Below are 50,014 nucleotides of genomic sequence, written 5' to 3' on the forward strand. Positions count from 1 at the left end.
GAGGGTCCATGGTGTCACTGCCTACGGTGGATTTAGCGTATGGGGCCTTGGGGTTGGCGGTTATCGCCCTAATCTTCGGCATTTGGGGATTGGCGGCGGCTTCTCGTGTCAAACGCCGCTATTTACGCGTTTTTGGTGATGAAAAGCCGCAAAATGTCGAGGCCCTAATAGCGGCACTACATGAGCGAGTCGATGCGGCCGTAGACCGATTTGACGCCTTCGGAGCTCGCCTTGATACGGTCGAGACCAAGGCTGGACAAGCTATCAACCGCGTGGGCCTAGTGCGTTTTAATCCGTTCATGGACACCGGCTCGGACCTGTCCTTTTCTGCGGCGCTCTTGAATGATCACGGAGATGGTCTCGTGCTCACAAGTTTGTGGGGTCGTGACGAAGTAAGACTCTATGCGAAGCCGGTCGAATCCCACGAGAGTCGTTACGTTTTGAGCCAGGAAGAGAAGCAGGCGCTCGATATGGCGCGTAATGTGCGCGGATCGCAGCCCATCGCGTCAAAGTCGCAAGCTTAAGAGGATAGCCTCGGCAATCGTGTGGGCCATGCGCATCACCAGCGCCAAGCGCGTGTTTTGTAGAACGTAATAGTCCATAAAACCTCCAATGTTGACTGTCCCCGTCACATAGTAGCGCCCAAGCGCCGGAAGTTCTTTGTTAACACCGGCGCCTGGGCGTATGGCTCCCAGTCCTGCGGTGATGAGTCCGACCTCTTCGGGACGCCCAAGCGATGCGTCTACCGCCAGCACGCGTGATTTGAGAAGCCGTGGATGGGACCGAATGATATCGTGCAAGTTGGTGGCGTGTACGGGCACATCCAAGGTTCCGTGGACAACCAGCTCGCGGGTGGGATTCTGCAGGAGAAAAGATCCGGTTAAAGGTCCCAGGGCATCGCCGGTTGCCCGATCGGTGCCGATGCACACGATGGCCTCCGGCGGACCGCCATCACTCCATAGGCGCGCCAGCGCCAAGGCTAATTCTTCCCGGGCCTGCGGCCTATCGACCAGCGTACGGAATTCCCGCGGATTTTCCGGGGTTGACCGGTGGGAACGTTGATCGGGCACGGACGTCGCTCCTTGCGTGGGGTGGCAATGTTGTCTCCGGAAATCTATGCCTATTTTACCCTAGTCCTGATATAGATGTACCAATAGGACGGGGGGAAGTTAATGAAAGGCAGAAGTTTGGGGGTCGCCTTTACCTATGTCGGCGCGGTGGTGGGCGCCGGATTCGCCAGTGGCCAAGAGATTTATCAGTTCTTCGGTCGTTTTGGCACGGCGGGCGTATGGGGCATCGGGATTGCGGGAGCGCTGTTTGCATGGCTGGGATACTTGGCCTTGGAGAGCGGGCGCCGGGGGCGAGCCGCCTCATTCGGGGCATTATTGGAGAGTTTATATCCTGCTTCCCTGGTTCGGGTTGCCGAAGGGGTCACGACAGCCTTCTTGGTCATCGGCCTCGGGGTGGTCGCCGCAGGCGGTGGGGCCGCCAGTCAACAGATTATCGGCCTCCCAGTGTTTTGGGGGGCACTTGCTACCAGTCTTTTCATCGTGCTAGTGGTTGCACGCGGGACCGATTCAGTGGTTCGTGTGAATGTCGCCTTGGTCCCCTATCTCGTGGTCTTGGTGATGATGGTGGCTTTGTTGACATGGCATCAGCCGGCGCGCCTCCGCGTAGGATCAGCTCACGGTTGGGCGCTGTCCGCTTTGTTGTATCTATCGTATAATATTTTCACGGGAATTATGGTTTTGATCGGCATCGGCCCCCGCCTAACCGGTCGACGCGATAGTGTCTTGGCTGCGGTTGGGGGTGCGGTGTTGCTGTCGGGATTGGCATTGATGGAGCACCATGCGCTGAGCCGACTCCACACGCCTGGCGCATTGCCTATGCTCGACTTGGCTGCGCGCGTGCATCCCGTTTGGGGTACATTGTACGGTGTGAGCTTATGGATTGCGCTATTTACGACTGGCGTCGCGGAAGCGTACGCGCTTCGGACCCAATATGGACGTCGCGTTCTATGGTTGGTGGGAGCAACCTTCTTGTTCAGTATTTGGGGATTCCAACGGCTGGTGGCGACACTCTATCCCTTAATGGGGGTTGTTGCGGTGGTGTTGTGGATTCCCTTGGTATATCGACCTAAACAATCGGCTTCGGGAGGATAGCTATTGGCTGAGTGGACGACAGACGGTGAACGATTGATGCAAGAAGGCACCGATGCCTGGACGCGGGGAGACCGTGACACCGCCGAGCGGGCTTTCAATCGTCTACTTGATGAATTTCCCGAACGTCCCGAGGGATACAACAAGGTCGGAGTTATCCTGGCTGATTCTGGGCAACTGGACGAAGCCGAAAAATATTTTTTGACGGCCTTGAAGTGGGATCGCAAGTACGCTCCCGCGCTCACGAATCTCGGCAATATTTATCTTGAGCGCGGCGAAGTCGAGCGGTCGATTCAACATTATTTGCTAGCCTTAGACAGCGATCCCGAATACCCGCCCGCACATCGTAACTTGAGTGTGGCCTATCGGCGCCAAGGCCGGTATTCCGCTTTTGTTTCCCACTATAAACGCTCGCAACGCTTGGATAATCAACGGGCTCGAGAAGAAATTCGGCGGCGCGGCGGGTTTCGGATGCCGGTCATCCCGCCTGTGGTTCTATGGGTCGCGGCAGCAATTGGGGTGGTTGTTATTCTTACCGTGGTGCACCGATGAGAGCGCGTTCAACGCATGCACCGGGATGGATCCGGATTTTAGGGTCGGTCATGATTGTCATGTTGCCTGTGGTGGCGGCCAGTCTTCTGCACGCTTCGCGGGCGTCTTGGCCAACGCCGCTGGTGTTTGTTCTCACCTTTTTGGTTGTGGGTCTTGCGGCCCAGCTAGGTCTGATTGTGCGCCGCTGGGGTAATATAAATATTGGACGATTGCTATTCGATGCACTGTTGTTGGCGGTGTCGGGCCTTATTGCTTGGGCTGTGGTAGACATCGCGATGCATCGAGGGGGCGGTCCGGTCGATCCTTCCCTTGTCGCAATCATTATGGCATATATACTGGCAATATGGTCCGGACAACACCCGTAAAGGGGGCCTCAAAGCAATGGATTGGGTCGATCTGGTCGTGTTGGGATACCTACTGCTGGGTGCTCTGTATGGACTTCGCCGCGGGCTGGTTTGGGTTGGGTTTAGTTTAGCTGGTTACGTGGTCGGCGCCATTGTCGCAGCTCACATGTACAAGCGGGTCACGAAACTGGTCGTTTCCGCGGCGCCCATTCGGCACTGGGTGGAGCGGTACCTCCCAACCCCGGCCTCGGCTATTCCGGGTGCGCGGCAGGAAGCGTGGCATCTCGCCCACACGCTTATTGGCTTATTGATTTTCCTCCTGATTATTGGTGCCTTGGAGTTTGTGGGTCGCACAGTCGGATCAGTGATAAGCCAGGGCGTGCGGGCGTTTCGTTTGACCGCGTTCCTCAACCGCTTAGGTGGGATCCTTGCGGGGATCGCTGAGCATGGGGTGGTCGCCGGCTTGATTCTTACGCTGTTGCTCGCGGTTCCTGCCATCGACCATTCGGGTCTTAGCCAGGAAATCCACCACGCTCCGGTCGCGCGAACCCTTATGGGGCTGTTTAGTCGCATTGCCAAGATACCGGGGGGGCAATATCTATGAAAACGCTGCACCTGCCCCCGCATTGGCAGCTGCACGGGGTAGAAGCGGTTCTTATTATTGTCGCCGCAGGCGTTTTCGTCCGGATCGTCAACCGCATTATTGGTGGGTTAGAGTCCGCACGGACGCCCGAAGACGAAATGCGGCGGGCCCGGCGCGCCACCTTTTATCGTTTGTTGACCTCGTTGGTGCGCTATGTTGTCGACTTCGCAGCAATTATTACCGTTTTGGATTTATTCGGTGTGCCCACGGCCTCCCTTCTCGCTGGGGCGGGAATCGTTGGTTTAGCTATCGGATTCGGTGCTCAAGGGCTAGTGCAGGATGTAGTGACCGGCCTTTTTCTTCTGTATGAAGATCAGTATGCCGTGGGTGATCAAATTTCCTTGCCGAATCTCAGTCTTACGGGGACGGTCTTGGAATTGGGAATTCGTATTACTCGCCTGGCGGGTCCCACCGGTGAAGAGACGGTGGTGCCAAACCGCTTGGTCCTTGAGGTCCAAAACCATACGCGGCGCCCCACCTCAGTCACCGTCAACATCCCATTGGATCCCAGTGCCAGCCCTGACCGAGCCCGGCAGGTCTTCGAAGAGATGGTCGCTGAGGTGGCCCATGAGGTTCCCGGCACAAAGTTGGTCGGTGTTGTTGATATCCAACCGGCGGCAGTGGTCTGGGCAGTCAGTGCGCCGGTGCGCTATGCTAATGCATATCAGTTAGGATGCCAGTTGCGTGAAGCTGTCGCCAAGGCCCTTTATCAATCGAGTGTGCCGCTGGCAGGAGTCGTGAAAGGAACCGGATGGACAAGCCCAAGTATGAAATAAACGACACGGTGGAGCTCAAAAAAGCACACCCGTGCGGGAGCCATTCATGGCAGATTTGGCGTACCGGTATTGACTTTGGATTGAAGTGTCTGGGATGCGGGCACCGCATTATGATGCCTCGAAAAGACTTTGAACGTGCGGTGAAAAAACATTTTCCCTCCGCACAGCCGTAAGTGTTCCTCGAGGAACATTTTCTCTTGGCCGTTCATGTCGAACGGCCATCATTGCTATCAAATGGCCAACCTGTTATACTAACTGCGCTTGGGTATTCCACCCACACCACCCTGCTCTGCTCGCTGCAGAGCCCCCCGCAAGGGAGTCCGTGGAGGAGGTGACAGATTTGGCTCAATATGAGCTCATGTACATTTTGAAACCGGACCTTGGCGAAGAAGCGCAACAGTCGGCTATTGAAAAGGTTGAGCAAATAGTCGAAGGCGCCGGTGGGACTGTGGAAAAGACCGACAAATGGGGTCGCCGCAAACTCGCCTATGCGATTGATGACTTTACCGAAGGGTTCTATGTTGTGGTCAATTTCTCCGGCGATGGTGCCATCGCTAACGAAATTACCCGGTTGCTCAATATAAACGAAGAGGTCATTCGGTCCATGGTCGTTCGTTTGGACGACTAAACGGGGAAAGGACACGGGGAATGCTTAATCGCATTGTGCTTATCGGGAGATTGACGCGAGATCCGGAAATGCGCTATACGCCGCAAGGTGTTCCGGTTGCCTCTTTTTCATTGGCGGTTGACCGGCCCTTTACCAATCAACAAGGGCAGCGTGAAGCGGATTTCATTGACTGTGTCGCCTGGCGTAAGTTAGGGGAGACGGTTGGCAATCATCTCACCAAGGGTCGATTGGTCGCCGTCGAAGGCCGTCTGCAAATTCGCAGCTATGAGGCCCAAGATGGATCCAAACGCCGGGTTGCGGAAGTGATTTGTGACAGCGTACGATTTCTCGATCGGCCGCGCGATGGCCAATCCTCCCCCGACGCGGGGTTTGGGAGTGATGAGTCCGAGCTTCCCGACGACCTCCCCTTCTAAGTATGGCGGGAAAGGAGGCTACCGATGCGTAAGGAACGTGGACGGCGTCCTAAGAAGAAGGTTTGCGGCTTTTGCGTTGATAAGGTCGAGCGTGTGGACTACAAGGAAGCGACTCGCCTGCGACGTTACATTACCGAACGAGGCAAGATTTTGCCGCGGCGTATCTCCGGAAACTGTGCCAAACATCAGCGGCAATTGACGCTGGCGATAAAGCGGTCCCGAGTCATGGCGCTCTTGCCTTTTACGATTGAGTAACTAAAAAGAGCACGCCATGGCGTGCTCTTTTTAGATCCTGAACTCAGGGGTGGCGGCGATGATTGGTGACGCCGGTTCGGCTCGTAAGCTGATGGCGATTGAATGGCTGAAAGCCGAGTTGTTATCGGAGGAAGGCGATCTGTTTCGGGCTCTCATCAACGGACCCGAGGACCGAGTACGGGATGCTCTGTCCGGCATTCTGATCACCACCTACGTACTGGGCATGCGGCTCGGGATCAGTCCTCCGCGTCTTGAGGACCGGGCCATCCAGCGCCTCAACCGATCGCTCACTGAGGATCAGGAATTGGAGGAATGGTTTGGTGATCTCAGCCGGCTCGCGCGGTATCTCAGTCGTCGCGAGGGCTAACGCACGGCGTCAGGTCACAAAGGTGCAACTGTTCGAACAGGGAGTGAGGGACCTTAAAATGCGGGTAATATTTCAAGCGGATGTTAAGGGTGTAGCCAAAGCTGGGGAAATTAAAGAGGTCAAAGACGGGTACGCGCGAAACTTTTTGATTCCCAAAGGCTTAGCGGTAGAGGCCACCAGTGGCCGGGAGCGCGCGTTGAATGATAAGAAGCTCCATGAAAAGAAGAAGCGGGACCAAGAGCGTCAAGAGATGCAGCAGTTAGCTGACCGGTTGAAGGATCAAACTGTTGTGATTCAGGCAAAGGCTGGCGAAGGCGGTCGCTTGTTTGGTGCGGTTACGAACGCCGACGTCGCCAAAGCCCTGGGGAACCTCGGACATGCCGTTGATCGTAAGAAGATATCGATGGAAGATATCAAGCACCTCGGTGAATCCCACGCGGTTTTGCATCTGTACGCGGGGATTACAGCCAATGTAGTTGTGCGTGTGGAGGCAGAGTCTTAACAACGGGGGCGAAAGTATTGTCATCAGAAGAAGCACGAAGCACGAAATCCAGTCAACGACGCGGGCCTACTGAGCTTGAACGCCGCGTTGATGCCCTCGAACAGATCTTAATTCAGATTTACGGCCCAGAGCGCCTGGTGTTGCGGGCTGGAAAGTTGCAAGCCCTTAAGCAATTGCGGTCATCCGATTTGGGGCTCAAGGTGTTGGCACTGCAGAAGCTGGTACTGGACGATCCGGCTATCACACAGGTGCCGACCCGGCGCGAGATCCCAAAAATACTGCGGTCGTTGGAAGATGAGTTGGCGGACATGATTGCCCGCCGCAGTCTCGAAGATGAGCTGGAAAAAAAGATCGCTGAGCGGATGCAGGAACGCCATGAAGAGTACGTGCGAGATATCCGAAACCAAATCCTCAAAGAGGACGGCGGACCTGAAACGCCTGAGACGATGAAAAAGCTTGAGCGGTTGACTCACTTAGACGAGGTTGGCCTACGGGGCTCAGCCCTGGATGTGGTACGACCCTCAACGCTGGATGAGGTTGTTGGTCAAGAAGCTGCCAAGGAAAGTTTGATGGCCAAGATGGCATCGCCGTTCCCTCAGCATGTCCTGCTCTATGGCCCTCCTGGCGTAGGTAAGACGACCGTGGCCCGTCTGGTTTTAGAGGCGGCTAAAAAGTTTCCCCAATCACCCTTCGTCAATGAGGCGGCTTTTGTTGAGGCGGATGGGACCACCCTGCGTTGGGATCCCCGCGAGGTCACGAATCCCTTGCTCGGGTCCGTACACGATCCCATCTATCAGGGCGCGCGCCGGGAATTGGCGGAGAGTGGCATCCCTGAACCGAAGACCGGTTTGGTGACCGAAGCCCATGGCGGCGTGCTTTTTATCGACGAAATTGGCGAGATGGACCCCATTTTACAAAACAAGCTGCTCAAGGTGTTGGAGGACAAGCGGGTGCGCTTTGATTCCCCCTATTACGATCCCGATGATACTAATGTGCCGCAATATGTGCACAAGCTGTTTCAAGAAGGGGCTCCAGCAGATTTTGTGCTCGTGGGAGCCACGACCCGACAGCCGGAGGATATCGCGCCAGCATTGCGCTCTCGATGCGCAGAGATCTTCTTTGATCCGTTGACGCCTGAGGACATTCAACGGATTGTAGCGGACGCAGCGGGCAAATTGGGGATCAAAATAGACCCGGAGGCGGCCGACATGATAAGCCGCTATACGTTGGAAGGTCGACGGGCGGTGACGCTGGTGGTCGACGCATACTCTACGGCCTATCTCACCCAAGGGGCTCAACCTGCGGTGCTGGATTGTGATGTGGTACAGCGCGTCATCAGCCGATCGCGGCTTTCTCCGGTTAAGCCCACCATCACCCGTGAATCGGAACCCGGTCGGGTTTTTGGTCTTGCTGTGGCGGGCTATCACGGGTTGGTGCTCGAAATTGAGGCGGCCGTATTTCCGGCGCATGAACCGGGTCGAGGACGATGGCGGTTCAACGATACCGCCGGCAGCATGGCCAAAGATTCCGTCTTCAACGCAGAGGCTTGCTTGCGCCGGATTACGGGGCGAGACTTAAGTCAGTATGATATCCACATTAACGTTGTGGGCGGGGGCAACATTGATGGTCCATCCGCCGGTGTGGCCATCTTTGTGGCGGCATACAGCGCACTGACCGGATCGCCAGTACGCACTGATACAGCAATGACAGGCGAACTCTCCCTCTCGGGTCGGGTTAAGCCCGTCGGCGGAATTCCCGAAAAAATCTTTGGTGCGTCACAGGCCGGATTGAAGCAAGTGCTCGTGCCTGAGGATAATGCCAGCGACGTGCTCCGGTTAAATCACGGGCCTGAGGTGCGGTTGGTACGCACCGTCGAAGATGTTTTGCGTGAGGTGCTCTTGTGAGCGTTCCTTTTAATCGTCTTCCGCCGCAAAGTCCTGATGCGGAAGTGTCTGTGCTAGGGGCAATTCTGATTCACGCCGATGCGCTGACCCGGGCGATGGAAATTCTCACGCCTGAGGACTTCTATCAGGATGCCCATCAGCTTATTTTCCAAGCGGCCATGCAATTGTTCAATCGGGCACAACCGGTTGACGTAGTCACCGTCGGTGAAGAGCTCCGTCAACAAAACCTCTTGGATCGCGTGGGCGGACTCCCCTATCTCATGGAGTTGGCGAGTCTGGTGCCAACGGCGGCCCATGTGGACCACTATGCCCGTTTCGTGCGTGAGACCGCGACTTTGCGCAAGCTGATCGATACAGCGACGCATATGGTGACGGAGAGCTATAAAGGCGAACAATCGCCCCGCGAATTGTTGGACTGGGCGCAGCAGGAGTTGTTTGCCCTCTCCCAGGGCGGACAGCGCGATGTCGTTAAGCTTCATGACGTGTTGATCGAGACCTTTAATCGATTGGAACAATTGTACGAAAACAAAGGCAAGCTGGTGGGTGTGCCGACCGGTTTTCATGACTTGGACAGGCTTACCGCTGGTCTGCAGCGGTCCGATCTGGTCATTGTGGCCGCCCGCCCGTCCATGGGAAAGACCATGCTGTGTCTCAACCTGGCGCGCCACGTGGCTGTCCATGAAAAAATTCCCGTTGCCATTTTCAGTTTAGAAATGTCACGGGACCAACTGGCGATGCGTCTTTTGAGCGCTGAATCGGAGTTGCCCGCGCATCGACTTCGAAGTGGTGAGTTAGACGGCGAGATGTGGGGACAACTAAGCCGAGCACTGGGCCATTTGTCGGAAGCCCCGATTTTCATTGACGATACCCCAGGGATTTCTGCCTTGGAGTTGCGTGCAAAGGCCCGGCAGCTGAAGATGCAGCATCACATCGGTCTGGTAATTATTGACTATATGCAGTTGATGCAAGGCCGCCGTTCGGAAAATCGCCAGCAAGAGATCTCGGACATTTCCCGGTCCTTGAAGGCGCTGGCCCGTGAGTTGGACGTGCCAGTGGTCGCGTTGTCACAGTTGTCACGCGCGGTGGAAAGCCGTAATGACAAGCGTCCCATGCTGTCCGACCTGCGGGAATCGGGCGCTATTGAGCAGGATGCCGACATTGTGGCGTTTTTGTACCGCGAAGACTATTACACCAAGGAGACGGACAATCCCGACGTCACCGAACTGATTATCGCGAAGCAGCGCAATGGGCCCACCGGTACCATCAATCTACTTTTCAAGAAGGACGTCGGCAAGTTTCTCAGCATTGCCCGGACGGATGAACCGTAAGGAGGCAGACTATGTCAGCAGTAGTGGTTGTCGGTGCGCAATGGGGCGACGAAGGCAAGGGCAAGGTGATTGATTATCTCTCGGAACAAGCCGATGTGGTGGTGCGCCATCAGGGAGGAAACAATGCCGGGCATACGGTGGTGGTCAATGACCAAGAATATAAATTGCATCTGGTGCCTTCAGGCATCTTGTATCCCAATACCTTGTGCGTTATCGCCAATGGCGTGGTGATTGACCCCAAGGTGTTGCTGGATGAGCTGGCGTATCTTAACAGTCGCCACGTGGATACCAGCCGCCTCAGAATTTCGTCAAAGGCGCATCTCGTAATGCCATACCACGCACGATTGGATGCCGTGAATGAAGAACGCCGCGGGGAACAAAAAATTGGCACCACGTTGCGAGGCATCGGACCGGCCTATATGGACAAGGCGGCCCGAGTGGGAATCCGTGTCGGCGATCTGCTCCATCCGGAAGAGTTTCGAGTACGCTTAGAGCATGTCCTTGAGGAAAAGAATCATCTGCTCATAAAAGCATACGGAGCCGAACCCTTCTCCTTTGATGCGCTGTATGATACGTTTCTTGGCTATGGCGAAGCCCTGAAGCCGTTCGTGGCCGACACTGCCATTCTCATTAACAACGCCATTGACCAAGGCGAGAAAGTCTTATTTGAAGGCGCTCAAGGGACCATGCTGGACATAGACCATGGAACGTATCCCTTTGTGACATCGTCGCATCCGTCCGCCGGCGGCGCCGCCATTGGTGCGGGTGTTGGGCCGACGAAGATTGACCGAGTCTATGGCGTGGCCAAAGCGTATACCACCCGAGTCGGGGATGGGCCATTTCCTACCGAGTTGTCAGACGAGGTCGGTCATGATATCCGCGAACGCGGTCACGAATACGGAACCACCACTGGTCGGCCACGCCGCGTGGGATGGTTGGACGCGGTGGTTTTGCGGCATGCGGTGCGGGTGAATGGATTAGCGGGTTTGGCGGTCACCCGCTTAGATGTACTGGACGGGCTGCCCACGTTAAAGATCGCCACAGCCTATGATTATCACGGGCAACGGCTTGCCGAATTTCCAGACAGTGCCTGGGTGTTTCGTGACGCCACACCGATTTACGAAACGTTGCCGGGGTGGGATCAATCGATTGGTCAGGTGCGTAAGTTGAGCGATCTGCCGCAAAACGCGCAGGCGTATTTGAAACGTATTGAGGAGGCAGTGGGCGTCCCTGTCGTTTTGGTTTCCGTGGGGCGCGAGCGATCACATACCATTCCGCTGACGGATCTGTTTGCCTAGAGACCGGCGGACTCGATGGCAGAGTCCGCCGGTTGTTTTTCGCGCTCGGGTGTGATAAGCTCATGAGTGCGCGGAAGTAGCTCAGTTGGTAGAGCGTCGGCTTCCCAAGCCGAAGGTCGCGGGTTCGAAGCCCGTCTTCCGCTCCATTTTTTTGCCCCCACCCGCGGGGGCTTTTTTGTAACCGGAGGCGAAACTGTGGACGCACTGTTGACTGTAGTGGATCGCATCGGTGAAAAGGCAGCCACCTTTGGAACGTCGGGAAATGCCAGTGCTCGGGATCCGATGAATCCCGACCGGTTCTGGATTACTCCGTCAGGCCTTCCCTGGCCTGACATTCAGGCTAACCATCTTGTCGCGATGACGATTCCGGGCGGACAAGCAGCGAAGGGACACTTGCGTCCGTCGAGCGAATGGCGGTTGCACCTGGCTCTTTACCAACACCACCCCTTCGTCGGTGGGATCGTACATCTCCACTCGCCCTATGCCACCATTCTTTCAACGCTCCACGAGCCCATTCGGGCTGTCCATTACCAGATGGCGCGCGTCGGTGACCAGGTTCCCGTTGTTCCTTACTTCACTTTTGGCAGTCAAGAGTTGGCCGATGCCGTCAGCAAGGCCATCCACGAACAGCAACGGGGGCTTCTCCTCGCCAATCATGGGCTGGTTGCTGTGGGCGAGACGATCGCCGAGGCCTGGCGTGCAGCCGAGGAGATGGAATGGACGGCGATGATCCAATACCAGGCGTCGCTGTTGGGGAAGCCCCATGTCCTGACTTCCGGTCAGTTGGATGCGGTACGCCGCGCATTTTCCGACTACGGCCAGCGAGCGGACTAGCGCAGGTGTGGCGGCTCAATGCCCAACAAGGATTGCCGGTAATCGACCAAATGGCGGATGAGCAACGCCAATCCTGCGTAAAAAAGACCGTTCAGCGCCACAAACAAAAAGGGCCACCACCGGCTTAGCACGTCGAGCCGATATAATTCTGCGCCTAGGCTCGCATAGGCGGCAAACGCGGTGGTTAGCGCACTGCGTGAGGACAGGTGAAGCAAGAGCTCCCCGACAAGACTGCCGATAAGGCCGGAGAAAAGGCCTAAAGTCGCCGCGGATTGCGATGACTCGGCGATGCCGGCGGCCACGGCATAGAGCCGCGCTGTCAGCACGAGCCCCGTGAAGCTGATAACCAACATCATGCTTGGTCCCACGCCCGTCATCCAGAGCGCCATTGGCCCAGCAATGAGGATACTGGCGATTACGGTCAACCAAGCCATAACGAACGCCCTCCTTCCACACGGTTACCGTATGTCCCACGTTTATGGTCTAGACCTCCGGGACAGGACATAGTGTTTGGCAGAAATAGGCCCGGATGAAGGGGGGATGGGCGTGGTTCGGCGGGTGCTGATGGTGGCGTCGGCGATTTTGATGATTATTGGCTTAATGGTTCTGACCTGGGGATTTCGGGATCTACCCATTGATCAGCGTCCCGAGTGGATGGTGGTGCAAATGGTGTTATGGCCGGTCGCGGCGTTTGGAATGGCGGAGGGGTGGCGCCTGGTCCGGCTGGCACGGCAAGGGCTTCGGGTCCATTTTGATCGGCTTCGGCTGGTCTGTCATGGGATCCCGGCCCTCATCATTGTGACCTTGCCGTCAGGAGCTTTTACCACCTGGATGGGATCCGGATCGATGTGGTCGTTGTTGGACTTCCCCACCGCTAAAGTCATGGCAGCCTTTTGGCTAGCCGCTACGTTATGGGCGTCATGGGAGGTGCGCCCATGAAGCGTTGGCTTATCATTGGGGTAATCGGATTGGCCGTCGTGTGGATCGCCGGGATGTCCTCGTTGGGGATGGTGGCACACACCGCCCGAGCACAATCGATTCATACTAAGATTATCATCAATGTGCTAAAGCGACGCCTCTACCTATATCGCAACAATCACCTCTTTCAGGTCTATCCGGTGGCCGTTGGCAAACCATCCACGCCTAGTCCTCGCGGTGAATTTACGATTATTCAGAAGGCGGTGTGGGGGGATGGATTCGGCACCCGCTGGATGCGAATCTCCACCCCATGGGGGATTTACGGCATCCATGGCACGGATAAGCCGTGGTCGGTAGGCACCGTGGCCTCGCACGGGTGCTTCCGCATGTACAACCGCGATGTGGAGCAGGTCTATACCCTCGTCAAGGTTGGGACGTCGGTCATTGTTGAGGGCATTACCCCGTATACGCGAATCCGACGGCCGTTGAAGCCAGGAACGATCGGGCAAGATGTGGTGGAGCTACAGCGGCTTTTACGGCTTGCCAAAGTTTATCGCGGGTCCCTTTCCGGCGTTTACAACAGCGACGTCGAAGCGGCGGTAAAGAAGTTTCAGGAGATGGTGGGTGTGTCGCCAACTGGGAGTGCATCCCTGGAAACCACCAAAAAGCTGCTTGAGTATACCCATCAAACGGCGGAGAAGCCTGGTTACCTCACCCGAGCGGGCTCTTAGGCTATAATGGGGCTGTCCTTGCCAATGCCTGGAAGGACAATGAGCCCGAGGAGGGATTTGATGGCGACTCATCAGCATCCAGGTCAGCACCCGTCCAATGAAGTAAGTATCAACCCGTTGTATGCGCGAAGTGGCGAAACGACGGTTCCTCGTTATCGGCTTCCGGAACGGGGATTGTTGCCGGATACCGCCTATCAGATTGTCCATGATGAAATTGCACTTGACGGCAATGCCCGCTTGAACCTCGCCACGTTTGTCGGCACCTGGATGGAGCCGGAGGCGCAGCGGCTTTATGCCGAAACGGCGGACAAAAACATGATTGATAAGGACGAATACCCGCAGACCGCATCCATTGAAGATCGTTGCATTCGCATTATGGCTGATTTATGGCACGCACCCAATCCGCATCAGGCCTTAGGTGTCTCCACGACCGGATCATCCGAGGCTTGCATGCTCGGAGGACTTGCTTTAAAAAGGCGCTGGCAAAAAAAGCAGCGCGAACAGGGGAAGTCGACCGAGCATCCCAACATCGTATTTAGTTCGGCCGTACAAGTGGTTTGGGAGAAGTTTGCCGCCTATTTCGAAGTCGAGCCGCGCTATGTTGATGTCACCCCCGAACGCCCCCATCTCACCCCAGACGGGGTGCTGGAAGTGGTCGACGAGAACACCATTGCCGTCGTGCCCGTCATGGGAGTCACGTACACGGGGATTTATGAGCCCGTAGCGGACATTTGTGCGGCGCTTGATCGATACCAAGAGCAAACAGGCATTGACATTCCGGTTCATGTGGATGCGGCATCAGGCGGGTTTGTCGCTCCATTTCTTCAACCCGATTTGCCTTGGGACTTTCGCCTGCCCCGGGTTCAGTCAATCAACACCTCGGGGCATAAATACGGATTGGTCTACCCGGGCCTCGGTTGGGCCATCTGGCGGGATCGGCATGCGGTTCCGGAGGAATTGGTCTTCCAAGTATCCTACTTGGGCGGGAGCATGCCCACCTTTGGGCTAAATTTCTCGCGTCCGGGAGCGCAGGTGTTGTTGCAATACTACAACTTTCTGCGTCTAGGCCGGGACGGATATTATCAGGTGCAGAAAGCTTGTCAAGAGGTGGCACATTTTCTTTCCCGGGAAATACAAAAGATGGGCCCCTTTGAGCTCTTAAGTGACGGATCCGACATTCCGGTCTTCGCCTGGAAAAAGACTCATGACAGCAACTGGACACTGCATGACCTGTCGCATCTCTTGCGCGAGCGTGGTTGGCAAGTGCCCGCCTATCCCCTTCCTCAGCGAATGGAAGACACCACCATCATGCGTGTGGTAGTGCGGAACAGCTTTTCGATGGATCTCGCGCATCTACTGTTAGATGACATCAAGCGGGCTGTCGATCAACTCGACAAAGATGGTGCCCTTTTTTCCAGTCGCCGCCCGCATGCCAAAACATTTCATCATTGACGCTGACCGACTGGTTCAGCTGTCGGGGCCCAATACCCCCAATGGCCTTTGCCCCTCGGGAGCGAAGGCCGTTGCGGGGGACCATCATGGTCCAGCGTCCTTTCCGACTTCAGGCGCCTTAGGAAGCAGATTGCCGCGCTTAGCGAACCGTTTTCGTGAGCCAGTCATCCAAGATAGCGTTGAACGCTACCGGTCGTTCTAAGTTGGGTAGGTGTGCGGCGTCGTGTAGCACATGAAGCTCGGCCTCGGGACAGTTGTCCGCCAGGTAGTGTGCCGCGCTGACAATGTCCGGTACGTCGGCATCCCCCACGACCACCAGAACCGGTACCCGAATTTCCCCTAGCCGACCCACGGCCACAAATTCGAGGTCTTGAGAGACTGCGCCGTTGTCAGGACGATCGGCGCGTGCTAACAGTTCCCGAGCGCGGGCCAAATAGCCCGCGTCAACAGCCTCAGGACGTCGCTTAGGCCCTACGAGCCAGAGGCGTTCCGTGAGGGCCATCGCACGGTCAATCTCCCCTTGGTTGAAGGCGGCGTCGGCTTGCGCAAACAGCGCTTCGACTTCGGGAGGATTCGCAGCATTGTAGCCCGGGACACCTGAACCCACCAACACTAGCCCCTCGACGCGATCGGGGTGCTTGAGGGCGACCTGAACGGCGGTGCTTCCCCCAAAAGAACACCCCATCAGCCATGTCTTGGAGATGCCCAGGGCATCCATGACTCGGACCACGTCATCTCCATAACTAAAGGGGCCGGGGACGTGCGCTGTTTGGCCAAAGCCGCGCCAATCCCAGCGTATTACCCGCATACGGTGCGAGAGCCATTCCCACTGCGGATCCCACATATGCCGTTCCGACACGCCAGCGTGAAGGAGCATCATGGCGGGACCGGCACCCGCTTCTTCGACCTTCATGTGCGCGCCACCCGACAGTGCCACGTCATGCATCTTCAACGAGCCACCTCTTTTCCTGATTAATGAAGCGGGGATTCGTGTATGCATCACGCAATCCCTGCCTGGGGCGAGGAGGATGTTTAAGGCTGCCCCTTCCTATTTAGGAGGCGAACCCGCCTACAATCGCTCTAAGGTATCCTTGCCACGATGAAGATACCAGAAGATGGAGGCCAATAGAACCACAACAAACGCGACCATCCCTCCGACTACCAGCAGCGACCGTCCGGGATAGAGGCCAAAATTAATCCAGCGATGCACAACGGGCTCTGCAGGGATGGCATAAAGGAGGAGGCTTACTGGCAAAAAGATGAGCGTGACCAACCCAAACAACTGAATGTTGCGGGAATCCCGCCGGGCGGCGGCTTCGCGCACTTCGCTGTCTTTTTCGCGGGCGAGGTCGGCTAAATAGTTGTCAATATCATGGACCTCTTCCTTGAGGTCATTGTACATGCGTACCACGTGGAATTCTTCCTGCCAGCGCATATAGATATGGTTGCGCTCTTCGCTGACAGAGGCCTGACTAAAGTAGCAGCGCGAGGTAAAGTCATAAATCTCCTCTCGCAACTGGCGCAGTTCGGCCCCCCGTTCTGGGGAGAGTCCGGCTTGGGCGGCGGCCATGGCATACCGAATGATGCTGAGCCGTTGGTGAAAGGGAATCAGCATCATGTCAAAGTAACTGGTGCGAAAGGATTCCATCGCCGGCGCCGGCTGACCAGCAAAGTGTTCCAGGCCATTTTGGTAGGCGAGAATGAATCCCCCATCCAAGCTTTGACTATGGATGACGTTGTGATAAGGGACATAGTGATGCTGGGCGTCCTCCATGTGGATTTGCGAAAATGTGCTGATGTTGTTGGGGGTATAGGTCTTTCGCAGAATGGTCAAGTGATGTTCGGCAAACTCTTGAAACCGCCGGTCGAGCCACCCCGAATTTTCAGCAGACCGGGGATGGAGCAGCAAAGCACCGTAGATGGGCAGGAAGCGACCGGCCATAGGCGTAATGACCACGGGACTGTGGGACGTGGAAAAGGTTCCGAGGAGGTCATCAATCAAGCGCCGCATGGTTAGCACACCTCGCTGTTGACATAGGCCGGCAATGCTGAAGGCGTTTGAGGTGGCGGTGCCGCGCGGTTTCTCCAGATGAAACGGGGCCCCATTGACAAATGAGGCGAGACGCGCGTTCATCTCCTCTACCTGGTCGATGGCGATTTTGGAGACATCGTCCGGCTGAATTTCAATCGCTAAACAGGCGACCCCATTAAAAAACACGTGCAGCGTCACATCGCGAATGCAAAATCGAAGCTCCTGCGCTGGGTCCTCTTCAAATACATAGACAGCCTGGGGCATGAGGCATACTTCATGTAAGACAAAGCGTTGATGAATGGACGGCTCCGTTAGATACTGCTGGACGTAGGGCAAAAAGTTGTCCAGCTCCCGGTCCCCGAAGGGACGAGGATGCCAGATTACGGGATGGTGGACATCCGACATCAAGACCTGGACAAAATCTTGGCCCGAGGCCTGAACTTTTGGCGTCTCGCGGTGGATAAAGAGAAAGGGATACAAAAATTTAGACCATGTGTCGGCAACCGACCACAGCGAATTGTCTGTCGTTCTATCTAAACTCTTGGGTTCCGTGGATGACATGGGATTTCCCCCCCAAACCCTTTGGCGCTATTATCCCACGGTGCGGTTACTCATCATCAGAAGCGGACACGAATGGTTGGACACAGCGCGTGAGTGGGATTGATTAACACTTGAATGGCTGAATGGCGTCATAGTATAATACCATTCGATTGCTGGCGTAGCTCAGTCGGTAGAGCAACGGTTTCGTAAACCGTAGGTCGTCGGTTCAAGTCCGACCGCCAGCTCCATTTTTGTCCCCGTGGAGACATTATGTTGCTATTGGGCCATTTTTTGCGATGAGAATCTTGATAGCGCCCGATCGCTTCCATCCCACCATGAAAGCTTTGGCTGTGGCGCAGGCCATGGCGCGCGGCTTACAACCAGTATTTCCTCATGACGAATTGCTCATGTATCCATGGTCCAGCGGCGGAGCTGGGACGACCGATTTGGCCGTGCGGTATGGCAAAGGCCGCGTTCGCCATGAACGCCTGGTTTTGCCAACCGGCCGACCTCGGGACGTGAAATGGGCTTGGTTGCCGGACGGCACCGTTATTTTTGACGCTAAAGACGCCCTAGGTGCGCCCGATGGTCCTAATCCTCTGCGTCATACATATCATGACAGTTACCCGTTGGGCGCCATGATTCGTTCACTGCTCAGGTATCAGCCCCGGCAAATGGTTATCGCCTTAGGCGACGTACTGACGGCGGATGGCGGCCATGGTCTTCTGCAGGCTTTCGGCGTTCAACCATTGGATGATAAAGGGGATGCCTTGGCTAAAGGCATCCGTCCGCTTCTCCATCTGGAGGAGGTGCGATTTGATGATATGGACCCGCCCGCCATTCCCATTGTTGCCTTAACAGATGAGATGGTCAGTTGGAATGACCGTGTAAAACGGGAGGATTTTCGACTAGACTTAATTTATGGGGGATTGCTGGATGCCTCCCACCGGTTCGGCGATTTGCTTGCGGAGCACATTGCAATGCCGCTCAGGGGTCTGCCCGGGACTGGGGTGGGGGGCGGACTGGGAATAGCCCTGGCGTTCTTGGGCTCGCAATTTCGGCCAGGTGCTGAATATTTGGCCGAGTTGGCGTCCATGACGGAGATTATGTGGCAGGTGGATTGGGTAATGACGGGCGGGGCGATGTTGAGCGAGGGGGGGCTTAATGGTGCGGTCGGAATGATGGCGCGGATGGCCCGGGACGCTGGGGTGCCAGCGGTGGCGCTGACCCTGGAAATGCGCACGGGGTACGCCGCCTTGTATGGTGCGGGGTTATCCGGCATCTATTCCGTTCTTGACCGGCCGCGAAGCCTGAAGGAGGCTCAACGGTCCCTGCCATCTTTGATTGAAAAAGCCGCCTGGAGAATAGGCATGTGGATGCAAGCCATGTCTGATCCCTCGTGAGCGGAGGAAGGCAGGAACGTGATGGAATCCTATCAGTGGTTGGAGTTTGAACGGTCGGATGGCATTGCTACCGTCGCTTTAAATCGTCCCGAAACGTTGAATGCGCTGACCGATGAACTTTTGGCGGAATTGGGCGAGGCCGTCAAGCAGGTTGAGCGGGACCGGGAAGTGCGGGTGCTGGTGTTGACCGGACGTGGGCGTGGATTTTGTTCGGGTCAGGATTTGAAGTCCTTTCAGGAGACCCCCGGAGAGCGCGATATCGGAGCCCACCTCGACCGCTATTATCATCCCTTAATCATGAAGTTGCACCACTTAGAGAAGCCCACCATTGCCATGGTTAATGGTGTCGTTGCCGGCGCTGGGATGTCGTTAGCTCTAGCTTGCGACTTCCGCATCGCAGCCGAAGGTGCTCGGTTTTCCCAGGCGTTTGTGCGCATTGGGCTGGTGCCTGATTCTGGCTCTACCTACTTTCTGCCACGCTTGATTGGCGTCTCCCGTGCGCTTGAAATGGCGCTGACTGGGAAGATGGTTGATGATCGCACGGCATTGGAATGGGGACTCATCAATCAGTTGGTGCCACGCGAGCGGCTTGAAGAGGCTACTTACGAATTGGCTCGAAACCTAGCCGCGGGTCCGCCCGTCGCGCTTGATCTAATTAAGCGTGGAATAGCCTACGGGGCATCCCATGGGCTCTCCGAGGCTTTGGAGCGAGAAAAGGACTTTCAAATTGTGGCGGCGCGCACCGAAGATCATCACTCAGCCGTGCAGGCGTTTTTCGAGAAAAAGACGCCAATCTTTCGGGGGCGATAATCGTGCGGGTAGTGATTATCGGATCGGGGACAATGGGGACTGGGATTGCTGAGGTCGCCTTGGCAGCCGGTGAGGAGGTCATTCTGACCGACCCCGATGAAGCAGCTCGGAAGCGAGCTCAGAGCCGCATTGCGACGCGTCTTCAACGGAGCATCGAAAAAGGGCGCCTTCAAGGGGAGGTAGACCTGCTTCTTGCCCGTCTTGAAATTCATCCGTCGGGACCCGTTCAGGGGGTGGACTGGGTTATCGAGGCCGCCCCGGAAGACATCCATCTCAAGCAACAAATCTTTCATGACCTTGACGACCAATATCCGGAGGACACGTGGCTCGCCAGCAACACCTCCTCCATTGCGATTAGCACGGTACAAGCTCGAGCGCAGCGCTATCCGGAACGCATTGGCGGTCTGCACTTTTTTAATCCGGTGCCACGCATGGCCTTGGTGGAGATTATCGCCGGCCTGGATACCAGCCCCGCCTATGTGCAACGGGCGTTGGATCTCACAGCCCGTTGGGGAAAAACCGGGGTCGCGGTGCCGGATCGACCGGGATTTTTAGTCAACCGGGTTGCCCGCCCCTACTACTTGGAGGCACTGCGCATGGTTGATGAGGGGGTGGCGCCGCTTGAAACAGTGGATGCCGTAATGGAGGGCGTCGGTTTTCCCATGGGCCCGTTTCGGGTCATGGATTTGGTGGGCATTGATGTCAACTTATCGGTGACTCGAGCGGTTTACGAGCAGACATCGTACGATGACCGCTATCGGCCGCACCCTCTACAGGAGCGCCTGGTCGAGCGGGGCCGATTGGGACGAAAGAGCGGACGGGGGTTCTATTCCTATGACGCGTGATACTGTGTTTGCCGTTGGTGGCACCGTCCAGGAGCGGGAGCGGTGGTCAGACACGTTTAAAGGGCGCGTTGCCTGGCTGGATGACGATCAACTGGATGCGGCGTCCTCGGCGTCTTTGGTGGTGGAAATTTCGCTGGGACCGCTGACAGATAAACGCCGACGGTTGCGAGAACTGGCCAACCGGAGAGTCAAGCGCATCGTGAGCGCGGCGTCCACGGCGACCGTTCACGCGCAACGGATTTGGATGGATGAGTCGGTACCCATCCTGGGTCTCGATCCGCTTTTAGTCATGGCGGGTGGCAGGACCCAGACGGTAAGCGGCTCAGACGACATGCTGCCATGGCTACACGACCTTTGGCCCGATTGGGCTTTTCGGAGGGTGGATGACACCGTAGGCCTAATCTTTTCCCGGGAAATACTGCCGATTATCAACGAGGCGGCGGCATTTTTTGAACAGGGGCTTACGGCTCGCGATATCGATCAGGGAGTCCGTCTAGGTCTCAATTATCCCCGAGGCCCCATTCAGTGGGCGGAACATTTTGGGTGGCCCGCCGTCTATTGGGGCCTTCGTGCGCTTGAGGATATGTACGGTCCGCGGTTTCGTCCCCATCCCTGGATACGCCGTGAGGTAGGGAGCTCGTTAGTGGAACGGGAGGAATAGTATGCGCGAGGTAGCAGTGGTCGCCGCACGACGCACACCGATTGGGCGGCATCACGGGGTACTGAAGGATGTACGGCCGGATGATTTGGCAGCCTTGGTGCTGAAGCAAGTGATCCAGGATGCCGGTATTGACGCCGGTGAAGTGGATGATGTGTTGTTGGGAGCGGCCAATCAAGCAGGAGAGGACAACCGCAACGTGGCCCGAATGGCCCTGCTGTTGGCGGGATTTCCGGTCACCGTTCCCGGCGCCACCTTCAATCGGCTGTGCGGCAGCTCCTTGGAGGCGGTCAATCGCGGATATCAGGCCATCAAGAGCGGCGATGCCGATATCGTGGTGGCGGGCGGTGTGGAATCAATGACACGGGCTCCGTTTGTCCTGCCAAAATCGGCGAAGGGTTTTCCCACCGGGAACCAACAGTTGTTTGACACCACGATCGGTTGGCGCATGATCAATCCGCGTCTTGCTGCGATGCATCACCCGTATTCCATGGGAGAGACGGCAGAGAACCTCGCCGAGCGCTTCAACATAGCCCGTGAGGACCAAGATGCCTGGGCATTGCAATCCCATCAGCGGGCGGTGGCCGCGCAGGAAAGCGGACACTTTTCCCGGGAAATTGTCCCCGTTCCCATCGAGGATGCTAAAAGCGGGGAAACTCGCTGGGTCACTCAGGACGAACATCCCCGCAAGGATACCAGCCTGGAGAAATTGGCCCGGCTTCGCCCCGCTTTTCGCCAGGGGGGAACGGTCACCGCGGGCAACGCATCTGGCATAAACGACGGCGCGGCGGCGGTCGTGTTGATGGCGTTGGACCAGGCGGAGGCGCGGGGTATTCGGCCTATGGCCGTCATCCGCGGCACCGGGGTAGCCGGCGTTGATCCCGCGATTATGGGCTATGGACCGGTGCCGGCCAGCCAAAGGGCCCTTCAGCGCGCTGGATGGACGTTGGATGACATTGAGCAGGTGGAGTTGAACGAAGCCTTTGCGGCGCAGGTGTTGGCGGTGTTGCACGACTTGCCCTTTGATCCCCGTATCGTCAATGTGCACGGAGGTGCTATCGCCCTGGGTCATCCGTTGGGAGCCTCAGGTGCGCGGATTCTCACCACGCTCATTTACGGCATGGAGACAAGCGGAGCCCGCCGCGGGCTGGCCACAATGTGTATTGGCGTCGGCCAAGGCATTGCGACGTTGATAGAACGGGTTTAGGTCGGTGGCTCGGATCTATCTTGCCCGTCACGGAGAGACCGATTGGAACCGACTGGGACGGTTCATGGGACAACAGGATATTCCATTGAACGCTCGGGGTAAGAGCCAGGCGCAGGAACTCGGAGAGCGTCTTTACGGGGTGGGGTTTGGGGCGTGCTTTACGTCGGATCTTACGCGTGCCCAACAAACGGCCGAAATTGTCCTCGAATCCCTGGGAAGCGATCTTGTTCCCGTGCGGGACGTCCGCTTTCGGGAAATTGACGGCGGTCGTTTTGAGGGTCTCACGCGCGAGGAACAGAAAGCCTCCTATCCTCACGAATTCCAGGTCCGCGAAGCCGCCAAATCTCAAGGAGGCGACCAGCGGATTCCCTTCCCCGGCGGCGAGAGCTTTTCGGAAATGGTCTCCCGGGCCTTAGGTGGGCTGGACGACATCGCTCGCCTGGAGGCCCGGGGTCCCGTCCTGGTGGTCACGCATGGTGGGGTGATTCAAGCGGTGTTGAGCCACATTCTTCATCTGACGCGAGATTCTTTGGATCGCATGACAATTGCTAATGGGCGCGCCACAATCGTTGACTGGTCAAACTCCGGTGAGACCGCCCAGATTTTAGGGATTAACATCTAGCTCGACGTCTAACGCCGCCTCTAACAGAGGGGCGGCTTGTTCCTGGGGAAGCGCCTCAACCGTGCGGAGCTTTCTCTCAATCACACGCGTTCGGGTGGCGGCGCTTTCGATGGTGTTGCTCGCCTCTTGCAGCTTTTTCTGCGTCTTCTCCAACACCTCCCCGAACTTGCCAAACTCCGTCTTGACGGCCCCGAGAAGCTTCCACACCTCGCTGGATCGCTTTTGAATGGCCAACGTCCGAAAGCCCATCTGCAGACTATTAAGCAGGGCGGTAATCGTCGTGGGACCGGTTACGACCACGTGGTAGTCGCGCTGGATACTTTCCCAAAGCCCCGGCCGACGCAGCACTTCGGCAAATAGGCCTTCAACGGGGAGAAATAAAATGGCAAAGTCAGTCGTCACGGGCGGATTGAGGTATTTCTCACCGATACTCCGTGCTTCCAGCTTGATGCGGTTTTCCAGCATTTTGCCAGCCTCTTGAGCTTGTGCCAAGTCTCCTGCATCCTGGGCCTCCAGTAGGCGCTGATAGTCCTCTAGCGGGAATTTGGCATCAATTGGCAAAAGCACCACATCTCCATGGTCATCTTTGCCCGGCAGTCGAATGGCGAAGTCCACCCGTTCCGCGCTGCCGCGTTTGACCGCAGCTTTCTCTTCATATTGGTCGTGGGTGAGCACCTGCTCCAGAATATTGTCCAGTTGAATCTCGCCCAGCGTTCCGCGTGTCTTCACATTGGTCAACACCTTTTTCAAGTCGCCCACCCCGGAGGCCAAGGTTTGCATTTCACCCAGCCCCTTTTGCACTTGTTCAAGCCTCTCACTGACAATCTTGAAGGATTCTCCCAAGCGCTGCTCCAGCGTTTGATGCAGTTTCTCGTCCACTGTCATCCGCATCTTTTCCAGTTGATCGGAGTTATCCTTCTGGAGGTTGGCGAGCTGCTGCTCGACGGTTGTGCGAATTTGCTCCAATTTGGCTGCGTTCATTTGCGTGAGTTCCGACACCTGGCGCATGAATGAATCTAAAAGATTTTTCTGTTGTGCGGCCATCTCGCCTAATTGATCGGATTGGTGGCGGCTTTGGGTGTGCAACATTTGTTGGGTGTTCTCTTGAAAAGCCCCGAAGCGTTCCCGTTGCCGAGAGGCCGCCTGTTCCTGGAAGGCATGGAAACTTTTCATGCCGCTGTCCAACGTATCGAAGCGGGCGCCTACCAGCGTCATAAGCTGAGACGAGAGGGATTGCATCTGATTGTCCAGATCGTCGCGAAAGCCCTTGAAAGCCGAAGCCCACTCTTGTCGAGACCGGGCCAATTCATCGCGCAGCGTTTTCTCTTGCCGCTCCTGACCTTGTTCCAGCCGGCTGGTTCTTTCCTCCAACAAATCACGAACACTTCTGGTCCAATTGCCGGTGAGAAGAACAAGCAGGATTGCGATGCCGACCAATAAGGCTGCTGCCGACAGGATGTCCGGGAGAATCACAGGGGTCCACCACCATTTCGATATTTTCCTTATTATACCGACGATGGCACGGGACGACAGGTATTGGGAACAGTCTAAGCGCCCTATCCCCCTCATATGTTTGTCCTAGATGGGAGGGATCTCGGTGGGGCTCAGGATAAAGACACTCATTGTGGGGATTGCGGGATTGCTCCTGGGAGCGTGGTTGATGACGTTTCTCGGGCCCAAGCCTAACAGCGATACCTTCAATTGGCCGGCGGTCGAGGTGGCCAAGCGGGTGGGGCCTTCTGTGGTGGTTGTGCAAAACAATCGTCTGAATGGAAGTCGTGAGCAAATGAAAGGCATGGGCTCCGGCGTGGTGCTGAACCGCGAAGGAGATATTGTAACCAACTACCACGTGGTTCAGGGAGCCGATGCGCTGACGGTGGTGCTGTCGACCGGTCAACGCTTTCGAGCTCGGGTGGTCGGTGTTGACCCTCCCACCGACTTGGCCGTCATTCGCATTCACGCCCAACATTTAGTTCCGATTCATTTTACCAGTTCTCGCGCGATTGAGCCCGGGCAATTGGTGGTGGCGATTGGCAACTCGCTGGGACTGACGCACACGGTCACCGTGGGTGTGGTATCGGCTAAAGACCGGGTGATGTATCGCGACGGATGGGAATATCACCTAATCCAAACAGACGCGGCGATAAACCCGGGAAACAGCGGGGGGCCCTTGGTCAACGACCGGGGCGAGCTCATCGGGATCAATTCGAGCAAGATTGCCCAAACCGGCGTCGAGGGTATTGGATTTGCCATTCCCAGTGATACCGTACAGTATGTCGTACAACAGCTGATACGGTACGGACGCGTGCGCCGCCCGTGGATGGGGATCACCCTGCAACCAGTTCCGAATCACCAGCTCGGTATGATGATTGTGAGCGTGGCGCCCAACGGGCCGGCGGCGGTCGCCGGACTTCGGGCGGGCGATCTGGTAACGGCCATTAACCACCATCCGGTCCACAATCTCCGCGATGTCGTCAAAGTATTGGAACACACGACCGTGGGCCGCGAGATTGATGTGTCGGTCCTTCGCGGGACGGCGAATCTGACGGTGCGCATTCGACTGCAAGAGATCCCTCAGCCAGCGGCGTCGGAGGAGAGCTCCACCGCTCACCGGAAACATCCCGCCTAAATCACGCACATCGGCTAACGGAAAGGCAGACGGGGAAACCCGTCTGTTTCGGTTTAGGGAACCATAACGCCAGCTTTTTTCGAGCCGCGGTGGCAACCGAGGTATGCTAAAATCGGCTCCAATTGCAGACGCTCTTGGAGGAGGACACGTGAGCCAATTTCGTTTGTTAACTGTGGGTCGTCCACGCGATCAGCGTTTAGCGGGTCTCGTCGCAGAATATGTCAAGCGCCTTAGCCCCTTGGGGCTCACGTGGCAGACTGTGGCCGAAGTGCCCTTTAAACGCGGACAGGAGTCCATCTCACAAATCCGGGAAGGAGAACGGCTATTAGCACGCATTGGCGCACGGGACTTTGTGGTGTTGCTGGATGTCAAGGGCGAGCAGGTGGATTCGCCAGGACTGGCGCAGCATCTCGAGCGTTGGCGGAAACTGTCTCGCCCTATAACCGTGGTGGTAGGCGGCAGCGCCGGCGTTTCCGACGCTGTTCAGACACGGGCCGACTGGCGCTGGTCGTTGACGCCGCTCACGTTACCGCACGGCTTGGCACAAGTGGTGGTGGCCGAACAACTGTACCGGGCATGGACAATAGGGCAAGGACACCCTTATCATAAGTAAGCAGCCAGAAATACGAGACGAGGTGTGAGGCATGGCAGGATTGTTCGACCGTTTTGCACTAAATGGCTTAGAGATCAAAAACCGTGTGATGATGTCGCCGATGTGCCAATACTCGGTGTGGGCCAAGGATGGGGCACCGAATGAGTGGCATTATGTGCATTACATATCGCGGGCGGTGGGCGGCGTCGGTCTCGTGATGATGGAAATGACCGATGTCGTGCCGGACGGCCGCATTACCGTGTACGATCTGGGCATTTGGGATGACGCCCAAATCCCTGCGTTTCGCCGCATTGTTGATCAGGTTCACAGCTACGGGGCCAAAATCGGGATTCAACTTGCTCACGCGGGGCGCAAAGCGGAGTCTCCCGAATTGCAACCGGAGGCACCTTCACCGATTGCCTTCTCGGATAAGTATCGCGTGCCCCGCGAACTGAGTCGGGATGACATTCGCCGGCTGGTGGACGCCTTCCGTGAGGGAGCCCGACGGGCGCTCGAGGCGGGGGTGGATACCCTTGAGCTGCATGGCGCTCACGGATACCTCATTCACCAATTTATGTCGCCCCTGTCCAACCACCGTACGGACGAATACGGGGAGCCCACCCGCTTTGGCGTCGAGGTGATTGAGGCGGTCAAGTCCGTTATGCCGAGCGGTATGCCGCTCTTAATGCGGCTTTCCGCCACCGAATACACCGATCAGGGCTACAGCTTTGCCGATTTGCTGGAAATGGCTCGCATCTATCGCGATCACGGGGTGGATATGTTTGACGTGTCCACGGGCGGAAACGCGGTGGTGCACATTCACGATTATCCTGGATATCAACTGCCCTATGCTGCCGAGTTGAAAAAAGCGCTGAATGTGCCGGTCATTACGGTAGGCCGCATGGAATCGTTTGATCTGGCTCAGGCGGCTCTCGAACGGGGCGAAGCGGACATGGTGGCGATTGCCCGTGGACTTCTCCGCGACCCGTATTGGGCGAATGCGGCGGCCTTGCACTTCGAGCAGCACGTCCAGGTCCCCCAGGAATATTACCGGGCTTTTCCTCGTTGGTTTACCACCGGAGAGTCCCGATGACGATTGGTGAGATGCAGCAGACGGTGGATGCCTGGATTAGTCAATTCGAGGAAGGGTATTTCTCACCCGCGGTGATGATGCTGCGCCTCACGGAGGAACTGGGAGAGTTGGCCCGCGAGGTCAATCATCAGTTTGGCCCCAAGCAGAAAAAGGCCAATGAGCCTGAGAATTCGTTGGAAATGGAATTGGGCGATATCCTGTTTGTGCTGGCATCCTTCGCCAACAGTCTTCAGATTGATCTGGATGCAGCCTTTCAAGCGGTGATGAAGAAATTTGAAACGCGGGACCGCGACCGCTGGACCCGTCGCGAGACCCCCACCCCATAAGCGGCGCATGCTGCATCATGAGCAGGACTCGTGGAGGGTCCTGCTCCTCTTTTAGCGGACCTTGCGGACGCGAGTCACTAGTATCGAGCCGAAAAGAAAGTAGACAAAGGTTAGGACGAAGAGTGCGCGGTATGAGAAGGCGTTGCCAAAGTGGACGACGAGGACGGCCAATAGGATGCCGGCAACGGCGGTGGAGATGGTCTGTGCCACCGTTTGTGAAATGGACCAGAGACCCATGTCCTTAGCGGCGTCTCCCGTCGGCGGCAGCACGTCGACCGCCAAGGCCCAATCGGTGGAGAGATAGGTTCCGTAACCTAAGCCAAAGATGACCGCAAACACTGTCACCATCAATAAGCTATGGGTGAACACAAATCCCAAAGCGGCGGCGCCCATGACGAAGCCGCCCATGATAACCATAATTTTGCGCCGACTCCATTTGTCCGAAAGCCATCCCGCACTGAGGACGGACGCCAGTGAAGCCAGTGTAACCGCGATGAGCGCCTGATCCAGCATCGGGTTGGGATTGGCCAGATGTTGGACAAAGTGGAGATAGTAATAGAGGTAGTACTCCAACGTGGAAAACCCCAGCATGACCAGAAGCCGTGTGAAAAATACCCACCACCAGTCGCCGTGAACTTTGGGAGGGATCCAGAAACTCTTGAGAAACGTGCTGAGATGCCAGTCCGGCGGTTTTTGCCGGAGGGGAACTTCCGGAACACCGAGCACCGTGACAACCAGACCTACCAGTTGCAAAACCGCCAGCACCAGAAAGGTGGTCCGCACGGTGAAAAAGCTGGGCAGCAGCACACCACCAATTATGGCGGCTTGGCTCATGAGTCCCATGTAACCGGAGGCCACGCCGCGTTGTTCAAAAACCACCACGTCCGGGATGAGCGCTTGGTAGGGAGCGGACGCTAAGTTCGAGAAGACCTGCAATAGGAGATAAAAGAAGAGAAAGGTCGCGAAGCGGTGGGAAAATCCCATGGCCGCCAGCGCGAGCGCCGTCCCTGCCACCCCGGTTACCATATACGGACGTCGGCGTCCGGCTCGATGGGTGCTGCGATCGGAGAGCGCCCCAACGATGGGTTGAATTATCGAGGCCAGTAACGCCCCGGATGCGGTCAGCCAGGACACGGCTGGGCCGGATCGGGCTGGGCCGACCATGTGCAGCACAACCTCGGGCACGACAATGATGATGAGCGCAGTCCATTGCATATTAGAGGTGAGCCAGAAGAAACTTAGCGCCAGGTTTTCCGCCACGTTAAGCCGATGAGGATTGGCTGCCGCGGTTTTCAAGAAGAGGCCCCCTCGGGGATCCGGTTGCCGATAAATTCGACAAATATTGCCGTCTTCCTTGTTTGAACTGGCGGCGCGGAGGTAGTTGCGATAAGTTGGTGAAAGCGTTAGGCTCTAGGTAGCCTCAAAGGGTGGAATCGAAAGCATTAGCCGGTCTCTTTATTCCTCTTCTCGAGCCGCGGCGGGCCGCGTCAGGGACCGGAATCGTCGGGGTCTAGGAACGGCGGGCTTGTGGCCGGCCGCCGATGGGCATGCGTCGAGAGCACTCTTTGGGCAGTGAGCGTGCGTCCTGGCCATATTGCTAAGGGCGCGGCGTGTCCCGACACCAGGTTTAGGGAGGAGAAGTATGGCAGAGACCAGTTTTGACGTCATTATCCTCGGAGGCGGCACCGGTGGATATGTGGCCGCCATTCGGGCGGCGCAGCTAGGATTGAAAACCGCCTTGGTTGACGCGGGCCGGGTGGGCGGAACTTGCCTTCACCGGGGCTGCATTCCCACCAAAGCGCTGTTACATACCGCAGAGCTGTATCACACTTTTCAGCATCGCGATGAGTTCGGCATCACGGCCGACAAGGTTGGGTTGGACTACGACAAGGCCATGGCTAAGAAGGATAAAGTGGTAACCCAGCTTTGGAAGGGCGTCGAGTTTTTACTTAAGAAAAACAAGGTAACGGTGGTTCAAGGTTGGGGCCGCTTGGTGGATGCCTCGCACGTGGAGGTCGCCCAAGAGTCCGGGAAAACAACCCTAACAGCCAAAGATATTGTCCTGGCGACCGGCTCCGTGCCCCGGGAACTCCCCGACTTGCCCTTTGATGGCAAGCAGATTTTAAGTTCCGACCACATTTTGGAGAAGACCGACATCCCCAAGTCCATCATCATTTTAGGCGGGGGCGCCATCGGCGTCGAGTTCGCCTCCATGTACAACGATTTCGGCGCCAATGTCACTTTGATCGAAATGCTCCCCCATATTCTTCCGCAGGATGACGAGGAAGTTGCGGGCGAATTGACCAAGATGCTCACCAAGCGGGGCATCAAAATTTTGGCCGGTACCAAGTTTGATCTCAAGAGCGTGAAGAAGAGCGCCAAGGGTGTTAGTGCGAAGGTGACCGGGCCGGACGGCAAGGTGTCCGAGATAAATGGCGAGGTGCTCTTGGTGGCCGTAGGACGCAAAGCCATCACGGAAGACGTCGGGCTGGAGACGGTGGGCGTCAAGGTTGAACGGGGCTTCGTCACCGTGGACGACCATTACCGTACTAACGTCCCGCACATCTACGCTATCGGTGACTTGATTGGAGGCTACCTGTTGGCCCATGTCGCATCGCACGAGGGCATGATTGCGGTCGAGACCATCGCTGGCAAGAATCCCGAGTTGCTTGATCCCGCCCGAGTTCCGCGCGTCACCTACTCGCGGCCGGAGGTTGCCTCGGTCGGCTTGACCGCTAAAGAGGCACAAGATCGTGGATATGATGTGAAGGTCGGGGTGTTTCCTTTCCGCGCTAACGGCAAGTCGCTGATCCTGGGCGAACCGGACGGCATTGTCAAGTTGGTGGCCGACAAGAAAACGGACGCATTGTTGGGAGCTCACATTGTGGGTCCGCACGCATCCGACTACATCAACGAGATGGCGCTGGCGCGTTTCTTGGAAGCGACCGCATGGGAAGTGGCGGAAAGCGTTCATGCGCACCCCACGGTATCGGAAGTGCTGCATGAAGCTGCCTTGGCGGTGGACGGGCACGCTATTCACATTTAATCGAGGGGGACGCCAATGGCAGGCCTCGAGCAAGATGCGGAACGGCTTCAGACCATGTATTATTACATGGTGCTAAGTCGCGAACTTGACCGGCGGATATGGATTCTGAACCGCCAAGGCAAGTCGGCGTTTGTGATCTCTGGTCAGGGTCAGGAAGGGGTTCAGGTAGGCGCTGCGATGGCGCTGGACCCGACGTCCGACTGGCTGGCCCCGTATTATCGCGACATGGCGATGGTGATGGCGTTCGGGATGACGCCGCGGGAGGTAATGCTGGGCCAGCTGGGCCGGGCGGCCGATCCCAATTCCGGCGGGCGGCAAATGCCGTCGCACTATGGTCACTATGCCAAGCGCATTTTGACGGGTTCTTCGCCGGTGGCAACGCAGGTCGTGCATGCTGTGGGTTTGGCGTGGGCCATGAAGTTGAAGCACACCGAAGGCGTGGTGCTCACCTCGTTGGGGGAAGGCTCTACGAATCAGGGCGAGTTTCATGAGGCGCTGAACTTTGCGGCTGTCCATAAGACGCCGGTAATTGTTCTGGTTGAGAACAACGGCTACGCCATTTCCGTTCCGCAAGAGCGGGAAATGGCCATCCATGATGTGGCCGAGAGAGGCCAAGGCTACGGCATCCCATCGGTGGTCGTGCGAGGCTCCGACCCAATGGAAGTGTACCAGGTGGTACGCGAAGCTCGACTTCGGGCGCTGCGCGGGGAAGGACCCACGCTCATTGAAGCCAAAACGCATCGGTTTACCGCGCATTCCAGCGATGACGACGATCGCAGCTATCGTTCGCGGGAGAAGTTGGAGGAAGAAAAGCGGGACGATCCCCTGGTGGTGTTCCGTACTTGGTTGGAAAAGGAAAAACTGTGGGATAGTGAGGCCGAAAAAGCGCTCTATCAGCGCGTGAAGCAGGAAGTAGACGATGCCACGGACTTTGCGGAACAGTCTCCCGAGCCCGATCCGGGCACGCTCTATGACCATGTCTATGGCTCCTCCCCAGCATAAACGGTGAGGATTGAAAGGAGAGGGTGAGGGTGTCAGACAACGGATTAACTCCTGAGCTGATGCTGGACATGTATTACCACATGGCGCTTGCTCGCGCCGTGGACGACCGCATGTGGATTTTAAACCGGCAAGGACGCGCGCCGGTGGTATATACCTCCAACGGGCATGAGGCCGCCCAGGTAGGCTCGGCATTCGCCTTGAATCGCGGGGAAGATTGGATTTGCCCGTATTACCGGGACTTGGCATTGGTGTTGGCGTATGGCATGACGCCGCGCGAAGTGATGCTGCACTTATTGGGTCGAGCTGATGACCCGAACTCGGGCGGACGGCAGATGCCAGCTCACTGGGGGCATGCCAAACTGCACATTTTAACCGGCGGGTCTGTGGTGGCCACCCAAGACGTGCATGCCGCCGGATTGGCCTTGGCGTCCAAAGTTTTAAAGGATGGGCGGGTGTCGGTGGCGTACTTCGGCGAAGGCTCCACCAGCCAAGGCGAATTCCACGAGGCGCTGAACTTTGCCGCAGTACATAAGCTGCCGGTGATTTTCTTCAACGAAAACAATGGCTACGCCATTTCGGTGCCGTCGCGCAAGCAGATGGCGGTTCAGGATGTGGCAGCACGGGCCGCTGGTTACGGTATGCCGGGCGTGATTGTGGATGGCAACGATCCTGTTAAAGTCTACGAAGTTGTGAAAGAGGCCGCTGATCGAGCCCGCCGCGGCGAAGGTCCAACCCTGATCGAAGCCAAGACCTATCGCTTCGTGCCCCATTCCAGTGACGACGACGATCGCGCCTATCGTTCCCGCGAGGAGGTTGCCGAAGCGAAAAAGCGCGACCCCATCGCGATGTTTGAGAAGCGCTTGAAGGACGAAGGCATTCTCACTGACGAGAAACTTAAGGAGATGCAGAAAAAGATTAAGGATATCGTCAATGATGCCACGGATTTTGCTGAAAAGGCGGCTTTGCCGGATCCCGCCACGCTCGGGGATCACGTCTACGGATCGTTGTAAGTCGACGACGGATGAAACCAGATAAGGAGGGCAAAGTCCGGCGTTGACCAAGAGCCGGGCGAACGACTATGGCGGTATTAAGCTATCTAGAAGCGATTCGGGAAACTTTGCGCCAAGAGATGCGGCGCGACGAACGCATCATCATTTATGGTGAGGACGTGGGGGTGCGGGGCGGAGTGTTCCGCGTCACCGAGGGATTGCAAAAGGAGTTTGGAGAAGAGCGGGTGATTGACTCGCCTTTGGCGGAAGCGGCCATCGTCGGCACGGCGATTGGCGCAGCCATTAATGGTCTGCGGCCCGTTCCGGAAATTCAATTTGCCGACTTCATTTTCCCCGCCATTAACCAGATTGTGCAGGAGGCGGCGCGCATTCGCTACCGCTCCAACGGCACCTTCCATGTGCCGTTGGTGATTCGGGCGCCTTTTGGTGGTGGTGTTCACGGTGCCCTGTATCACTCGCAAAGCGTGGAGGCGTTCTTTGCCCACGTTCCGGGCCTCAAGGTTGTGGTGCCGGGGACTCCGTATGATGCCAAGGGACTGCTGGCCTCAGCCATCCAAGACGAGGATCCGGTGCTGTACTTTGAACACAAGGCCGCATACCGGTCGTTGAAGGGTGAGGTGCCTGATGAACGGTACCTGATTCCCATCGGTCAGGCCGACTATAAACGCCAGGGCAAGGATGTTTCCATTATTACCTATGGTCTCATGGTGAGCTATGCGCTCAAGGCGGCCGAAGAGCTGGAGAAGGAAGGAATTTCCGTTGAGGTGCTGGACCTTCGATCGGTGAGGCCCTTGGATGTGGAGAAAATACTGGAGACAGCCAAGAAGACCGGTAAAGTACTTGTCGTGCACGAAGACAATTTGACCGGCGGCATCGGTGGGGAGGTTAGTGCCCTCATCTCGGAGCATGCGCTCTTCTATCTCGACGCGCCCATCATGCGTCTGGCGGGACCGGACGTTCCGGCAATGCCGTATGCGGCACCACTAGAGCACGCCTTCATGGTTACGCCGGAGAAGATTCGTGACAAGGCGCGAGAATTGGCCAAGTTCTAAGAGACGAGGAGGATGCACATGGCTACCGAAGTTGTCACCATGCCGCAATTGGGCGAATCAGTCACCGAGGGGACCATTGGCCAGTGGCTGAAAAATGTCGGCGACGAGGTGGAAAAGTACGAGTCGCTGTTGGAAGTCATGACCGACAAGGTCAATGCGGAAGTGCCCTCCCCCGTATCCGGCAAGGTTTCCAAAATCTTGGTGGATCCGGGCACGACAGTTCCCATTGGAACACCCATTTGCGAGATTGAAGTTGAAGGAGCGGGATCCGGGGAGTCGCAGGAAACGCCGGCTCCCGAGGCCGCGGCACCCCAAGCGGCGGAACCCGCTGCCGCCCAAACTGCCGAGCCCAGTCGTCCGGCTCCCTCAACGGGTGAGATCCGGGGGCGTTACTCGCCGGCCGTTCGTCGCTTGGCGGAGGAGCATGGTATCAATCCGGCCGAAGTTGCGGGAACCGGTGCGGGCGGACGTGTAACCCGCAATGACATTTTAAAGGCCGTGGAAAACCAAGCTCAAGCTCCGGCAGCTGGGCAGGCCGCCACCGCCCAACCGGCACGCGAAGCGGCCACCGCTTCGTTTGCAGTGGAGTCGGCACCTGCCGTTATTGAGGATGGGGACACGGTCGAGCCGTTGGCTCCGGTTCGCAAAGTCATTGCCGAGCGCATGGTGCGCTCCAAGCAGACTGTACCCCATGCTTGGCTGATGGTTGAGGTGGACGTGACGGGGCTTACCGAGCTACGCAGCCGCATCAAGGACGAGTTCAAGGAACGCGAGGGCGTGTCCCTGACATATGTGCCCTTTATGATGCGCGCTGTGGTGGAAGCTTTGCGGGCGGTTCCGGAGCTGAATTCCCAGTGGAACGGCGACTCCATTGTGCATAAGAAGCGCATTAACATTGGGATGGCGGCAGCAACCGACCGTGGATTGATTGTGCCTGTGGTTAAGGATGCGGACCAGAAGAACATCGTGGGGCTCGCCAAAGCCACACAGGACCTGGTCAAGCGTGCCCGAGCGGGTCGGCTAACCATGGACGATTTGTCCGGTGGGACGTTTACCCTGGACAACACCGGCGCCGTGGGCACGGTTCTCACCTATCCGGTGATTAACGCACCAGAGGTGGGCATCGTGACAATGGAGTCCATTGTCCGGCGGCCCGTGGTTGTCGGGGATATGATTGCCATTCGGTCAATGGTCAACATCTGCCTGTCGTTTGACCATCGGGTGGTGGATGGTGCCGAGGCTGGCAAGTTCTTGCAGGTGATTAAGAAGAACTTGGAGTCCATTGGGCCCAACACGTCGATTTACTAGGAGGTGAGGGAGCCATCCGGCTCCCTGGTCCCCCTAGCTCTGCCAGAGAGAAAGGAGTACCCCATGGAACCATTGCCCCAGGTTCATAAATCCCGTACGGCCCCTGGCCCCAAGCCGCCGCCGTGGTTGAAAGTGCGGTTGACTCAGGGCGAGAATTATCTCGAAATCAAGAACATGATGCGTTCGGAGACCCTGCATACGGTCTGCGAGGAGGCCCTTTGCCCAAATATTTACGAGTGTTGGGAAGCCCGTACCGCCACCTTTCTGATCTTGGGCGACATTTGCACGCGCAATTGCGGCTTCTGCGCCATTACCACTGGTCGGCCAACCGGACTCGATTTGTTGGAGCCGAAACGGGTGGCTCAAACCACCAAACGGATGGGACTCAAACACGTGGTGATTACGTCCGTCACCCGCGATGATCTTCCAGACGGAGGAGCCCAGATTTTTGTCGGTTGCATTGAGGAGATTCGCCGTGAGGTGCCCGGGTGTGGGGTTGAGGTGCTGATTCCGGATTTGATGGGCAACTGGAAGGCATTGGAACGCATTGTGGAGGCCCGCCCCGATATCTTGAACCATAATACCGAGTCGGTGCCCCGATTATACCCATGGGTTCGGCCCAAGGCCCGCTATGAAAGGACGATGGAGCTTTTGCGGCGAGTCAAGCAGCAAAATCCGGACGTCGTGACCAAGTCGGGAATCATGGTGGGACTCGGGGAAACCCGCGAGGAAATTCGCCAGGTGCTGGAGGATATGCGGGAAAACCTGGTAGATGTTCTAACCGTGGGTCAATACCTGCGCCCTGACCAAAAGCACTTGCCGGTGGAGCGCTATTACACCCCGGACGAGTTTCGGGAGATTAAGGTGGAGGCGGAAGCGCTAGGATTTCGGCATGTGGAGGCCGGCCCTCTGGTGCGGAGTTCCTATCATGCGGCTTCGCAGGTCCCCAAGGAGGTCTAAGAATGCCAGAGGCCAATCTCATTCATTTGGGCCGCATGGCCTATGGCGAGGCTTGGAACTTGCAGCGGGCGGTGGGAGAACGGGTACGAAAGGGAGAGTTAGCGGACACCCTGCTGTTGGTGGAACATCCTCCGGTATACACGGTAGGCCGCGGGGCTCACGGCTCGCTGGCCAATCTGCTTTGGGGCGAAGCCGAACGGAAGCGTGAAGGCATTGAACTCTATGACGTGGATCGCGGTGGCGATATCACCTATCATGGACCCGGTCAGTTGGTGGGCTATCCCATTTTAAACTTGACCCGTTACGGCCGGGATTTGCACCAGTATCTACGTCAGTTGGAAGAGGCTCTGATCCGTGCGCTTTCAGATTTTGGGATTCAGGCGGAAAGACTTCCACCCCATACCGGCGTTTGGGTGGGGAATGAGAAAATTGCCGCCATTGGCGTGAAGGCCAGCCATTGGATTTCGCAACATGGCTTCGCGCTCAATGTGGACCCGAATTTAACCCATTTCACCGGCATCATTCCCTGCGGGATTGATGATAAAGGGGTTACCTCCATGCGACGCGTGTTGGCCCGGGAGATTAACCTCGCGGAAGTCGTACCGACCGTTGAAAAAAGGCTCGCGGACGTGTTTGAATGGGATTACCGTCCCATGGCGCTCGAGTCGTTGATGACAGCCCTGGCCACCTAAGTCCAAGCAAGGGGTGAGGAGATGCTGCCAAATACTATCATGGGTCACTCTGAGACCAAAGTTCACACGCCGCGGGCCCGCTCTATCCGCGAGGTGGTGTTTGGCGTGAATGACGGTTTGGTGTCCATCACGGGCATTATTGTCGGTGTGACCGCCTCCCACCTATCTTCACATCAAATCATTATCGCGGGACTGGCAGCCGTAGCTGCCGCGGCGGTCTCGATGGGCCTAGGTCAATATTTGTCCACGGTGGCGCAAAATGAGTACTTCTTGGCCGAGCGTCAACGGGAGTATCGGGAAGTGGCAGAGCTTCCCCATGAGGAACGGGCTGAGGTCGAAGGCATTTATCGCGCTCAAGGATTTAGCTCTGACGAGATAAAAATATTGACCGCCCGGGTTACTGCGGATCCGGATCGCTGGGTTGATTTCATGATGAAAGAAGAACTGGGGATTTTGCTGGATTCGCTGGACAATCCCTGGACCACGGCAGTGGTGATGGGGTTGGCCGTGATTGCCGGCGCGGCGCCTCCGATATTGCCGTATCTCCTAATTCCCTCGGCCCATACGGCGGAAATTTGGGCCATTTGTCTGGCGGTTCTCACCGCCTTTGGGCTGGGCGTGCTAAAGGCGAGGGTGGCGAAGTCGTCATGGTGGAAGAGCGGGATCCAATTTCTTCTCGTCACCGCCGCCGCGGTGGTGGTGGGGATGGCGGGCGGTCATCTGCTCGGTCAATGGTTCGGATAGATTGGTCGGTTGACCCTCTTCTTTGCGCCCTGTTGGACGACTTGGCGCAGGAGGAGGCGGAAGCTGGGGCTCAGTGGTTCCCACCCGAAGCGGAGTGGATGGCGCGAAAGGGCCAGGCGCCGGCATGAGCTTTCGCAAGCGCCATTGGCGCCACGTCGTGGTTTTGGGGCTAATCGTCCTCACTGGTTTTGCGCTCTTTTTGAGCAGCTGGCGGAGGGCGGTGGGCCCTTTTTTTGCCATTGTGCAATGGATTCACATTGGCGGTGGCATCTTATACGGGGTGGCCTTGATCGGATGGGTGCGGGTTTTCTACCCGTGGCCCCGGTCGGGGCGCACCGCCTTTGGCGGCTGGATTTACTTTCTTTTGATAATGCTCTTGATCAGTGGGGCGGGTCTATTGGTGGGCCCATCGCCTACGCGCGCCGTAGCGACGGTGGTTCATGGCCTGGCCGCCTTGATTTTGATCGTGTGGACCATATGGCATCTTCTAACCCGACTGCCCATCTGGCGCGACCCATCCGGTCAGTTCCATATCTCGCGCCGCCGAGCGCTCCGATGGCTTGCTGGCGCGATTGTGGCCACGCCGGTGGTTTTGGGTGTGCCCACGCTCGCCAAAATGGTTAGTGGCCGGCTCGTAGGGGCGGGAAAGAATAGCGACGCCTTGCCTGGATTTGTCCCCTACACGGTTGTAAACGGATTTCCCGATATTCCCCGCCGGCATTGGCGCCTCCATGTCCTAGGCTTACCCCGGTCGACGATGCTCGATTGGGAGCAATACCAAACCCTGCCGCGCCGGCGTGTGGATATCAATTTTCACTGTGTAACCGGGTGGGTGGTGCCCCACGTGACCTTTGAGGGCGTGGATTTAGAAGCGTTTTTAATCTCGTTGGGCTGGGACCGGCAAGAACATCCATGGGTCACATTCTTTTCTGGGGATGGCGTGTATACTGATACCCTGAATGCCGATCAGATTGCCGAATATCGGCCGCTGCTGGCCGATCGCATTGACGGCCAGCCGCTTCCCCGCGCCCAGGGGTTCCCCGTCAGGCTCTTGGTCCCGCATATGTATGGCTATAAATCCGTAAAGTGGCTGGTCGGCATTCACGTCTCCAAGACCGCCTCGCCGGGTTTTTGGGAGCAGCGCGGCTACCCCCAGAACGCCTACCTCGGCTCTTATCTTTAAGGAATGCCGTTCAAGATGGACTTCAAAATATTGGCTGCGCTATTGCCCGCGCTCTTTTTCAGTCCCGGATTCACCGAACCGCCGTTGCCGTTCGACCCGCATCCCGGACTCACCTTGGTTGGCTCATGGCCGCGGATGTAGAACTCGCGGTAGGTTGTACAGCACCCATTGGAGAGAAGCCCCGTCTTCAAGCAGACGTTTCGCGTTACGATGCCGTTGGGACGGCTGAAGTGCACCATCGGTTGATTCGCCAGCGCGTCAGCCATGAAGTGTGCCCAAATGGGACCGGCGCCCCGATCTCCCGTGAGCCCTACCGGGCTGTCGTTGTCATTGCCAACCCAGACGGCGGCCGTCAGCTGGGGGGTAAAGCCGACCAGCCAGGCGTCCCGTTGCTTAGAGGACGTGCCGGTTTTGGCCGCGGCTGGACGTCCTCCCAAAATGGGCTCCAAGTCCCGCGCCGTGCCCACAGGGCTCAAGAGCGGCGCATGGAACAATTGGTTGACGACGTAGGCGACTTGAGGCGTTATGACCCGGGTTAGCTTCGGGGCCGCCGTGTACAACACCTGCCCGTTGGCATTGGTGACTTTAAGTACCCCGATGGGGTGCACACGATATCCGCCGTTGGCCAAGGGAGCCACGGCCCGGGCCATTTCAAACGGCGTCACCGACGATGACCCTAAAGCGGTGGTCAGGTTGTCGGCCAAGGGACTGGTAATACCCATTTGGTGGGCCATGGCGATCATCGCCGGAGGACCCACGGTATCCATCCATTTGGTGGCGACAATATTGTCCGAGAGCGCGATGGCTCGCCGAATGGGCAACGGGCCGTTATACACGTGGCCGTAGTTGTGCGGCACATAGTAACTGCCGTTGCCGGACGGGAACTTTACCGGGGCGGAGTCCTTCACCGCTGAGGTGGAATAGCCGTTGTTAATAACCGTGGTATACAAAAAATATTTCATGGTTGATCCGGGCTGACGGGCTGCTAAAGTGGCCCGGTCGTACTGCGAGTTGGCGTAGTTGTCTCCGCCTACGAGCGCTTCCACATAGCCGTTTTTCGGATTGATGGCGACGAGGGCCGCCTGAGGCTCGTAGACCCCATTAACCTTGCCGTTGATAGGCGCATAGTTGGCAACGTCGCTCTGGGCAGCTTGCTGCATGTGCCAATCCATGGTGGTGATGACGCGATAGCCGCCCGTATACAGGTTCTTTCCCACGCGGGGATCGATGGCTTTCAATTGCTCGGCGACAAACTGGGTAAAATAGGGCGCACGATCCCCCATTGGGGTAGTGCTGTTGAGATTAAGGGGGCTGGCCTCCGCCCTCCGGGCTTCCGCGGGACTGATGTAATGCAGCTTGGCCATTTGTTCCAGCACCAGGTTCCGGCGGGCCATGGCTGCGCCCGGATGGACCAGAGGATCATAATAGCTTGGGGCATTCACCAAGCCAGCCAGGAGAGCCGACTCCGCAAGCGTATCCTGGGTGACGCTGTGTCCAAAGTAGCGTTCGGAGGCAGCTTGTGCACCATAGGCCCCTTCGCCAAAATAGACGTCATTGAGGTACATCGTGAGGATTTGCCGCCGCGAGTAAATGGTCGAAAGTTTCAAGCTGATAAAAAGTTCTTTGAATTTCCGGGTGAAGGTTCGACGGTCCGTCAAGTATAAGTTCTTCGCAAGTTGTTGCGTAATGGTGCTTCCGCCTTGCAAAATTTTGCCGCGACTTAAGTCAAGCAGGGCTGCGCGAGTGATACCCACCGGATCGACGGCCGGTTCGATCCAAAAGGTGTCGTCTTCAATGGCGACTAGCGCATTTTGGAGATGTGCGGGGATTTCCTGATAGGTGACCGGCATCCGGTTTACGGTGGAATAAATTACACTGACCAGATGGCCATGCTGATCATAGATCGTGGTGTCGGCGGGCAGATTGGGCGCGGGCATAAATATCCAAGCGGTCGGAATGAGCACCGCTCCGATGCCAATGACCAGGGCTGGCAGACTAATCATAGCGCCGGTATTCGCCAAACGGCGCGTTATCCGTCGCCACCGCTCTCGAAAAAAGCCGCTGCTTGGCGGTTTGCTGTGTCGTCCATGCCGCTGATCCACGCTCCGCCTCCTTTCAGATATCTGTCGATTAGTATGGCAAGCCGGGGGATGCCTAATCTGTCAATTTCGTGTAAAGAAGGCCTAATTTCGGAGAGACTAGGATTTGAGTTGCCTTATTGGAAGCGTCTGCTATAATAGCCAAGACTATGGGTTAGGAGGCAAGTGCGTGTTACCCACACCACGTAAATTTACCGTCATGGCGGGCGCCGCCGAAGGTCCAACTCGGTTGAACGCCTTTGATAATGCTCTGTTGGCGGCGGGCATTGGAAATTTAAATCTGCTTCGGGTGAGTTCCATCTTACCCCCGAATGCAGAACATATCGAGAAGTTTGAGGCGGTTCCGGGGAGCTTGATGCCTACAGCTTACGGCACCATTACGTCGGAGGAGCCGGGAACGTTGATTGCGGCAGCGGTGGCCGTCGGCATCGGTCGTCCCGATGAGTATGGGGTGATCATGGAATTTTCCGGACACTGTACTCAGGAAGAGGCGGCACGCACCGTGGAGCAAATGGCTCGTGACGCGTTTCGGTCGCGGGGACGGGACATTGAGCGGGTCATGGTGCGCGCGGTGGAGCATCGCGTGCAATCGATCGGATGCGCCTTCGCAGCTGTGGCGCTCTGGTACTAGTGGAGGGAATACGGTGACGAAGCGGCAAACCTGGTTTACGGAATATCAAACAGACTCGCTGAGCCTGGGCCTTCGCATCGAACAAATCCTTAAGGCAGAAGAAACCGCTTTCCAGGACTTGCTGGTCGCGGAGACGGAAACCTATGGTCGGCTTTTGGCGCTGGATGGGGCCGTCCAAACGACGGACAAAGACGAGTTTGTTTATCACGAAATGATTACCCACGTTCCGCTTTTCATGTTGGATGCCCCACGTAAGGTCGCCGTGATTGGCGGCGGCGATGGCGGGGCGATTCGGGAAATTTTAAAGCACCAGACGGTGCAAGAAGCGCACTTGGTGGAGATCGATCAGGCGGTGGTCGAGGCCGCACGAGAATTCTTCCCGGCGATTTCTAGCGCGCTATCTGATCCGCGGGCCTATGTTCACTATGTTGACGGCATCGAGTGGGTAAAAAGTGCTCGGGATTTTGACGTCATCGTTGTCGACTCCACTGACCCGGTGGGGCCGGCCAAGGGTCTGTTTCAGGCGGAATTTTATCAAAGCATCGCCAAGGCATTGAGCCCTCAGGGCATTCTGGTGGCGCAGTCGGAATCGCCCTTCCTGCATCAGTCATTGATTCGTCAAATGAAGGCTGGAATGCAGACCGCCTTCTCCGACGTGCGGCTGTACTTGGCCGCCATTCCCACCTATCCCAGTGGATTCTGGAGCTTTTTGATGGCCTCCAAGACGCCTCCCAGCGTGTCTCGCCGGCTAAACGAGGACGCCATCGAAACGCGGTATTGGACGCCCGCCATTCAGCATGCCTGCTTCGTCCTGCCAAAGTTTGTGGAGGACATCGTCCGATGAGCGGGTTTAGCCGTACGGATCGTTTTTTGGGCATGAATGCTTCAGGGGGCGCGGCGGATGTTATTTATTTCGGGATTCCCATGGACTTTACCGTGTCCTTTCAACCCGGCTCCCGCTTTGGCCCGGCGCGCGTGCGGGAAGCATCCTATGCTATCGAGACCTATTCTCTGGCACAGGATCGCGACCTGGAGGACGTTGCCATTCATGATGCCGGTGACCTAGAGCTTCCGTTTGGCAACGTATCGGAGAGTTTGGCGCGTATCTATGATGCCGCGGATGGAGTGCTGGAACAGGGCTGCCGCTTCTTTGCCCTAGGCGGCGAACACTTGGTGAGCCTTCCTTTGGTCGAGGCGGTCATCAAACGCTATCCCGATCTCGCCGTTGTCCACTTCGATGCCCACGCCGATTTAAGAGACGACTATTTGGGGGAAAAGCTATCTCATGCTACGGTGCTCCGGCGCATCACGGAGCTTTTGCGTCCGAAGAGCCTCTATCAGTTTGGGATTCGGTCCGCCACCCGTGAAGAGGTCGCGTTTGCCAAAGAGCATGGTCATTTTCATCCCCATGAGGTGCTTCGCCCGCTGAGCGAGCGACTTTCCGAGTTGAAGGGACGCCCCATCTATGTCACCATAGATATCGATGTAATCGATCCCGCGTTTATGCCGGGGACGGGGACCCCAGAGCCGGGCGGCATTTCTTCCGGCGAGGCCTTGGAGGCCGTGCGCTTGTTGCGCGAACTGGACGTTGTGTCGATGGATTTGGTGGAAGCCATGCCCGCCCATGATCTATCCCAGCGTTCCGCGGTTTTGGCCGCCAAGCTGGTACGGGAAGGGCTGTTGGCCATGACGACGAGAGTTTAGTTAGGAGGTCGCGCGATGCCTGCTGTATCGCGGCTGGACGAGGCCCGCCAAGAGATTCGGCGGGTCATTCTTGATTTTCTGGAGAAGGCCGGGCTTCCCGGACTGGATGAACTGGTCCGACTCGATGTGCCCACGGAAAGCGGCCATGGGGATTTGACCACCAGCTTTGCATTGAAAGTGGCGAGCCGCACCAAGCAAGCCCCACGCGCGCTGTTGCAGCGGCTGGTAGATGGGTGGCCGTCGCTTCCCATGGTGGAAGCGGTGGAGATCGCCGGCCCAGGATTTTTGAATTTTACGCTTAACACCGCCTGGTTGGCAGAAGTGGTCAACCAGGTGCGCGCCAATCCTGGGCACTATGGAGATAGCGATGCCGGGCAGCATCAAAAAGTCCTGCTGGAATATGTGTCGGCCAACCCCACCGGGCCCATGGTGGTGGTCAGTGGCCGTGCCGCCGCCGTGGGCGACACGTTGGCCCGAGTCATGGCGGCCGCCGGATTTCACGTCTCTCGCGAATTCTATGTGAATGACGCCGGCAATCAGATTGCCACGTTAGGACATGCCCTGGCGCTTCGCTTGCGGGAGTTGGGTGGTGAGGACGTGGAATCCGCGTGGCCGGAAAAGGTGTATCCGGGGGACTATGTCAAAGATTTGGCTCGCGCCTATATCGAAGAGAATCCCGAACTGGATGCCCGCGGGTTGACCGAAGACGATTATCCAGATTTGGGATCATGGGCAGCGGAACGCATCCGGAAGGGCCACGAAGAGACGCTGCGCGCCTTCCGGGTGGAATTCGACCAGTGGTTTTCCGAACGCTCGTTGAGAGAGGCGGGGGCGCCCGAGTCGGTTATCGATCGACTGCGCGAGCGTGGATATATCGTCGAGCGGGATGGAGCGTTGTGGTTTACCTCCACAATGTTCGGCGACGACAAAGATCGCGTCATGGTGAAATCTGATGGCAGCTACACCTACTTCGTGCCCGATGCCGCCTACCACGCCGGAAAGTTTGATCGCGGCTACGATTTTGTCATCGACCTGTTGGGTCCCGACCATCACGGTTATGTCAACCGCATGCGGGCGGTGGTCGAGGCGTTGGGGTACCCGCCAGAGCGGCTGGAGATTCTGATTGTCCAGTTGGTACGCCTGTTACGAGGCCATGAGCTGGTTCGGATGTCCAAACGCGGTGGGGATTTTGTGGCGTTGGAGGATTTAATTGAGGAAGCCGGTGTGGACCCAGCCCGCTTCTTCTTGTTGGAGCGGGCGCCGGAAACCCCCATGGATTTCGACTTAAACCTAGCCACGCTCAAAGGGTCGGACAATCCGGTGTACTATGTGCAATATGCCGGGGCGCGCATTCACAGCGTATTGAGACAGTGGCGGGCGCTTGGGGCCGATACCGTTCCGGTCAATTTGGCCCTCCTGACAGCACCAGAGGAACGCGAACTGGTGTTTTTGCTCGCTCGTTTCCCGGAGGTGATTGTACGGGTGGCCGAAGAACGGGCCCCGCAGCATCTGACCAAATTTATGACCGATTTAGCCGCCGCCTTTCACACGTTTTACCGCGCTCACCGCATTTTGGACGCGGAGGCGGGGGTGCGGCAGGCAAGGCTTGCGCTCATTGAGGCCGTGCTGGCTGTCAATACCCGCGGGTTGGCTCTGATGGGCATCAGCCAACCAGAGGAAATGTGATGTCTGATGAATCGCCGTCCGTTCTTCTAAACCGATGGTGGGATCAAGGGCTGCGCCTGGTCCACGTTGTGACCTGGGATGAAACGTTGCTGCTTCGGGAAGCGGAGGCGCTGGCTGAACGGCGGGCGGTGCCCTTGTGGGTGTGGAGCGCCGTGACGGGCCTCCGGCGTCCGGATGATGCGATTGGAGCGCAGTTGTCTCGCGACGTGGAAACGTTCCTGGAGAGGGCCTTGTCCGCTCCAGCAGGGATTGTGGTGGCCATGGACCTGCCGCTGGAGTCACTGTCTCCTCTTGCGCGGCGGGCCCTTCGGGACATCGCCACGCGCAAGGCTCCGGTGCTGCTCGTGGCGTCTTCCCCACCCGGCTACGATTTGCCCGATAGTCTTAGCCAATACAGCGTAAGCCTCGCACTAGGAGGCCCGTGGAGTCCTCAAATGGCCCATTGGCGACACGGTGCGGACGTGTCGCTCCGTCACCAGGCCGAAAGGCGGGCGGTGCAGGTCCCCGGCTTGGAGTTGGTGGAGCCCGCAGTGGATTGGGGCGGGGTGGGTGGACTTCACAAATTGAAAGCGTGGGTTGAGCGCCGGGCTCTGGCACTAAATCCTGATTTGCATCTCCCCTTTCCGCGCGGTGTGTTGCTCTATGGAGTGCCGGGTACAGGAAAAAGCTTGTCTGTTCAAGCTTTGGCGCGATCGTGGGATCGTCCGTTGCTGCGGCTGAATTGGGGGGGCTTGTTCGGTCGATACGTGGGGCAGTCGGAAGCTCAGCTGAGAGCCGCGCTGACGGCGGCGGAGGGTTTGGCGCCGGCGATCTTGTGGATTGACGAAATCGATAAGGGCGTGGGCACTGGCGATTCCGTGGAGGATGCGGGGGTCAGCCAGCGGATGCTGGGCTACCTTTTAACCTGGATGCACGAACACTCGTCACCGGTCTTGGTGGCCTGTACGGCCAATAGCTTGGATGGCCTGCCGGCGGAGCTGTGGCGGCCGGGCCGATTTGACGCACTGTTCTTCGTCGATTTGCCGGATGCGAATGCCCGGGAGGACATACTGCAAATTCACTTGGCGGCCGAGAACGTTCCCGATCGCACTGCCTTCCACGGCCTCGGCGCGCGCCTCGTGAATTTTTCCGGAGCGGATATTCAGGCGTTGGTCATTGAAGCCGAGTTTTTTGCCGCACAACAAGGGCGACCGCTCACGCCCGCCCTTCTTGAGGAGGTGGCGGCGGAATTCATCCCTTGGGCCCGGATGCTGCCGGAAGAAGTGGAGCGACGCCGCAATTGGGCTCAAGGTCGGCTCTCTCCGGCTTAAGGTTGAACTCCAGGAGAAGTTTCCGGATGCCGCTACGGGGTGCCATGAATGTTGTAAAGTCGTCAAGTTACCGGCGCTCTCGGCTAGGATCGGGACCCTAGGGTTAAGGCACAAAGTATTCGCCAAACGGTTTCATGTCCGGCTTGAGGCGAGTAATGGGCTCATCAGGCGGATCGGGACGGACCCAGTCGCTGGACGGCGCGTGATAGGCCACCCACACTTGTGCCTCCTCACGGCTAAGGCAGGATGACAGCGGACGGGTGAGAAGCGCTGCCTGCGCCTTGGCCAAGAGTTCCTCTTCGTGCGCCAAAATATCGCGAACCACCGGGTGGCGCGGTCGAAACCCGGTCCAGCGGACGAAGGTGGACGGCAAGGCATTGTTGCGGCTGTGATTGCAGGCGCGGCAGGCAATCACGCAGTTGTCCAGGGAGGTTTGCCCACCCCAGCAAATGGGGATCACATGCTCCAGCGTGGACCCCGGGCCCCCGCACCAGGCACACACCCATCCGTCCCGCTTTTGCACTTGGCGGTAAATGCGTCGGTGCGCCAGGGGACGGTAGTTCAGGTGCAGGACGCCGTCTTCGGACATGGTGGCCAAACCGTCACGAAGATTTTGTTCCGCTTTCTCCGGACTGCACGGCGTCAAGGGACGCCCGCCTAAATCAACGACCGGCACCTTGTTGTCCATCACTATGGGAGATTCCGAAAGGGCCGCCTCCTTCAATCCTTCATCGACAAAAAGATCTTCTCTTTAGTATATCACGTCTGCTCCCCCATCATCTCAACTCGGGCGGCGAAACGGATGGATTGAATCGCGTCCCCGACGCTCCTGGCCGTCGGGCTGAAAAAAGAGACTGCGCGCGTTCAAATTCACTAGCTTTTGAAACGCCTGTGGAGACATCTCCGACTCCAGTCTCTCAACTTTTTCCCACTCCTTATGGAAATCTTGGGCCAATCCGCCACTCCCAAACAGTACCCGATCCGGCCCCGCCGTGTGGATGGCTTCTTTAATCGCGCTTATAGGAGCCCGCGAGGTTTCTAGGTAGACGTGCGGGTGGCGTTCCGCTAACACCAATGCCTCTTCTAAATAGGGGGAGCGCTGGCCCATCGAATGAATGATGACGGGGACGGTGGAAAATTCCATCAAGAACTCGTCCCACAGGGCGGGACTGTCGAAACGCAAGGGAGCGGGTCCCGGTCCGCCATGCACGAGAAGCGGCTTGTGGGCCTCCGCCAGCACGCGGCCCAATTGGCGCACCGATTCGGCCCAGGGGAAGGCGCGGTCCATCCCCGGATATATGAATGCACCGCCTGCACCCTGGGCGAGCAATTGCTTCAAGTCCTCGGCATAGCCCGGGCGAGCAGGTGCCAACGCAATCCACCGTGGGTTGTCCCGTGCCATGGCCAACAATTCTTCCGCTACCCGGGCGGGCTCAGAGGAGGCGAGGAGCCCCCAGTCAACCAATACGCGCCGTTCGGCTTCCGGTCCGATGGCGCGCTTAACATCCAATGGCCGTCCGCCTAGTGGGCGCGCCAGCGGGATATAGGCGGAAATGTCGGTGACGCCGAGTTGAATAAGTGGCGCCTCCGGGTCTCCGGCAATGAGGATGGTTTCTTGCTCATCCGCCATACCCAAGACTCGGCCATGATCAGCGATGAGAGCGCCTCCGACGTAGGCGGAGCCGGAAAAGCGGCCAATTAGTGGCGCGACGACAACCATGCTGTGAATGTCTTGCGACCGCTGAATGGCGATTTCCTGAATCTGGTTGCGGTCCGCGATGGTTCGGGGATTGGCGGCCATGACCACTAAATCGGGGACCAGTTCACGCGTAGATTCCCAGACATCTGGATCGATGGCGTCCAGTCCCGGTAAAATAACAATACGGCCCCAACGGGTAGAAATGGCGCTGACGCTCGGCCCCGGCTCAAACCAAGGACGTTCCGTGGGTTGGAAGAGCAACTTGGCATGAGAACCGGCTAAGGTGCCGTCTGGCTCGATGACCAAAGACCGTTGTTGCTTTTTACCGCTTTCGGGTTCGAGAGCGCGAATGCTGCCGGTCACTACCATGACGTTGAGTTCGCGGGCGAGGCGGCCGATACGATCGGTGAGGCGGTTGGGCAAAACCTCCACCGGATTCAGACCAAGAAACCACTCCGGGAAGACCACGATATCCACCCCGCGGCTGGCGGCGTGGCGCATGTGATCGAGGGCGCGGTTCAGAGCGGAATCGACGTCCCGTATGTACGGAGCTTGGGAGACAGCAATGCGGGGAGTGGACACGAGCTCCCTCCTTCACAGGGAAGAATGCGATCGCGCCGATTATACCTAAATTAGGAATATTTGGCAACCATTGGAAGGTGATACTATGCAAGAAATTCAAGCATCGCGTATCTTGGATGCCAAAGGACTACCTTGCCCTTTGCCGATACTTAAGGTTAAACGGGAAATCACCGCCATTGAGGTCGGAGAAATTTTGGCCGTCTGGACCACGGATCCGGGCTCGCTTAACGACTTTCCGGCTTGGGCACGCGCGACCGGGCACGAAATCGTAAAAGCGGACGTGGGGTCGGCTCCGTACCGGTTTTGGCTGCGGCGAACGCATTAGACTCGGAAAAGTCCCACTCACTCTTCAGCACCATTTCGGCTTCGGGTCCCCGAACGGCTCCCGCTTCCACCAGCGTGGACACCGTCTCCCCGTTGCGGGCTAAAATACGGCTCGGACCATCAAAGTGAAGGTCGAGAAACTCCAGCAATAACTGCGGATTGATAATTACCTCGACGTGCTGGGCATGTTTCAACGCCGTCTGAGAGCCTTCTTGGTCCCACTGTTGGGCTCGGGTGCGTGGCGGGTGGCCGGGCGGGTCGAAGGGCCAAGCCTCGTCCCAGCGCCAGGGATTGGCGGATGGCTGAGCCACAAGTTGAACGCCCTGGGCATCCAGTGCCGCTAAGACATTTTGAAACGTCGGCTCGTGATCCGTGTGGGGACGCCAAAACGCGTCATAGCAGATCGCGGTGGCCATGGGAATGGAGGTTCCAGGAATATGAACCGCATCCAGGGCTTCGTCCAGCCGGCCTCGCGTGAGTTCTAGCACATCCTCTTGCGTAGGAACCAGGTTGACTTTTTTGGTACGGCTGAGCACGTGACCATCCGGTCCCACGGTGAAGCTTAAATTGTAAATTTTCGCGCTCCGCGGCATGTAGCTGTTGGTATCATACATCCAGCGACTTTCCGGGATAAGGGCTGAGCCGGCCACCACCGTCATTTGATAGTCGTGAGCTAGGCGGGACATGGTTCCGTGCCAGATGTGCCAGACCTTGGCGGCGCCGTTGGCAAAAAAGGCGCGCTTAGACCGTATGGTGCCATATTGCACCATGGTCCAGAGAATGCGCGGAAGCATTCGTTTGCCGAGGACGGTAAAGGCCTCATCCACGGTTTTTACCGAAGACAGAATGTCGGCGTGACCTTCCAAGAGCAAAAAAGTGGCTAGGTCCTCGGGGAACACAATGACCGCCGGTCTGTCGGCCGTGCGTTCCCGGGAGGCCGCTTGAAAGTACCGATCAATCTTGTGATAGAAGGCTTCCCGGGAGAGATAATCTTCGGGCTTCATCAAGGGTTGCACAGAAAATAGGTCGACAAGCATCGGTTTTCTCCCTTGAAAAAAGATTTGTTGTACCGTATTTAGGGCCTGAACTGACGCAACTACAACACATGTAGCGGTGGTCAG

54 protein-coding genes and 2 tRNA genes are annotated in these 50,014 nt (G+C 57.4%); 46 read left to right on the forward strand and 10 right to left on the reverse strand.

Going from position 1 to position 50,014, the window contains the following annotated elements; translation table 11 throughout:
- Nucleotides 1-8: 8 nt before the first annotated feature.
- Entirely contained in the window at nt 9-524 is a 516-nt protein-coding gene (locus HIJ39_RS00955) for a DUF4446 family protein (protein ID WP_207711384.1), read from the forward strand.
- On the opposite strand, the gene yyaC is transcribed toward HIJ39_RS00955, so the two are convergent.
- The gene (yyaC, locus tag HIJ39_RS00960) at nt 507-1,070 is read right to left on the reverse strand and encodes a spore protease YyaC (RefSeq protein WP_169095759.1); all 564 of its coding nucleotides are present in this window, start codon (nt 1,068-1,070) and stop codon (nt 507-509) included. The genes HIJ39_RS00955 and yyaC overlap by 18 nt on opposite strands.
- A 102-nt stretch (nt 1,071-1,172) precedes the next feature.
- Here yyaC and HIJ39_RS00965 point away from each other — a divergent pair, with 102 nt between their 5' ends.
- The 16 genes from HIJ39_RS00965 to HIJ39_RS01040 all read left to right on the forward strand — a co-directional run bounded on the left by HIJ39_RS00965 (nt 1,173) and on the right by HIJ39_RS01040 (nt 12,003).
- Nucleotides 1,173-2,162 carry a YkvI family membrane protein gene (locus HIJ39_RS00965; RefSeq protein ID WP_169095761.1) on the forward strand — a complete coding sequence of 330 codons (990 nt, stop codon included), beginning with the start codon at nt 1,173-1,175 and terminating at the stop codon, nt 2,160-2,162.
- A gap of 3 nt (nt 2,163-2,165) precedes the next feature.
- On the forward strand, nt 2,166-2,711 hold the full coding sequence (locus HIJ39_RS00970; protein WP_243239243.1) for a tetratricopeptide repeat protein: 546 nt from the start codon (nt 2,166-2,168) through the stop codon (nt 2,709-2,711).
- Complete coding sequence (locus tag HIJ39_RS00975; RefSeq protein WP_169095763.1) at nt 2,708-3,076, forward strand: hypothetical protein; 369 nt, start codon at nt 2,708-2,710, stop codon at nt 3,074-3,076. Before HIJ39_RS00970 ends, HIJ39_RS00975 begins: the two co-directional genes overlap by 4 nt.
- Before the next feature lie 16 nt (nt 3,077-3,092).
- Nucleotides 3,093-3,659: a CvpA family protein gene (locus HIJ39_RS00980; protein ID WP_169095765.1), complete on the forward strand. Its 567-nt coding sequence runs from the start codon at nt 3,093-3,095 to the stop codon at nt 3,657-3,659.
- Nucleotides 3,656-4,474: a mechanosensitive ion channel family protein gene (locus tag HIJ39_RS00985; RefSeq protein WP_169095767.1), complete on the forward strand. Its 819-nt coding sequence runs from the start codon at nt 3,656-3,658 to the stop codon at nt 4,472-4,474. The genes HIJ39_RS00980 and HIJ39_RS00985 overlap by 4 nt, the downstream gene beginning before the upstream one ends.
- Entirely contained in the window at nt 4,450-4,647 is a 198-nt protein-coding gene (locus tag HIJ39_RS00990; protein ID WP_169095769.1) for a DUF951 domain-containing protein, read from the forward strand. Before HIJ39_RS00985 ends, HIJ39_RS00990 begins: the two co-directional genes overlap by 25 nt.
- A 158-nt stretch (nt 4,648-4,805) precedes the next feature.
- Nucleotides 4,806-5,102: a 30S ribosomal protein S6 gene (gene rpsF / locus HIJ39_RS00995; RefSeq protein ID WP_338055041.1), complete on the forward strand. Its 297-nt coding sequence runs from the start codon at nt 4,806-4,808 to the stop codon at nt 5,100-5,102.
- A 20-nt stretch (nt 5,103-5,122) separates the two neighbouring features.
- Nucleotides 5,123-5,515 carry a single-stranded DNA-binding protein gene (locus HIJ39_RS01000; protein ID WP_169095773.1) on the forward strand — a complete coding sequence of 131 codons (393 nt, stop codon included), beginning with the start codon at nt 5,123-5,125 and terminating at the stop codon, nt 5,513-5,515.
- Nucleotides 5,516-5,539: 24 nt separating this feature from the next.
- Nucleotides 5,540-5,770 (forward strand): 30S ribosomal protein S18, encoded by a 231-nt coding sequence (gene rpsR / locus HIJ39_RS01005; RefSeq protein WP_169095775.1) that lies wholly within the window; start codon nt 5,540-5,542, stop codon nt 5,768-5,770.
- A 58-nt stretch (nt 5,771-5,828) separates the two neighbouring features.
- The gene (locus HIJ39_RS01010; RefSeq protein WP_169095777.1) at nt 5,829-6,137 is read left to right on the forward strand and encodes a MazG-like family protein; all 309 of its coding nucleotides are present in this window, start codon (nt 5,829-5,831) and stop codon (nt 6,135-6,137) included.
- Between the two features lie 58 nt (nt 6,138-6,195).
- A complete protein-coding gene (rplI, locus tag HIJ39_RS01015) occupies nt 6,196-6,639 on the forward strand; it encodes a 50S ribosomal protein L9 (RefSeq protein WP_169095779.1) in 444 nt (147 codons plus the stop codon).
- A gap of 17 nt (nt 6,640-6,656) precedes the next feature.
- A complete protein-coding gene (gene lonC, locus HIJ39_RS01020) occupies nt 6,657-8,543 on the forward strand; it encodes a Lon family ATP-dependent protease (RefSeq protein ID WP_169095781.1) in 1,887 nt (628 codons plus the stop codon).
- A complete protein-coding gene (gene dnaB, locus HIJ39_RS01025; protein WP_169095783.1) occupies nt 8,540-9,871 on the forward strand; it encodes a replicative DNA helicase in 1,332 nt (443 codons plus the stop codon). Before lonC ends, dnaB begins: the two co-directional genes overlap by 4 nt.
- 11 nt (nt 9,872-9,882) lie before the next feature.
- Nucleotides 9,883-11,169 carry an adenylosuccinate synthase gene (locus HIJ39_RS01030; RefSeq protein WP_169095785.1) on the forward strand — a complete coding sequence of 429 codons (1,287 nt, stop codon included), beginning with the start codon at nt 9,883-9,885 and terminating at the stop codon, nt 11,167-11,169.
- A 70-nt stretch (nt 11,170-11,239) separates the two neighbouring features.
- A tRNA-Gly gene (locus HIJ39_RS01035) sits at nt 11,240-11,315 on the forward strand.
- Nucleotides 11,316-11,364: 49 nt separating this feature from the next.
- Nucleotides 11,365-12,003, forward strand: coding sequence for a class II aldolase/adducin family protein (locus tag HIJ39_RS01040; RefSeq protein ID WP_169095788.1), 639 nt, complete (start codon nt 11,365-11,367; stop codon nt 12,001-12,003).
- Here HIJ39_RS01040 and HIJ39_RS01045 read toward each other — a convergent pair.
- A complete protein-coding gene (locus tag HIJ39_RS01045) occupies nt 12,000-12,437 on the reverse strand; it encodes a hypothetical protein (protein WP_169095790.1) in 438 nt (145 codons plus the stop codon). The genes HIJ39_RS01040 and HIJ39_RS01045 overlap by 4 nt on opposite strands.
- 112 nt (nt 12,438-12,549) lie before the next feature.
- On the opposite strand from HIJ39_RS01045, the gene HIJ39_RS01050 reads away from it, so the two are divergent.
- Genes HIJ39_RS01050 through gad form a run of 3 tightly spaced genes read left to right on the forward strand, consistent with a single transcriptional unit; the run spans nt 12,550 to nt 15,104 of the window.
- Nucleotides 12,550-12,942 carry a hypothetical protein gene (locus tag HIJ39_RS01050; protein ID WP_338055033.1) on the forward strand — a complete coding sequence of 131 codons (393 nt, stop codon included), beginning with the start codon at nt 12,550-12,552 and terminating at the stop codon, nt 12,940-12,942.
- Entirely contained in the window at nt 12,939-13,652 is a 714-nt protein-coding gene (locus tag HIJ39_RS01055; protein ID WP_243239244.1) for a L,D-transpeptidase family protein, read from the forward strand. The genes HIJ39_RS01050 and HIJ39_RS01055 overlap by 4 nt, the downstream gene beginning before the upstream one ends.
- Nucleotides 13,653-13,712: 60 nt before the next feature.
- The gene (gene gad, locus HIJ39_RS01060) at nt 13,713-15,104 is read left to right on the forward strand and encodes a glutamate decarboxylase (RefSeq protein ID WP_207711385.1); all 1,392 of its coding nucleotides are present in this window, start codon (nt 13,713-13,715) and stop codon (nt 15,102-15,104) included.
- Nucleotides 15,105-15,243: 139 nt separating this feature from the next.
- Here the strand turns inward: gad and HIJ39_RS01065 are convergent, their stop codons facing one another.
- Nucleotides 15,244-16,050, reverse strand: coding sequence for an alpha/beta fold hydrolase (locus HIJ39_RS01065; protein ID WP_243239248.1), 807 nt, complete (start codon nt 16,048-16,050; stop codon nt 15,244-15,246).
- Nucleotides 16,051-16,173: 123 nt separating this feature from the next.
- Nucleotides 16,174-17,697 (reverse strand): hypothetical protein, encoded by a 1,524-nt coding sequence (locus tag HIJ39_RS01070; RefSeq protein WP_169095796.1) that lies wholly within the window; start codon nt 17,695-17,697, stop codon nt 16,174-16,176.
- A 151-nt stretch (nt 17,698-17,848) separates the two neighbouring features.
- Here HIJ39_RS01070 and HIJ39_RS01075 point away from each other — a divergent pair.
- From HIJ39_RS01075 to HIJ39_RS01105, 7 genes are all read left to right on the forward strand, one after another.
- A tRNA-Thr gene (locus tag HIJ39_RS01075) sits at nt 17,849-17,924 on the forward strand.
- 57 nt (nt 17,925-17,981) lie between these two features.
- Nucleotides 17,982-19,079 carry a glycerate kinase gene (locus HIJ39_RS01080; protein ID WP_169095798.1) on the forward strand — a complete coding sequence of 366 codons (1,098 nt, stop codon included), beginning with the start codon at nt 17,982-17,984 and terminating at the stop codon, nt 19,077-19,079.
- 21 nt (nt 19,080-19,100) lie between these two features.
- Nucleotides 19,101-19,889: an enoyl-CoA hydratase/isomerase family protein gene (locus HIJ39_RS01085; RefSeq protein WP_169095862.1), complete on the forward strand. Its 789-nt coding sequence runs from the start codon at nt 19,101-19,103 to the stop codon at nt 19,887-19,889.
- Nucleotides 19,890-19,891: 2 nt separating this feature from the next.
- On the forward strand, nt 19,892-20,734 hold the full coding sequence (locus HIJ39_RS24855) for a 3-hydroxyacyl-CoA dehydrogenase NAD-binding domain-containing protein (RefSeq protein WP_169095800.1): 843 nt from the start codon (nt 19,892-19,894) through the stop codon (nt 20,732-20,734).
- The gene (locus HIJ39_RS01095) at nt 20,724-21,395 is read left to right on the forward strand and encodes a 3-hydroxyacyl-CoA dehydrogenase family protein (protein WP_169095802.1); all 672 of its coding nucleotides are present in this window, start codon (nt 20,724-20,726) and stop codon (nt 21,393-21,395) included. The genes HIJ39_RS24855 and HIJ39_RS01095 overlap by 11 nt, the downstream gene beginning before the upstream one ends.
- 1 nt (nt 21,396) lies before the next feature.
- A complete protein-coding gene (locus HIJ39_RS01100; RefSeq protein WP_169095804.1) occupies nt 21,397-22,599 on the forward strand; it encodes a thiolase family protein in 1,203 nt (400 codons plus the stop codon).
- A gap of 4 nt (nt 22,600-22,603) precedes the next feature.
- The gene (locus HIJ39_RS01105; RefSeq protein WP_169095806.1) at nt 22,604-23,221 is read left to right on the forward strand and encodes a histidine phosphatase family protein; all 618 of its coding nucleotides are present in this window, start codon (nt 22,604-22,606) and stop codon (nt 23,219-23,221) included.
- Here the strand turns inward: HIJ39_RS01105 and HIJ39_RS01110 are convergent.
- Entirely contained in the window at nt 23,204-24,526 is a 1,323-nt protein-coding gene (locus tag HIJ39_RS01110; RefSeq protein ID WP_420824554.1) for a DNA recombination protein RmuC, read from the reverse strand. The genes HIJ39_RS01105 and HIJ39_RS01110 overlap by 18 nt on opposite strands.
- Before the next feature lie 292 nt (nt 24,527-24,818).
- Between HIJ39_RS01110 and HIJ39_RS01115 the strand changes: the two genes are divergently transcribed.
- The 4 genes from HIJ39_RS01115 (at nt 24,819) to HIJ39_RS01130 (ending at nt 27,861) form a co-directional block, all read left to right on the forward strand.
- Nucleotides 24,819-25,850: a S1C family serine protease gene (locus HIJ39_RS01115; protein ID WP_338055035.1), complete on the forward strand. Its 1,032-nt coding sequence runs from the start codon at nt 24,819-24,821 to the stop codon at nt 25,848-25,850.
- Between the two features lie 148 nt (nt 25,851-25,998).
- Nucleotides 25,999-26,463, forward strand: coding sequence for a 23S rRNA (pseudouridine(1915)-N(3))-methyltransferase RlmH (locus HIJ39_RS01120; RefSeq protein ID WP_338055036.1), 465 nt, complete (start codon nt 25,999-26,001; stop codon nt 26,461-26,463).
- Between the two features lie 31 nt (nt 26,464-26,494).
- Complete coding sequence (locus HIJ39_RS01125) at nt 26,495-27,535, forward strand: NADH:flavin oxidoreductase/NADH oxidase (RefSeq protein ID WP_169095814.1); 1,041 nt, start codon at nt 26,495-26,497, stop codon at nt 27,533-27,535.
- The gene (locus tag HIJ39_RS01130) at nt 27,532-27,861 is read left to right on the forward strand and encodes a nucleotide pyrophosphohydrolase (RefSeq protein WP_169095816.1); all 330 of its coding nucleotides are present in this window, start codon (nt 27,532-27,534) and stop codon (nt 27,859-27,861) included. Before HIJ39_RS01125 ends, HIJ39_RS01130 begins: the two co-directional genes overlap by 4 nt.
- Before the next feature lie 51 nt (nt 27,862-27,912).
- On the opposite strand, the gene HIJ39_RS01135 is transcribed toward HIJ39_RS01130, so the two are convergent.
- Nucleotides 27,913-29,157 (reverse strand): MFS transporter, encoded by a 1,245-nt coding sequence (locus tag HIJ39_RS01135; protein ID WP_169095818.1) that lies wholly within the window; start codon nt 29,155-29,157, stop codon nt 27,913-27,915.
- A 346-nt stretch (nt 29,158-29,503) separates the two neighbouring features.
- Between HIJ39_RS01135 and lpdA the strand changes: the two genes are divergently transcribed.
- From lpdA to HIJ39_RS01180, 9 genes are all read left to right on the forward strand, one after another.
- Nucleotides 29,504-30,907, forward strand: a complete 1,404-nt coding sequence (gene lpdA / locus HIJ39_RS01140) for a dihydrolipoyl dehydrogenase (RefSeq protein ID WP_169095820.1) — start codon at nt 29,504-29,506, stop codon at nt 30,905-30,907.
- A 15-nt stretch (nt 30,908-30,922) separates the two neighbouring features.
- Nucleotides 30,923-31,909, forward strand: coding sequence for a thiamine pyrophosphate-dependent dehydrogenase E1 component subunit alpha (locus tag HIJ39_RS01145; RefSeq protein WP_169095822.1), 987 nt, complete (start codon nt 30,923-30,925; stop codon nt 31,907-31,909).
- Between the two features lie 29 nt (nt 31,910-31,938).
- Complete coding sequence (locus HIJ39_RS01150) at nt 31,939-32,919, forward strand: thiamine pyrophosphate-dependent dehydrogenase E1 component subunit alpha (RefSeq protein ID WP_338055037.1); 981 nt, start codon at nt 31,939-31,941, stop codon at nt 32,917-32,919.
- Nucleotides 32,920-32,987: 68 nt separating this feature from the next.
- A complete protein-coding gene (locus tag HIJ39_RS01155; protein ID WP_169095824.1) occupies nt 32,988-33,971 on the forward strand; it encodes an alpha-ketoacid dehydrogenase subunit beta in 984 nt (327 codons plus the stop codon).
- A gap of 18 nt (nt 33,972-33,989) precedes the next feature.
- Nucleotides 33,990-35,279: a dihydrolipoamide acetyltransferase family protein gene (locus HIJ39_RS01160; protein WP_169095826.1), complete on the forward strand. Its 1,290-nt coding sequence runs from the start codon at nt 33,990-33,992 to the stop codon at nt 35,277-35,279.
- A 63-nt stretch (nt 35,280-35,342) separates the two neighbouring features.
- Nucleotides 35,343-36,239 carry a lipoyl synthase gene (lipA, locus tag HIJ39_RS01165; RefSeq protein ID WP_169095828.1) on the forward strand — a complete coding sequence of 299 codons (897 nt, stop codon included), beginning with the start codon at nt 35,343-35,345 and terminating at the stop codon, nt 36,237-36,239.
- A 2-nt stretch (nt 36,240-36,241) separates the two neighbouring features.
- Nucleotides 36,242-36,931 (forward strand): lipoyl(octanoyl) transferase LipB, encoded by a 690-nt coding sequence (lipB, locus tag HIJ39_RS01170; RefSeq protein WP_169095830.1) that lies wholly within the window; start codon nt 36,242-36,244, stop codon nt 36,929-36,931.
- A 21-nt stretch (nt 36,932-36,952) separates the two neighbouring features.
- Complete coding sequence (locus HIJ39_RS01175; RefSeq protein ID WP_169095832.1) at nt 36,953-37,675, forward strand: VIT1/CCC1 transporter family protein; 723 nt, start codon at nt 36,953-36,955, stop codon at nt 37,673-37,675.
- 124 nt (nt 37,676-37,799) lie between these two features.
- Entirely contained in the window at nt 37,800-38,858 is a 1,059-nt protein-coding gene (locus HIJ39_RS01180; RefSeq protein WP_169095834.1) for a molybdopterin-dependent oxidoreductase, read from the forward strand.
- Here HIJ39_RS01180 and HIJ39_RS01185 read toward each other — a convergent pair.
- Nucleotides 38,855-40,960, reverse strand: a complete 2,106-nt coding sequence (locus HIJ39_RS01185; RefSeq protein WP_338055039.1) for a transglycosylase domain-containing protein — start codon at nt 40,958-40,960, stop codon at nt 38,855-38,857. The genes HIJ39_RS01180 and HIJ39_RS01185 overlap by 4 nt on opposite strands.
- A 166-nt stretch (nt 40,961-41,126) precedes the next feature.
- Between HIJ39_RS01185 and HIJ39_RS01190 the strand changes: the two genes are divergently transcribed.
- The 5 genes from HIJ39_RS01190 to HIJ39_RS01210 are packed head-to-tail and all read left to right on the forward strand — an operon-like array spanning nt 41,127 to nt 46,288.
- Nucleotides 41,127-41,588, forward strand: coding sequence for a pyruvoyl-dependent arginine decarboxylase (locus HIJ39_RS01190; RefSeq protein ID WP_169095836.1), 462 nt, complete (start codon nt 41,127-41,129; stop codon nt 41,586-41,588).
- 13 nt (nt 41,589-41,601) lie between these two features.
- Nucleotides 41,602-42,432, forward strand: a complete 831-nt coding sequence (gene speE / locus HIJ39_RS01195; RefSeq protein ID WP_169095838.1) for a polyamine aminopropyltransferase — start codon at nt 41,602-41,604, stop codon at nt 42,430-42,432.
- Entirely contained in the window at nt 42,429-43,292 is an 864-nt protein-coding gene (gene speB / locus HIJ39_RS01200; RefSeq protein WP_169095840.1) for an agmatinase, read from the forward strand. Before speE ends, speB begins: the two co-directional genes overlap by 4 nt.
- A gap of 15 nt (nt 43,293-43,307) precedes the next feature.
- Nucleotides 43,308-44,978: an arginine--tRNA ligase gene (gene argS, locus HIJ39_RS01205; protein ID WP_169095842.1), complete on the forward strand. Its 1,671-nt coding sequence runs from the start codon at nt 43,308-43,310 to the stop codon at nt 44,976-44,978.
- Complete coding sequence (locus HIJ39_RS01210; RefSeq protein WP_169095844.1) at nt 44,978-46,288, forward strand: AAA family ATPase; 1,311 nt, start codon at nt 44,978-44,980, stop codon at nt 46,286-46,288. The genes argS and HIJ39_RS01210 overlap by 1 nt, the downstream gene beginning before the upstream one ends.
- 103 nt (nt 46,289-46,391) lie before the next feature.
- Here HIJ39_RS01210 and HIJ39_RS01215 read toward each other — a convergent pair whose 3' ends face one another.
- Together HIJ39_RS01215 and HIJ39_RS24860 are read right to left on the reverse strand one after the other, a co-directional pair.
- Nucleotides 46,392-46,976, reverse strand: a complete 585-nt coding sequence (locus tag HIJ39_RS01215) for an HNH endonuclease (RefSeq protein WP_169095868.1) — start codon at nt 46,974-46,976, stop codon at nt 46,392-46,394.
- 93 nt (nt 46,977-47,069) lie between these two features.
- Nucleotides 47,070-48,569 (reverse strand): nitrilase-related carbon-nitrogen hydrolase, encoded by a 1,500-nt coding sequence (locus HIJ39_RS24860; protein WP_169095846.1) that lies wholly within the window; start codon nt 48,567-48,569, stop codon nt 47,070-47,072.
- Nucleotides 48,570-48,654: 85 nt separating this feature from the next.
- On the opposite strand from HIJ39_RS24860, the gene HIJ39_RS01225 reads away from it, so the two are divergent.
- Nucleotides 48,655-48,894, forward strand: a complete 240-nt coding sequence (locus HIJ39_RS01225; RefSeq protein ID WP_169095848.1) for a sulfurtransferase TusA family protein — start codon at nt 48,655-48,657, stop codon at nt 48,892-48,894.
- Here HIJ39_RS01225 and HIJ39_RS01230 read toward each other — a convergent pair.
- Complete coding sequence (locus tag HIJ39_RS01230) at nt 48,794-49,930, reverse strand: nitrilase-related carbon-nitrogen hydrolase (protein WP_207711386.1); 1,137 nt, start codon at nt 49,928-49,930, stop codon at nt 48,794-48,796. The two genes, HIJ39_RS01225 and HIJ39_RS01230, sit on opposite strands and share 101 nt — an antisense overlap.
- Nucleotides 49,931-50,014: the final 84 nt, after the last annotated feature.

Origin of the sequence: Sulfobacillus harzensis, assembly GCF_012933365.1 — a bacterium.
Taxonomy (GTDB): domain Bacteria; phylum Bacillota; class Sulfobacillia; order Sulfobacillales; family Sulfobacillaceae; genus Sulfobacillus_B; species Sulfobacillus_B harzensis.

Bases quoted from the DNA above. Each gene is read 5' to 3' on its own strand.
- HIJ39_RS01155 (WP_169095824.1), top strand. From the start codon at position 32,988: ATGGCGGTATTAAGCTATCTAGAAGCGATTCGGGAAACTTTGCGCCAA.
- HIJ39_RS01175 (WP_169095832.1), top strand. From the start codon at position 36,953: ATGCTGCCAAATACTATCATGGGTCACTCTGAGACCAAAGTTCACACG.
- lipA (WP_169095828.1), top strand. From the start codon at position 35,343: ATGGAACCATTGCCCCAGGTTCATAAATCCCGTACGGCCCCTGGCCCC.
- lpdA (WP_169095820.1), top strand. From the start codon at position 29,504: ATGGCAGAGACCAGTTTTGACGTCATTATCCTCGGAGGCGGCACCGGT.
- argS (WP_169095842.1), top strand. From the start codon at position 43,308: ATGCCTGCTGTATCGCGGCTGGACGAGGCCCGCCAAGAGATTCGGCGG.
- HIJ39_RS00985 (WP_169095767.1), top strand. From the start codon at position 3,656: ATGAAAACGCTGCACCTGCCCCCGCATTGGCAGCTGCACGGGGTAGAA.
- HIJ39_RS01065 (WP_243239248.1), bottom strand. From the start codon at position 16,050: ATGCATGACGTGGCACTGTCGGGTGGCGCGCACATGAAGGTCGAAGAA.
- HIJ39_RS00965 (WP_169095761.1), top strand. From the start codon at position 1,173: ATGAAAGGCAGAAGTTTGGGGGTCGCCTTTACCTATGTCGGCGCGGTG.
- HIJ39_RS01030 (WP_169095785.1), top strand. From the start codon at position 9,883: ATGTCAGCAGTAGTGGTTGTCGGTGCGCAATGGGGCGACGAAGGCAAG.
- rplI (WP_169095779.1), top strand. From the start codon at position 6,196: ATGCGGGTAATATTTCAAGCGGATGTTAAGGGTGTAGCCAAAGCTGGG.
- speB (WP_169095840.1), top strand. From the start codon at position 42,429: ATGAGCGGGTTTAGCCGTACGGATCGTTTTTTGGGCATGAATGCTTCA.
- HIJ39_RS01010 (WP_169095777.1), top strand. From the start codon at position 5,829: ATGATTGGTGACGCCGGTTCGGCTCGTAAGCTGATGGCGATTGAATGG.
- HIJ39_RS01070 (WP_169095796.1), bottom strand. From the start codon at position 17,697: ATGTCATCCACGGAACCCAAGAGTTTAGATAGAACGACAGACAATTCG.
- HIJ39_RS01160 (WP_169095826.1), top strand. From the start codon at position 33,990: ATGGCTACCGAAGTTGTCACCATGCCGCAATTGGGCGAATCAGTCACC.
- gad (WP_207711385.1), top strand. From the start codon at position 13,713: ATGGCGACTCATCAGCATCCAGGTCAGCACCCGTCCAATGAAGTAAGT.
- rpsR (WP_169095775.1), top strand. From the start codon at position 5,540: ATGCGTAAGGAACGTGGACGGCGTCCTAAGAAGAAGGTTTGCGGCTTT.
- HIJ39_RS00975 (WP_169095763.1), top strand. From the start codon at position 2,708: ATGAGAGCGCGTTCAACGCATGCACCGGGATGGATCCGGATTTTAGGG.
- HIJ39_RS01000 (WP_169095773.1), top strand. From the start codon at position 5,123: ATGCTTAATCGCATTGTGCTTATCGGGAGATTGACGCGAGATCCGGAA.
- lipB (WP_169095830.1), top strand. From the start codon at position 36,242: ATGCCAGAGGCCAATCTCATTCATTTGGGCCGCATGGCCTATGGCGAG.
- HIJ39_RS01100 (WP_169095804.1), top strand. From the start codon at position 21,397: ATGCGCGAGGTAGCAGTGGTCGCCGCACGACGCACACCGATTGGGCGG.
- HIJ39_RS01225 (WP_169095848.1), top strand. From the start codon at position 48,655: ATGCAAGAAATTCAAGCATCGCGTATCTTGGATGCCAAAGGACTACCT.
- HIJ39_RS00980 (WP_169095765.1), top strand. From the start codon at position 3,093: ATGGATTGGGTCGATCTGGTCGTGTTGGGATACCTACTGCTGGGTGCT.
- HIJ39_RS01085 (WP_169095862.1), top strand. From the start codon at position 19,101: ATGGAATCCTATCAGTGGTTGGAGTTTGAACGGTCGGATGGCATTGCT.
- HIJ39_RS00955 (WP_207711384.1), top strand. From the start codon at position 9: ATGGTGTCACTGCCTACGGTGGATTTAGCGTATGGGGCCTTGGGGTTG.
- HIJ39_RS01045 (WP_169095790.1), bottom strand. From the start codon at position 12,437: ATGGCTTGGTTGACCGTAATCGCCAGTATCCTCATTGCTGGGCCAATG.
- HIJ39_RS01125 (WP_169095814.1), top strand. From the start codon at position 26,495: ATGGCAGGATTGTTCGACCGTTTTGCACTAAATGGCTTAGAGATCAAA.
- HIJ39_RS01130 (WP_169095816.1), top strand. From the start codon at position 27,532: ATGACGATTGGTGAGATGCAGCAGACGGTGGATGCCTGGATTAGTCAA.
- HIJ39_RS01055 (WP_243239244.1), top strand. From the start codon at position 12,939: ATGAAGCGTTGGCTTATCATTGGGGTAATCGGATTGGCCGTCGTGTGG.
- HIJ39_RS01180 (WP_169095834.1), top strand. From the start codon at position 37,800: ATGAGCTTTCGCAAGCGCCATTGGCGCCACGTCGTGGTTTTGGGGCTA.
- HIJ39_RS01095 (WP_169095802.1), top strand. From the start codon at position 20,724: ATGACGCGTGATACTGTGTTTGCCGTTGGTGGCACCGTCCAGGAGCGG.
- HIJ39_RS01215 (WP_169095868.1), bottom strand. From the start codon at position 46,976: ATGGACAACAAGGTGCCGGTCGTTGATTTAGGCGGGCGTCCCTTGACG.
- HIJ39_RS00990 (WP_169095769.1), top strand. From the start codon at position 4,450: ATGGACAAGCCCAAGTATGAAATAAACGACACGGTGGAGCTCAAAAAA.
- HIJ39_RS01230 (WP_207711386.1), bottom strand. From the start codon at position 49,930: ATGCTTGTCGACCTATTTTCTGTGCAACCCTTGATGAAGCCCGAAGAT.
- HIJ39_RS01210 (WP_169095844.1), top strand. From the start codon at position 44,978: ATGTCTGATGAATCGCCGTCCGTTCTTCTAAACCGATGGTGGGATCAA.
- HIJ39_RS01145 (WP_169095822.1), top strand. From the start codon at position 30,923: ATGGCAGGCCTCGAGCAAGATGCGGAACGGCTTCAGACCATGTATTAT.